At 60.2% G+C, this 57,671-nt stretch carries 44 protein-coding genes, 2 tRNA genes and 1 other RNA gene (1 of these 47 running past the window's edge); 21 read left to right on the top strand and 26 right to left on the bottom strand.

Annotation, left to right across the window (positions count from 1 at the left end; translation table 11 throughout):
• Positions 1-730: 730 nt before the first annotated feature.
• The 9 genes from rlmB to HMPREF3055_RS01185 form a co-directional block, all read right to left on the bottom strand.
• A complete protein-coding gene (gene rlmB / locus HMPREF3055_RS01145) occupies positions 731-1,717 on the bottom strand; it encodes a 23S rRNA (guanosine(2251)-2'-O)-methyltransferase RlmB (RefSeq protein WP_005507146.1) in 987 nt (328 codons plus the stop codon).
• Positions 1,718-1,812: 95 nt separating this feature from the next.
• Positions 1,813-3,231 (bottom strand): cysteine--tRNA ligase, encoded by a 1,419-nt coding sequence (cysS, locus tag HMPREF3055_RS01150; RefSeq protein ID WP_044146129.1) that lies wholly within the window; start codon positions 3,229-3,231, stop codon positions 1,813-1,815.
• Positions 3,232-3,313: 82 nt separating this feature from the next.
• The gene (gene ispF, locus HMPREF3055_RS01155; protein WP_005509302.1) at positions 3,314-3,796 is read right to left on the bottom strand and encodes a 2-C-methyl-D-erythritol 2,4-cyclodiphosphate synthase; all 483 of its coding nucleotides are present in this window, start codon (positions 3,794-3,796) and stop codon (positions 3,314-3,316) included.
• Between the two features lie 73 nt (positions 3,797-3,869).
• Positions 3,870-4,613, bottom strand: a complete 744-nt coding sequence (ispD, locus tag HMPREF3055_RS01160; RefSeq protein ID WP_070737442.1) for a 2-C-methyl-D-erythritol 4-phosphate cytidylyltransferase — start codon at positions 4,611-4,613, stop codon at positions 3,870-3,872.
• A 15-nt stretch (positions 4,614-4,628) separates the two neighbouring features.
• Positions 4,629-5,312 (bottom strand): response regulator transcription factor, encoded by a 684-nt coding sequence (locus tag HMPREF3055_RS01165; RefSeq protein WP_005507150.1) that lies wholly within the window; start codon positions 5,310-5,312, stop codon positions 4,629-4,631.
• Positions 5,313-5,353: 41 nt separating this feature from the next.
• The gene (locus HMPREF3055_RS01170) at positions 5,354-6,496 is read right to left on the bottom strand and encodes a sensor histidine kinase (protein WP_239665180.1); all 1,143 of its coding nucleotides are present in this window, start codon (positions 6,494-6,496) and stop codon (positions 5,354-5,356) included.
• 165 nt (positions 6,497-6,661) lie between these two features.
• Positions 6,662-7,399, bottom strand: coding sequence for a phosphoglyceromutase (locus HMPREF3055_RS01175; protein ID WP_005507152.1), 738 nt, complete (start codon positions 7,397-7,399; stop codon positions 6,662-6,664).
• Positions 7,400-7,619: 220 nt separating this feature from the next.
• Complete coding sequence (locus tag HMPREF3055_RS01180) at positions 7,620-7,937, bottom strand: DUF2516 family protein (protein ID WP_049340347.1); 318 nt, start codon at positions 7,935-7,937, stop codon at positions 7,620-7,622.
• A gap of 48 nt (positions 7,938-7,985) precedes the next feature.
• The gene (locus HMPREF3055_RS01185; RefSeq protein ID WP_049340345.1) at positions 7,986-9,188 is read right to left on the bottom strand and encodes a trans-sulfuration enzyme family protein; all 1,203 of its coding nucleotides are present in this window, start codon (positions 9,186-9,188) and stop codon (positions 7,986-7,988) included.
• A 159-nt stretch (positions 9,189-9,347) separates the two neighbouring features.
• Between HMPREF3055_RS01185 and tmk the strand changes: the two genes are divergently transcribed.
• Both tmk and HMPREF3055_RS01195 read left to right on the top strand, forming a co-directional pair.
• Positions 9,348-10,064, top strand: a complete 717-nt coding sequence (tmk, locus tag HMPREF3055_RS01190) for a dTMP kinase (protein WP_080974871.1) — start codon at positions 9,348-9,350, stop codon at positions 10,062-10,064.
• The gene (locus tag HMPREF3055_RS01195) at positions 10,061-11,203 is read left to right on the top strand and encodes a DNA polymerase III subunit delta' (protein ID WP_049346701.1); all 1,143 of its coding nucleotides are present in this window, start codon (positions 10,061-10,063) and stop codon (positions 11,201-11,203) included. The genes tmk and HMPREF3055_RS01195 overlap by 4 nt, the downstream gene beginning before the upstream one ends.
• Before the next feature lie 132 nt (positions 11,204-11,335).
• Here HMPREF3055_RS01195 and HMPREF3055_RS01200 read toward each other — a convergent pair whose 3' ends face one another.
• The 3 genes from HMPREF3055_RS01200 to manA form a co-directional block, all read right to left on the bottom strand.
• On the bottom strand, positions 11,336-12,691 hold the full coding sequence (locus HMPREF3055_RS01200; protein ID WP_070688145.1) for a PFL family protein: 1,356 nt from the start codon (positions 12,689-12,691) through the stop codon (positions 11,336-11,338).
• A 10-nt stretch (positions 12,692-12,701) separates the two neighbouring features.
• Positions 12,702-12,971 (bottom strand): ACT domain-containing protein, encoded by a 270-nt coding sequence (locus HMPREF3055_RS01205; RefSeq protein WP_005507158.1) that lies wholly within the window; start codon positions 12,969-12,971, stop codon positions 12,702-12,704.
• A gap of 298 nt (positions 12,972-13,269) precedes the next feature.
• Positions 13,270-14,457, bottom strand: coding sequence for a mannose-6-phosphate isomerase, class I (gene manA, locus HMPREF3055_RS01210; protein ID WP_070688143.1), 1,188 nt, complete (start codon positions 14,455-14,457; stop codon positions 13,270-13,272).
• 137 nt (positions 14,458-14,594) lie between these two features.
• Here manA and HMPREF3055_RS01215 point away from each other — a divergent pair, with 137 nt between their 5' ends.
• Positions 14,595-16,001, top strand: coding sequence for a phosphomannomutase/phosphoglucomutase (locus tag HMPREF3055_RS01215; RefSeq protein ID WP_070634333.1), 1,407 nt, complete (start codon positions 14,595-14,597; stop codon positions 15,999-16,001).
• Between the two features lie 157 nt (positions 16,002-16,158).
• Here the strand turns inward: HMPREF3055_RS01215 and HMPREF3055_RS01220 are convergent, their stop codons facing one another.
• The 3 genes from HMPREF3055_RS01220 to HMPREF3055_RS01230 all read right to left on the bottom strand — a co-directional run bounded on the left by HMPREF3055_RS01220 (position 16,159) and on the right by HMPREF3055_RS01230 (position 20,665).
• The gene (locus HMPREF3055_RS01220) at positions 16,159-17,340 is read right to left on the bottom strand and encodes an FAD-binding oxidoreductase (RefSeq protein ID WP_070634331.1); all 1,182 of its coding nucleotides are present in this window, start codon (positions 17,338-17,340) and stop codon (positions 16,159-16,161) included.
• 631 nt (positions 17,341-17,971) lie between these two features.
• Positions 17,972-18,442, bottom strand: a complete 471-nt coding sequence (locus HMPREF3055_RS01225) for an RrF2 family transcriptional regulator (RefSeq protein ID WP_005507162.1) — start codon at positions 18,440-18,442, stop codon at positions 17,972-17,974.
• A 372-nt stretch (positions 18,443-18,814) separates the two neighbouring features.
• Positions 18,815-20,665 carry a phosphoenolpyruvate carboxykinase (GTP) gene (locus HMPREF3055_RS01230; RefSeq protein WP_070634709.1) on the bottom strand — a complete coding sequence of 617 codons (1,851 nt, stop codon included), beginning with the start codon at positions 20,663-20,665 and terminating at the stop codon, positions 18,815-18,817.
• 500 nt (positions 20,666-21,165) lie between these two features.
• On the opposite strand from HMPREF3055_RS01230, the gene HMPREF3055_RS01235 reads away from it, so the two are divergent.
• From HMPREF3055_RS01235 to HMPREF3055_RS01255, 5 genes are all read left to right on the top strand, one after another.
• A tRNA-Arg gene (locus tag HMPREF3055_RS01235) sits at positions 21,166-21,241 on the top strand.
• Between the two features lie 402 nt (positions 21,242-21,643).
• Positions 21,644-23,242 (top strand): DNA repair protein, encoded by a 1,599-nt coding sequence (locus tag HMPREF3055_RS01240; RefSeq protein WP_070737444.1) that lies wholly within the window; start codon positions 21,644-21,646, stop codon positions 23,240-23,242.
• Positions 23,242-24,495 (top strand): cell wall biosynthesis glycosyltransferase, encoded by a 1,254-nt coding sequence (locus HMPREF3055_RS01245; protein WP_070634711.1) that lies wholly within the window; start codon positions 23,242-23,244, stop codon positions 24,493-24,495. Before HMPREF3055_RS01240 ends, HMPREF3055_RS01245 begins: the two co-directional genes overlap by 1 nt.
• A gap of 279 nt (positions 24,496-24,774) precedes the next feature.
• A complete protein-coding gene (locus tag HMPREF3055_RS01250; RefSeq protein WP_005507166.1) occupies positions 24,775-25,095 on the top strand; it encodes a 2Fe-2S iron-sulfur cluster-binding protein in 321 nt (106 codons plus the stop codon).
• 2 nt (positions 25,096-25,097) lie between these two features.
• Complete coding sequence (locus HMPREF3055_RS01255; protein WP_070737445.1) at positions 25,098-26,045, top strand: DUF4232 domain-containing protein; 948 nt, start codon at positions 25,098-25,100, stop codon at positions 26,043-26,045.
• 158 nt (positions 26,046-26,203) lie between these two features.
• On the opposite strand, the gene HMPREF3055_RS01260 is transcribed toward HMPREF3055_RS01255, so the two are convergent.
• Positions 26,204-26,791, bottom strand: a complete 588-nt coding sequence (locus HMPREF3055_RS01260) for a malonic semialdehyde reductase (protein WP_070737448.1) — start codon at positions 26,789-26,791, stop codon at positions 26,204-26,206.
• Between the two features lie 148 nt (positions 26,792-26,939).
• Here HMPREF3055_RS01260 and HMPREF3055_RS01265 point away from each other — a divergent pair, with 148 nt between their 5' ends.
• A complete protein-coding gene (locus HMPREF3055_RS01265) occupies positions 26,940-32,540 on the top strand; it encodes a DEAD/DEAH box helicase (protein ID WP_070737461.1) in 5,601 nt (1,866 codons plus the stop codon).
• Between the two features lie 265 nt (positions 32,541-32,805).
• Here the strand turns inward: HMPREF3055_RS01265 and HMPREF3055_RS01270 are convergent, their stop codons facing one another.
• Entirely contained in the window at positions 32,806-33,390 is a 585-nt protein-coding gene (locus HMPREF3055_RS01270) for a TetR/AcrR family transcriptional regulator (protein WP_049354486.1), read from the bottom strand.
• 558 nt (positions 33,391-33,948) lie between these two features.
• On the opposite strand from HMPREF3055_RS01270, the gene HMPREF3055_RS01275 reads away from it, so the two are divergent.
• The 5 genes from HMPREF3055_RS01275 to HMPREF3055_RS01295 all read left to right on the top strand — a co-directional run bounded on the left by HMPREF3055_RS01275 (position 33,949) and on the right by HMPREF3055_RS01295 (position 39,562).
• Complete coding sequence (locus tag HMPREF3055_RS01275; RefSeq protein WP_070737464.1) at positions 33,949-35,100, top strand: pseudouridine synthase; 1,152 nt, start codon at positions 33,949-33,951, stop codon at positions 35,098-35,100.
• 162 nt (positions 35,101-35,262) lie between these two features.
• Positions 35,263-36,525, top strand: a complete 1,263-nt coding sequence (locus HMPREF3055_RS01280) for a glycoside hydrolase family 76 protein (RefSeq protein WP_070737466.1) — start codon at positions 35,263-35,265, stop codon at positions 36,523-36,525.
• Positions 36,526-36,646: 121 nt separating this feature from the next.
• Positions 36,647-37,585 carry a Dyp-type peroxidase gene (locus tag HMPREF3055_RS01285; RefSeq protein ID WP_070737467.1) on the top strand — a complete coding sequence of 313 codons (939 nt, stop codon included), beginning with the start codon at positions 36,647-36,649 and terminating at the stop codon, positions 37,583-37,585.
• 124 nt (positions 37,586-37,709) lie between these two features.
• Positions 37,710-39,020, top strand: coding sequence for a tRNA guanosine(34) transglycosylase Tgt (gene tgt, locus HMPREF3055_RS01290; protein ID WP_070541876.1), 1,311 nt, complete (start codon positions 37,710-37,712; stop codon positions 39,018-39,020).
• Positions 39,021-39,052: 32 nt separating this feature from the next.
• A complete protein-coding gene (locus tag HMPREF3055_RS01295) occupies positions 39,053-39,562 on the top strand; it encodes an SRPBCC family protein (RefSeq protein ID WP_005507177.1) in 510 nt (169 codons plus the stop codon).
• A 119-nt stretch (positions 39,563-39,681) separates the two neighbouring features.
• Here the strand turns inward: HMPREF3055_RS01295 and HMPREF3055_RS01300 are convergent, their stop codons facing one another.
• The 6 genes from HMPREF3055_RS01300 to HMPREF3055_RS01330 all read right to left on the bottom strand — a co-directional run bounded on the left by HMPREF3055_RS01300 (position 39,682) and on the right by HMPREF3055_RS01330 (position 46,779).
• Positions 39,682-40,389: a hypothetical protein gene (locus HMPREF3055_RS01300; protein WP_070737473.1), complete on the bottom strand. Its 708-nt coding sequence runs from the start codon at positions 40,387-40,389 to the stop codon at positions 39,682-39,684.
• A 268-nt stretch (positions 40,390-40,657) separates the two neighbouring features.
• Entirely contained in the window at positions 40,658-41,782 is a 1,125-nt protein-coding gene (locus HMPREF3055_RS01305) for a phosphoglycerol transferase (RefSeq protein ID WP_070737476.1), read from the bottom strand.
• Between the two features lie 111 nt (positions 41,783-41,893).
• Entirely contained in the window at positions 41,894-42,406 is a 513-nt protein-coding gene (locus HMPREF3055_RS01310) for an acyl-CoA thioesterase (protein ID WP_049340311.1), read from the bottom strand.
• A 346-nt stretch (positions 42,407-42,752) separates the two neighbouring features.
• Positions 42,753-44,258, bottom strand: a complete 1,506-nt coding sequence (locus tag HMPREF3055_RS01320) for an amino acid permease (RefSeq protein ID WP_070737478.1) — start codon at positions 44,256-44,258, stop codon at positions 42,753-42,755.
• 233 nt (positions 44,259-44,491) lie between these two features.
• Complete coding sequence (locus HMPREF3055_RS01325; protein ID WP_070737479.1) at positions 44,492-45,943, bottom strand: amino acid permease; 1,452 nt, start codon at positions 45,941-45,943, stop codon at positions 44,492-44,494.
• Positions 45,944-46,050: 107 nt separating this feature from the next.
• The gene (locus tag HMPREF3055_RS01330; RefSeq protein ID WP_049340305.1) at positions 46,051-46,779 is read right to left on the bottom strand and encodes a queuosine precursor transporter; all 729 of its coding nucleotides are present in this window, start codon (positions 46,777-46,779) and stop codon (positions 46,051-46,053) included.
• 465 nt (positions 46,780-47,244) lie between these two features.
• Between HMPREF3055_RS01330 and HMPREF3055_RS01335 the strand changes: the two genes are divergently transcribed.
• Together HMPREF3055_RS01335 and HMPREF3055_RS01340 are read left to right on the top strand one after the other, a co-directional pair.
• On the top strand, positions 47,245-48,066 hold the full coding sequence (locus HMPREF3055_RS01335; protein WP_246826868.1) for a hypothetical protein: 822 nt from the start codon (positions 47,245-47,247) through the stop codon (positions 48,064-48,066).
• A gap of 123 nt (positions 48,067-48,189) precedes the next feature.
• A complete protein-coding gene (locus HMPREF3055_RS01340; RefSeq protein ID WP_070737484.1) occupies positions 48,190-48,885 on the top strand; it encodes a TetR/AcrR family transcriptional regulator in 696 nt (231 codons plus the stop codon).
• 110 nt (positions 48,886-48,995) lie between these two features.
• Here the strand turns inward: HMPREF3055_RS01340 and HMPREF3055_RS01345 are convergent, their stop codons facing one another.
• The 3 genes from HMPREF3055_RS01345 to ffs all read right to left on the bottom strand — a co-directional run bounded on the left by HMPREF3055_RS01345 (position 48,996) and on the right by ffs (position 50,173).
• A complete protein-coding gene (locus tag HMPREF3055_RS01345) occupies positions 48,996-49,319 on the bottom strand; it encodes a type II toxin-antitoxin system VapB family antitoxin (RefSeq protein WP_005507186.1) in 324 nt (107 codons plus the stop codon).
• Positions 49,320-49,439: 120 nt separating this feature from the next.
• Positions 49,440-49,528, bottom strand: a tRNA-Ser gene (locus tag HMPREF3055_RS01350).
• A 548-nt stretch (positions 49,529-50,076) separates the two neighbouring features.
• Positions 50,077-50,173: signal recognition particle sRNA small type (gene ffs, locus HMPREF3055_RS01355), an RNA gene on the bottom strand.
• Between the two features lie 217 nt (positions 50,174-50,390).
• Between ffs and HMPREF3055_RS01360 the strand changes: the two genes are divergently transcribed.
• The 5 genes from HMPREF3055_RS01360 to HMPREF3055_RS01380 form a co-directional block, all read left to right on the top strand.
• Complete coding sequence (locus HMPREF3055_RS01360; protein WP_070737487.1) at positions 50,391-53,252, top strand: DNA polymerase III subunit gamma and tau; 2,862 nt, start codon at positions 50,391-50,393, stop codon at positions 53,250-53,252.
• A 183-nt stretch (positions 53,253-53,435) separates the two neighbouring features.
• Positions 53,436-54,620, top strand: coding sequence for a recombination mediator RecR (gene recR / locus HMPREF3055_RS01365; protein WP_049340291.1), 1,185 nt, complete (start codon positions 53,436-53,438; stop codon positions 54,618-54,620).
• A gap of 201 nt (positions 54,621-54,821) precedes the next feature.
• Positions 54,822-56,117, top strand: coding sequence for an aspartate kinase (locus HMPREF3055_RS01370; RefSeq protein WP_070737490.1), 1,296 nt, complete (start codon positions 54,822-54,824; stop codon positions 56,115-56,117).
• A gap of 233 nt (positions 56,118-56,350) precedes the next feature.
• Complete coding sequence (locus HMPREF3055_RS01375) at positions 56,351-56,812, top strand: excisionase family DNA-binding protein (RefSeq protein WP_070593554.1); 462 nt, start codon at positions 56,351-56,353, stop codon at positions 56,810-56,812.
• Positions 56,813-56,864: 52 nt separating this feature from the next.
• Positions 56,865-57,671, top strand: partial view of a 3-methyladenine DNA glycosylase gene (locus tag HMPREF3055_RS01380; RefSeq protein WP_070737494.1) — the 5' portion only. It continues 144 nt past the right edge of the window; the window shows 807 of its 951 coding nt (coding positions 1-807); its start codon is at positions 56,865-56,867; its stop codon lies off the right edge, out of view.

Below are 57,671 nucleotides of genomic sequence, written 5' to 3' on the forward strand. Positions count from 1 at the left end.
CCGCGGCAACTCAATCAACTATACCAGCGTTTTGTATGTCATGCAAATCCGTTTTCCGTGATTCGCACCACAAAGTTTCTTTCCTAAACTCCTCCAACATCACCATTCAGATGACCAAGAATCTTCTAAGCAAGAAACCAAAACACTATACAATTGAAAGACAGTCAAACCGCTTCTGACTAGGAGAAACACCGAAGAAAACTCTTCGTTTTTTCCTCCTCGCCGCGGCGACTCATACAACTATACAGACCCCCAAACGCCCCTGCAACCCGAAATAGGGTGAAGTAGACCACAAGTGGGGCCTTGAAAGGGTCTCAAACACCCTCACAGACACCAAACCGCCTAGTCAGCACAGGATAAGCTCCTCAAAAGCTCTTTGAAAAAAGTTTAAAAACCTTCAAAAGACCCCGAAAAACCTGCAGAAGCTCCCTGAAGAGCCCATATAGAAGGGCAGAAAAGCCTCTCAGCATCAAGAAGATAAGAAGAGAAGACGGGAAGAAAAGATGGGAAGAGGGGCTCCGCCCCCTCCCCCATCTCTGTATCCCGCATATCTGTACCGCTGCACTTCCCCGTTCTGTACCTCCCAGTTCTGTAGTCTCCCTATATATGAGCACCTATATATGGGGAGAGCACAGAAAAGGAGGGCACCCCCTCACGGGGCGCCCTCCTTGTTCAAGCTATAGGGTTCAAGCTACAGAGCTACAGCCCGTAGCTCGCAAGCTTCAAAACTTTAGTTCGCGGAAGCGCGACGACGAGAAACATCGTACAGAGTAATACCCACAGCCATCGCCGCGTTCAAAGACTCCATCGCAGAATCAATCGGAATCGACACAATCTGATCGCAGTTCTCAGTCACCAGGCGGGACAAACCCTTACCCTCAGAACCAACCACCACGCACAGCGGCTCATTCGCAAGCTCCAGAGCCGGCAACTCAATATCGCCGCCGCCATCCAGACCAATCACGAAAATACCCTGCTCCTTAGCCTGCTGAATCACGCGAGTCAGATTAGTCGCCATCGCAACAGGAATACGAGCAGCCGCACCAGCACTAGTCTTCCACGCACCAGCAGTCACAGCAGCCGAACGACGCTCAGGAATAATCACGCCATCACCGCTAAACGCGGACACGCTACGAATAATCGCACCCAAGTTACGCGGATCAGTAATACCGTCCAAAGCAACAAACAGCGGCGGAGTCGACAGCTTACCCGAGTGCCAACGCTCCATAGTATCCAGCACCAGGTCAGTAGCGTCCGGATACTTGTACGGAGGAATCTGCATCGCAACACCCTGATGCACAGAACCATCAGTCAAACGATCCAGCTCGCTACGCGGAATCTCCAGCATCGGAATATTGCGCTTATTCGCAATAGTCATGATCTCGCGAACGCGGTCATCAACCTCAACACGGCTCATGATGTACAAGTGCTTCGAGGGAATCTCAGTACGCAGAGCCTCAAGCACCGCATTACGACCAGTCACCAGCTCATCGCTAGCACGCTTACCGCCCAGACGAGTCTGGAACTTACGGTTCGTACCGGTAGCAGCACGACGCTCAGCCGCGCGCTTCATCTTATACGCCTTGTGATAAACGCGGTCCTCAGCCTTCGGAGTAGGGCCTTTACCCTCAAGCGCCTTACGGCCGTGACCACCAGTGCCCTTAGTAGCACCCTTCTTCTTGCTGGTAGCGCCCGGGCGCGAACCTGCCTTAGCCATTCTTCTCTTCCTTCGTCAAAGTAATGAATACGAGTCTACGCGAGAGAAACCCGCGCGACCTAAGCCTTACGCACAAACGCGGGGCACATCACCCTCTAGCCAACGCTCCAGCTCGAACCATTCGCGCCATCCTTCACCTGCACACCAGCAGACGCCAACAGATCACGCATCGCATCAGCCTTCGCCCAATCCTTCTGAGCACGAGCATCAGCACGCTCCGCCAACACAGCCTGAATCAGCGCATCCAGAGCCTCATGCTCAGCACCCGAAGTGCCCTCAGCGTTAAAGCTCATCAACTGCGCCAAGCCCAGAACCTCAGCCATAGCCATCACAGCATTCGCCGCCTCCGAAGCATCCTCACCAGCAGCAAGCGCCGCATTACCCGCACGAGTCTGCTCATGCAGAACCGCGAGAGCACGCGGAATATTCACGTCATCATCCATAGCCTCAGCGAAAGCCTCCGGAACCTCACGACCCGGCTTCAGCACATCCTGAGTAGCGGCAAGGAACGCCTCAACACGCTCAATAGCGGTTGCCGCCTCCTGCAAAGACGACGGACGGTAATCAAGAATCGAACGATAATGCGCACTACCCAGGTAATAACGAACCACCAGCGGACGGGCCATCTGCAGCATCTGCGCCGGCGAAATCGTATTACCGATAGACTTCGACATCTTCTCACCCTCATAGGTGACCATGCCGTTATGCATCCAGAAATTCGCGAAATCATCGCCAGCTGCAGTCGACTGCGCCAGCTCATTCTCATGGTGCGGGAAACGCAAATCCAAACCGCCACCGTGAATATCGAAACGCGAACCCAAATACTTACCAGCCATCGCCGAGCACTCCAGGTGCCAGCCCGGACGGCCGCGACCCCACGGAGACTCCCACGAAGCAGTCAGCGGCTCACCCTCCTTATAGCCCTTCCACAGGGCAAAATCGCGAGGGTCACGCTTACCGCGCGGATCAGCATCCGCAGAATCCTGCATATCCTCAACGCTCTGATTCGTCAGCGCACCATACTTATCCCACGAACGCACATCAAAATACACGTCACCAGAATCATCCAGTGCAGGATACGCGTGGCCACGATCAATCAGACGCTGAATCAGAGCAAACATCTCCGGAATATGACCGGTCGCGCGCGGCTCATACGTCGGCGGATCAATACCCAACGCCGCATACGCCTGAGCAAAAACCTTCTCAAAACGATACGCGAGCGCCCACCACTGCTCATTTGGGAACTCACCCTCAAAACCGGGCTCCATAGAATCAGCAGACTTCGCCAAAATCTTGTCATCAATATCAGTGACATTGCGGACCGTCGTCACCTTCAAACCACGGTAACGCATCCAACGGCTCAACTGGTCAAAAACCAACGCCGAACGGATGTGGCCCAGATGCGGTTCACCCTGCACCGTAGCACCACAATAATAGATACGCGCCTCACCGGGCACGACGGGCTCAAACTCGCGAATAGTCGCGGAAGCTGAATCATAAAAACGCATAGTCACACTCTCATTCTACGGGGTCGGTTCAGACGCCGGGGCGGTAAATCAGCGATAGGTTACAGAATGGCTCGAAGCAGCCAAACACCTACGAACGCGGATACACCAGCGCCGTCGCAATAGCAGCCACACCCTCGCCGCGGCCCGTCAAACCCAGACCGTCAGTAGTCGTCGCAATCACCGTCACCGGAGCACCCGCCGCCTCGCTCAGCACACGGTTCGCCTCATCACGGCGCGGGGAGAACTTCGGGCGGTTACCCACCAGCTGAACGCTCACATTACCAATCTCAAAACCAGCAGCACGCACAATCGCCGCAGCCTCAGAAAGAATACGAACACCCGAAGCGCCCTTCATATCCGGGCGGTCCACACCAAAATTAGAGCCCAAATCCCCCGTGCCGGAGGCGGCAAAAAGAGCATCCGCGGCAGCATGAGCCACCACATCACCATCAGAATGGCCGCTCAAACCACGCTCACCCGGCCAATGCAGACCAGCAATATACAGGGGAGTGCCCTCTTCGCCAAAAGCGTGGACATCAACACCGGTACCAACACGAGGAATAACAGTCATCACAGGACCCTTCAATCGATCAAACATCTTCTCAGCAGCAATGCCTCGGCAAAAGAGGCATTAGGCGGCAAGGTTAGGTAGCAGAATCACCAAACAGCGCGCGAGCAACCCGCAAATCCATCGGAGTCGTCACCTTAAACGCATCCGCAGCACCGGCAACCGTCAACACCGGCTCACCCGCCGCCTCCATCGCCATCGCATCATCAGTAAGCAGCTCAGCCTCCTCAGCAGGCAGGGAACGGCTACGCTCATGCGCCGCCAACAGAGTAGCTACCTCAAAACCCTGAGGAGTCTGCACCGCACGCATCTGCGCACGCGAAGGAGTACCCGTCACCAAACCAGCAGAATCCACAGTCTTCACCGTATCCACCACCGGCAACACAGGAATCACCGCACGCACAACACCCTGCGGGCTCGCAGAACCCAAACCCTCAAGCACACGGTGATACACCTGCGGCGGAGTAAACGCACGAGCACAATCATGAATCAGCACATAATCCACCGGAACCTGCGCATCCTTCAGAGCATCCAACGCCGCAACCACCGAAGCAGTACGAGTATCACCACCGGCAGTAATCAACGCACCGGCACGGCGGGCATCCTCCAAAAGCTCCGGGCAACTCGCCGAACAGTCAGCAGGAACAGTCACCACCACATGCTCAGCAACACCCGAAGCGAGCGCACCCTCCAACGCATAATCCAGCAAAGTACGACCATGCACACGCACAGCAGCCTTCGGGATCGGCTCGCCCAAGCGAGTACCCGAACCAGCCGCCAGAACAATCACAGCAGTATTCGCCGCAGAAGCAGAACTCATCAGTCTCAAGCCCGCCTACGCCTCGAACTTATAGCCCAAGCCGCGAACCGTCACCACATACTGCGGGGCAGAAGAATCCGGCTCAATCTTCGAACGCAGACGCTTAATATGCACATCCAGGGTCTTCGTATCACCCACATAGTCGGCCCCCCACACGCGCTCAATCAGCTGGCCACGAGTCATCACACGACCCACATTGCGCAGAAGAATCTCCAGGAGCTCAAACTCCTTCAGCGGCATAGAAATCTCTTCACCATTAACCGTCACCACATGGCGGTCAATGTCCATACGCACCGGGCCGCCCTGCAACACCGACTCAGTAGCAGAATCAGTCTCCGCCGAACGACGACGCAACACCGCGCGGATACGAGCAATCAGCTCACGCGCAGAATACGGCTTCGTCACATAGTCATCAGCGCCCAGTTCCAGACCGAGCACCTTATCCAGCTCAGAATCCTTAGCGGTCAGCATGATAATCGGGACCGAAGACACCTCACGCAGCTTACGGCACACCTCCATACCGGACATGCCCGGAAGCATCACATCCAGCAGCACCAAATCCGCGCCCTCGCGGTCAAACACCGGCAGAGCATCCAGACCGTTGTCCACAACAATCGTCTGGAAACCCTCACGACCCAGCAAAAACGCAAGGGGATCCGAGAGGGCCTCTTCGTCCTCAACAATCAGAATTTTAGACATCAATAACTTCCTTCGATTCCATAAAACCTATACCGCTAACACTACACTGCGGCCGGAGGCTCATTCAGCGGCAACGCCAACGTAAACGTCGAGCCCTCCTGCGGCATCGACCGAACCGTCACGCTACCACCGTGCTGAGTCATCACATGCTTCACAATGCTCAAGCCCAAACCAGTGCCGCCCGTCTGACGCGAACGAGCCGGATCAACCCGGTAAAAACGCTCAAAAATACGCTTCTGCTCGTCCTCCGGGATACCCACGCCCTGATCAGCAACCTCAACCAGCAGCTGATCAGCCACACGATGCACCCAAATATCCACCTTCGTATGCTCCGGCGAATAACGCACCGCGTTCTCCACCAGGTTCTGCACAGCAATACCGAGCAGCTCGGCGTCACCGTACACCTCGGGGACCTCCTCGATGCGGGTAGAAATCTGAATGTCCTTCTCCTCCGCCACAATATGCGAACGGTCCACCGCATCAGCCACCAAAGAAGGCACCGACACCGGACCACCACGCGCAATCACGTCGGTCGACTGCAAACGCGAAAGCTCAATAATGTCACGCACCAGCGCAGAGAGGCGGCGAGTCTCCTTATGTAGACGACCCACAAAATACTCGATAGCCTCCGGGTCATCACTCGCCTGTTCAATAGCCTCCGCAAGCAGACTCACCGCACCCACCGGAGTCTTTAACTCATGCGACACATTCGCCACAAAATCATTACGCATACGCTGCACACGAGAAATCTCAGTGCGGTCATCCGCGAGCACCAGAATGTACTCGTCACCCAAAGAAGCCACGCGAACGTCCAGCACCAGCGCCTCACCCTCACCGCGGTCAATTTCAAAAGTACGCTCCGCAAAAATACCGCGATGACGCACCATGCGAATCATATCCGCCAACTCATCAGACGCCACAGTATGACCACGCACCAAACCCATCGCATACGCACCCGGAGAAGCCTGAACCACGCCGCCCACCTCATCAATCACCAGGTAGGCGCGACCAATCACAGCAAGTACCTGAGCGGCACCATCACGCAGCGCCGGCGCCGACACCAAACTACGCTCCTGCTCCCGCTCACTACGCGCCACCGCATTCATGCTCAGGACGCCCACCAGCAGACCTATCATGCCCGCAATAAAGGCGATCAGACCGGCATCCATGTACTTCCCTTCCATTCGGGTACCCCATAAGTATAAATGTGGCCGATACCCAGCACTTGAGCGAGCACCCGTCTTCTCAGGCAGGCTCCCCGTACAGAAACCCTGCTGAGAACGCAATGAGCCGCCCACCTCAACGGTGGACGGCTCATCACAATGACAGGGGAAATCCTGCCGGAGGTATTACTTACCCTGGTTTGCTACGGCAGCAATAGCGTCCTTAGCAGCCTCGGGGTCCAGGTACTCGCCGGGCTTGACGGGCTGGAAGTTCTCATCCAGCTCGTAGTACAGCGGAATACCGGTGGGGATGTTCAGGCCAGCAATGTCCTCATCGGAGATACCCTCGAGGTGCTTGACCAGCGAACGCAGGGAGTTACCGTGTGCAGCAACCAGAACGGTCTTGCCTGCTGCGAGATCGGGCTTGATGTCCGACTCCCAGTAGGGAAGCATACGGCCCAGAACGTCCTTCAGGCACTCGGTGCGAGGAGCGTTCTCAACATCCGCGTAGCGGGGGTCGTGTGCCTGCGAGTAGGGGTCGTTGTCATCCAGCGGGGGCGGCGGAACGTCGTAGGAACGACGCCAAGTCATGAACTTCTCGTCGCCGTATTCCTCGCGGATCTCGGACTTGTTCTTACCCTGCAGAGCACCGTAGTGACGCTCGTTCAGGCGCCAGGTGCGCTTGACGGGAATCCACAGACGGTCTGCTGCATCCAGTGCAAGGTTTGCGGTGTTGATTGCGCGACGCTGCAGGGAGGTGTGAACAACATCGGGGAGGATGTTGCGCTCTGCCAGCAGCTCGCCGCCGCGCTTAGCCTCAGCGCGGCCCTTATCGGTCAGGTTAACGTCCACCCAGCCGGTGAACAGGTTCTTCTCGTTCCACTCGGACTGGCCGTGGCGCAGGAGTACTAGTTTGTAAGTCATACCTCTATTTTTTCATTTACCTGCCGGTTTGTCATGCCTTAGAGCCTAGAAAATATGCATTCTCCCAAAAATTTATAAGGGTCTTTTCTACCAGAACGAAAGGCTCAAAAACCCCGCCAGAAAAGGGAAAAGCCCCGCACACCATCCGACCGGGACAAACCAGCCAGAGGGCACGCGAGGCCTCACACTGCATCACTCAAAGCGAGCGCACAAGCTAACGCTAGAAACGGCGGCGACCCACCGAAGGCCACACACCAGCCAAGAACACACAGCTAATCACAGCAGCAATCAGCTGAAGAATCAGCACGCTATTACCGCCACCAGTCACCGCAGCAAAAACGCTAAACAGCGACACAGCAGCAGAACCACCGGTCAGAGCCAGCCACGTATTCTTCGGGCGCTTACCAGCAAAATCGTAAGCATTAGCCGGAGACGACCACGCACGAACAAAAGCCAGCACACCAACCACAGCGCCGGCAACAGCCAGTAGCACATCGATAAGAGTGGTCACATAGATGACCAACAGAATAGGAGACATAGTATTCCTTAGAATCAGCAGCTTCTCTAGACAACCCTAGCAAAGTGCCTAGCGGACAGCATTAAAGGCCTCAACCAAGTCATTGTAAAGGTCATCGACGTTCTCAATACCTACCGACAGACGCAGCAGGGATTCGGGAATCGAATCCGGCTCGTTACCGTGGCGACGACGACGCTCCACGAGAGACTCCACGCCGCCCAGAGAGGTTGCCGGGGTCCACAGCTTCAACGCCTCCACGACGTTACGGGCACCAGCCGCATCGGTATCCAGGGTGACGCACAAAATCGCACCGAAACCGTCCATCTGCTTCTTCGCAACCTCATGACCGCGGTCGCTCTCCAGACCCGGGTAACGCACCTCAGTCACGAAGGGGTGCTCGCTCAGACGCTCCGCCAGCACCTGTGCGTTCTGCACAGCACGTTCCACGCGCAGCGCCAGGGTGCGCAGGCCGCGCAGACCAAGCCATGCCTCCACGGGGCCGGGGATTGCGCCGTTGGTGATGCGGTGGTGCAGCATCGCCTTGTACAGTTCCTCATTCGAGGTGAGGGTCATGCCCAGCAGAACATCAGAGTGGCCCGCGAGGAACTTCGTAGCGGAGTGAACCACCACGTCAGCACCCAAATCCAGGGGACGCTGCAGAATCGGGGTTGCGAAGGTGTTATCCACCGCGGTCACAATGCCCAGGCGGCGAGCAGCAGAAAGCAGGGCAGGCAGGTCAGCGACCTCAAGCATCGGGTTCGTGGGGCTTTCCAGCCACGCCAGGACCTTCGGTGCCGAGTAGTTCACGTTCTCCGGGGTCACGCCGGTGCGGGATGCGGCATCCTCCATAGCGGCGATAACGCTCTCGGTGTCTTCAATGTCCACGCGAACAAGCTCAATGATGCCGCGGCGCTCCAAATCCTTGCACAGGGTCACCGACGCCATGTATGCGTGCTTCGGAATCAGAACAATGGAACCAACCGGCACCAGGTCGATCACAGCAGCGACAGCAGCCATACCGGAGGGGAACAGCAGACCGGGCTGGGTAGCGTTCTCCAGCTTCGCCACAACCTCTTCCATGCCCTCCCAGGTGGGGTTCGAGAAGCGGGCGTACACACGGTCCTGCTCAATATTGACGGCATCCACACCGCGGTAGGTAGAAGAAAGAACGATCGGAGGGTTCACCGGCGCGTCATGCTCGTGTGCCGGGCGACCGCCAGAGACGACGAAGGTCTCTGCGGAGTAATTCATGTCGTGGTTATCTGCACTCATGTCTTTAAGCCTGGCACACCCGCGCCCAGAACGCACGCCCGCACGGGTGACGATACGCAGGATTTACATGTTTTTTACCTTGATACGCGCTCAATCCCACGCGGAGGTATCACCAAAACCGCACCGGTGCAGCTAAGAGACCCGGTACCCTTAAAGGTGATGGATACTCTCAGCTACACCCCCGATGCACAGAATCTTCCCGCCGACCCGACCGGTCGCCGCGGGCTTTTTATCGTGGTCGAAGGAGGCGACGGTGCCGGCAAAACCACCCAGCTCTCCCTACTGAATGAAGCACTCAGCACCCGCGGATACCGCGTCATCACCACCCGCGAACCCGGCGGCACCGAGATTGGCGAAAAGCTGCGTGCCCTCGTCCTTGAAGCGGGTCAGGGTACCATTGACGACCGCACCGAGGCGCTGATTTTCGCGGCATCCCGCGCGGCTCACGCCTCCCAGCTGATTCGCCCGGCGCTCGCTGAGGGCGCCATCGTGCTCAGTGACCGCTATATTGATTCTTCCGCCGCGTACCAGGGTGTTGGCCGCGATCTGGGTATTGAAACCATCGTCGATTTGAGCCGCTGGGCTACCGCCGATCTGGTACCCGACGCGACCCTACTGCTGAGTGTGCCGTTGAGCGCCGAGCAGGAGCGCATGGATCAGCGCGGCACCGTCGACCGTATTGAGGCTGAAGGCGCCGCGTTCAAGGCCCGCATTCACGGTGCGTTCGAGCAAATCGCCCGCGAGGACGCTAACGGTTCGCACCGCATCATTGATGGTGTGGGAACGATTGAGCAGGTACACGCGCGCGTGCTCGAGGTGATTGAGCCTCTACTTGCCGCTCGCGAGCTGGTCCGCACCGGTAAGGAGGACTCATGAGCCTCTGGGATACCCTGCTGATTCCCGCCGATAAGCTCCAGCAACTACACACGGATGCCGCCGCCGCCCGCCCCACGCACGCTTGGCTTTTCACGGGTGCGACCGGTGCGCCTCACCGTGAGGCGGCAAAGGTTTTCGCCGCCGCCCTGCTGTGCGATCAGCCCGACCCTCAGAACCGCGGCTGCGGCCAGTGCAAGGGCTGCGTGACCGTCATGAACGGTTCGCACGCAGATTTTACGCACTTTAGTACCGAGGCGACGCACATCAGCATTGATGAGGCGCGCGAGCTGGTCATGAAGGCTCAGGACCGCCCGACCGTAGGTCGCTGGCGCGTGATTCTGGTCGAGGACACCGAGCGCATGCCGGAGCGTACCTCCAATGTGTTGTTGAAGGCGATTGAGGAGCCGCCGCCACATACGATTTGGTTGTTGACGGCGCCCTCCCCCACCGATGTGCTGGTGACGATTCGTTCGCGGTGCCGTCCGGTGCAGTTGCCGGTTCCTACCGATGCGCAGGTGCACGAGTATCTACTGGCGCACGGTGTGGCTGATCCTTTGGCGCAACGTGCGGCGCGTCTGGCTCTGGGCGATGCGCAGGAGGGGTACCGTTTGGCGACCGATGAGCGGGCGATGGCTCGTCGGGAGTTGATTACCTCCCTGATTCTGAATGTTCGTTCTATTTCTTCGGCTTTCAACGCAGCTGAGAAGCTCACCGACCTTGCCAACCAGGACGCACAGGCTGTCTCCGCTCTCAAGGATGAGCAGGAACGCCAGGAGCTTCTGGCACTGCTGGGTATTCGCGAGGGTGAGCGTGTTTCTCCGTCCTTGCGAGCGCAGGTTCGCCGTCTGGAGGAGCAACAGAAGCGCCGCGCTAAGCGCGTTTCCTCCGATACGCTGTTGCGTTCCGTGGCGCAGGTTCAGACGGTTCTGCGTGATGCGCTGACGGTGGCTCTGTCGGCGCAGGCTCCGCTAGTCAATGAGCATTTGCGTGAGCCTCTGGAGGCGTTCTGCACCCGCCGTTCCGCCCAGCAGCTGCTGGAGGATGTGCAGGCGGTCGAGCTGACTCTGCGTCGTCTGCGGACGAACGCGAATGCGCGTTTGGCGCTTGAGGCGTTGATGAGCCGTTTCGTGTATCAGTAGCTTCTTGGTAGCTCATACAGCGTAAAAAGGGGAGGCACCGAAGAGATGATCTTCGGTGCCTCCCCTTTTTCTGTTGGTTCTCAGTGCCCCTAGAGTTTAGTTGCAGATTCGAGCTTAGTTACGGAATCAAACTTAGTTGCGGAAACCGTGAACCGGCGACGGAATACGACCGCAGCGGGCGATGAACGCCTCCGCGCTGGGGGTGTGGGTGGGCATGACGGGTGCGCGACCGAGCAGGCCACCAAATTCGACCGTGTCGCCTACGCCCAGGCCGACCGCCGGGATGACGCGAACCGCGGTGGTCTTGTGGTTCATCACGCCGATTGCCGCCTCGTCGGCAATCATTGCGGCGAGGGTGGCGGCGGGGGTGTCGCCGGGAACCGCGACCATGTCCAGACCGACGGAGCAGATGGCAGTCATCGCTTCGAGCTTGTCCAGGGTGATGTGTCCGGCGGCTGCGGATTCAATCATGCCGATGTCCTCAGAGATCGGAATGAAGGAACCGGAGAGGCCACCGACGTTCGAGCACGCCATGAGGCCGCCCTTCTTCACCGCATCGTTGAGCAGCGCAAGTGCCGCAACGGTGCCGTGGGTACCGACGGTTTCCAGACCCATCTCTTCGAGGATGTGCGCGACCGAGTCGCCAATCTCTGCGGTGGGTGCCAGGGAGAGGTCAATAATGTTGAAGGGTACGCCCAGACGCTCGGAGGCGAGGGTACCGACCAGCTGACCGACGCGGGTAATCTTGAAGGCTGCCTTCTTGATTTCTTCGGCGCAGGTGTCGAAGGATTCGCCGCGGACCTTCTGCAGGGCGCGGTGTACCACGCCGGGGCCGGAGACGCCTACGGAGATAGTGGTGTCTGCCTCCTGCACGCCATGGAATGCGCCCGCCATGAAGGGGTTGTCGCTGACGGCGTTCGCGAAGACGACAAGCTTGGCGCAGCCGAAGCCGTGTGCGTCCGCGGTCAGGTCTGCGGTGGCGCGGATGGTTTCGCCCATGAGTTTGACGGCGCTCATGTTGATGCCGGCGCGGGAGGATCCGATGTCTACGGAGGAGCAGACCACGTCGGTTTCTGCGAGCGCTCGCGGAATGGAGCGAATCAGCTTTTCATCGGCGGGGGTCATGCCCTTGTCGACGAGAGCGCTGAAGCCACCGACGAAGTTCACGCCGACTGCCTTAGCAGCTGCGTCGAGGGTGCGGGCGAACTCCACGTAGTCCTCATCGTTGGAGGCGCCTGCCACCAGCGCGATGGGGGTGACGGCGATGCGCTTGTTGACAATCGGGATGCCGAGCTCAGCTTCGATACCTTCGCAGACGCTGACGAGGTTTGCGGCGCGGCTGGTGATCTTGTCGTAGATTTTGCGGCGGGCTACCTCACCGTCAGAGTCGGCGCAGTCGAGCAGGGAGATACCCATGGTGACGGTGCGAATGTCGAGCTTCTGCTCCTCGATCATTCGGATGGTTTCTAGAATGTTGGCGTTGCGCATAAGTGGAGCCTTAGATGGTGTGCATTGCCTTGAAGATGGATTCTGCCTGGATGCGAATCTGGACCTTCTGTTCGTGCTCGACACCAACCATGGCTTCCTGCAGGTCGATGAGGTTCTGCTGCTCTTCGTCGAAGGAGCAGTGCATGATCATGGTGAAGAATTCGCCCATGATGGTCTGGGAGACGTCGAGGACGTTGACCTTGCGCTCGGCGAGGGTTGCGGTCACGGCGGCGATGATGCCTTCGTGGTCGATGCCTGTGACGGTGAGGATGATCTTCACGGTGTTCTCCTAGTTGTTTGGGGCTGCGTACCTGAGGAAGAGGTGCATAAAGGCACAGGTATACGCATATTTATAAGACCAATTATAGGTTACCCAGAACACACTGTGCAGGGTAGGCACAAAATATCCCCTGCCTCCCCTATTCGGGGCATAAAAAATCCACGCCTCCCCCGACCTGAATAGATATAGGGAAGAACGTGGATTCTTTATTATGTGCCAGTCTTGAAGTATCTTTCGACACTCCTTATAACTGGCTAGTTATAACTGTCTAGAAGTTTTAGTTATCGAGGATTATTTCCTAAACATAAGAAGCGATGTACAGCTCACCGCTACCGCTCAGGGTTGCCTCGGAGGGCTCACCCACGTGCAGTACCGACTCGGTGGCGCCCAGCACGAACTCTTCGGTACCGTTGCCGTCTGCTGCGTGAATAGTAATTTTGCCGGATACGCTCAGCGCGGCGCTAATGCCCTCGAAGGTGTATTCCTGCGGCTTGCCCTCTTCAACGCGGATGCGGGTCACGCTCATGCGCTCGTCCCACATGGCGTAGGTGCCCACGGGCGCGTTCTCGGGGGTGGGGCGCTGAATAACGGGTGCGTCCTGGCTTTCGCCGAGAACCTTGATGAGCTCCTCGGTGTCGATGTGCTTTGCGGTCAGGCCCGCGCGCATCACGTTATCGGAGGGGTTCATCAGCTCAATAGCGGTACCGGAGACGTAGGCGTGCACCTGACCGTCGGGGGTGAAGGCAGATTCGCCCGGTGCCAGGTGAACCAAGTTCATGACGAAGGCGACGAGCAGACCGCGGTCACCGGGGTACTTACCAGCAACAATCTGCACGAGCTCAGCTGCGTCAGCGATGAGTGCGTTGTCGGAGCGGGTCAGCTGCGCTGCCGCCTCGACAAGCTGCTCAACAGCCGCGGTGGCGGTCTCTTCGGGCATGCGGATAATCTCGGTCAGCAGCTGCTTGGGGGTGAGCTCCACACGCTCTGCCAGCCAGTCGGCCTTGAACGCCTCGGCAAGCTCTGCCAGCTGCTCGGAGGTGCGCACACCGGTGAGCACGCGCATCTGGGTCAGGGCGATGACGGTTTCAGGCTTGGAGTAGCGGTCCTTGTAGTTGCGGTGCGGCGCATCAATCGCGATGCCGCGTGCCTGCTCATCCTCGAAGCCGGCAATAGCCTGCTCGGGGGTGGGGTGCACCTGAATCGACAGGGGGGCGTCAATCGCAAGGATCTTAAAGAGGAAGGGGAACCAGTCAGAGGTACGGTCCGGGCGCAAGAAACGGGACGGCTCAGCCTGGATCAGCTCGTTGAGCGGGGACTCAGTGCCGTCAACGGTCGCACGGGAGGGCGCAGCCGGATGCGCGCCAACCCACACCTCAGCCTCGGGCTGTTCGGTGGGGACGGGCACGCCACGCATGCGTCCGAGAATTTCGCGGGAACCCCACGCATAATTCTGAATCTGGTTTTTTAGGGGAAAAATCTCACCCATGGGGGAAAATACCTCTCGACGTGAGTTGTTTGAAGCAAGTGACGTGATAAAAAACCCATACATTCAGCGGAATTTATAAGGTTTTACCTGCCCATTATAGAGGCTAGTTGCACTTCTTTACCGCTAAAATAAAAGGCGTGACTACTATTAATCTACATGACTCATTCAAAGCGTACGACGTGCGTGGCATCGTCGGCGAGACCATTACCGCAGAGACTGTTCGCGCTACCGGCGCGGCTTTCGTAGACGTTCTGGGCCTGGAGGGCCAGACCATTCTGGTCGGTGGCGACATGCGTCCCTCCTCCCCCGAATTCATGGATGCATTCGCCCAGGGTGCAACCGCTCGCGGTGCAAATGTTGAGAAGATCGGTCTGATCTCCACTGACGTTCTGTACTTCGCATGTGGCGTTGAGAACGCTGCCGGTGTTACCTTCACCGCTAGCCACAACCCCGCAGAGTACAACGGCATGAAGATGGCTAAGGCTGGCGCTGTTCCGCTGTCTTCCGAGTCCGGTCTGTTCGATATTCGCGACTTGGCTCAGAAGTACCTGGATTCGGGCGAGATTCCTTCGGTTGAGAAGGTCGGCACCGTCTCTGAGAAGGACATTCTCAAGCCTTACGCAGAGTACCTGCGCAAGCTGGTTGATCTGTCTTCCATCCGCCCCCTGAAGGTTGTTGTTGACGCTGGTAACGGCATGGGTGGTATGACCACTCCCGCTGTTCTGGGCGACACCATCCTGCCGGGCCTGCCCCTGGAAATCGTTCCCCTGTACTTCGAGCTGGACGGTACCTTCCCGAACCACCCGGCTAACCCGCTGGAGCCGGCTAACCTGGTTGATCTGCAGAAGGCTGTTGTTGAGCACGGTGCTGACATTGGTCTGGCATTCGACGGCGACGCTGACCGTTGCTTCGTCATCGACGAGAAGGGTGAGCCCGTCACTCCTTCCGCTGTGACCGCTCTGGTTGCTGAGCGCGAGATTGCTCGTGCGAAGGCAGAGGGTAACGAAGAGCCCGTCATCATCTACAACCTGATCACCTCGAAGGCTGTTCCTGAGCTGGTTGAGAAGCTGGGCGGCCGCGCAGTGAAGACCCGCGTGGGCCACTCCTTCATCAAGGCTGTTATGGCTGAGGAGAACGGCGTTTTCGGTGGCGAGCACTCCGCTCACTACTACTTCAAGGACTTCTTCAACGCAGACACCGGCATGCTCGCTGCAATGCACGTGCTGGCTGCTCTGGGTGGTAGCGATCAGCCTCTCTCCGAAATCAGCGCGAAGTACTCCCCGTACGTTGCTTCCGGTGAGATCAACTCCGAGCTGGAAGACAAGGTTGCCGCTGTGGACCGCGTGCGTGCACACTACGCTAACGCTCCCGTGGTTGTTGAGGACTCCGACGGCACCACCTTCACCAACACCGAAGAGGGTTGGTGGGTTAACCTGCGTCCCTCGAACACCGAGCCTTTCCTGCGCCTGAACCTTGAGGCACCGGATGTTGCGACTATGGAGCGCGTCCGCGACGAGGTTCTGGCTCTGGTTCGCCAGGGCTAAGCACTAGCTAGCTGCTAAAGATCCCGTCCCGCAGATTATTTCTGCGGGACGGGATCTTTTATTTTGGGTTCTAAAAACCCGGCTAGGTTCTCCTATCTCAGAGGAAGAACCTAGCCGGGTTTAAGAAACCTAGCGGACGAGCCGGCTTACGGGGTTTTTACGCCTCGCGTGCCTGGTCGTGGAGCATCCACTGGTCGGGGCCGAAGATTTCGTAGTTGATGTTCTTGCCGGGAACGCCTGCCTCAACCAGTGCGGAGCGTACGCCCTGCATGAAGGGCAGCGGGCCGCAGAGGTAGACGTTAGCGTTGGCGGGAACGTCCAGCTTGGAGACATCGACGCGGCCGGTGAAGTCGCCGCCCTCGCCCTCGATGAAGGATACGAGGCGTGCGTTGGGCAGCTTGCCGACGAGCTCGGCGAGCTCTTCGCGCAGGGGCCAGGTGTCCAGGCGGCGGTCTGCGTGGACCACGGTCACGGGGCGCTCAGAGCCCTTCTCAACCAGCTCGGAGAGGAAGCTGAGCATGGGGGTGGTGCCGATACCTGCGGAGAAGAGGTACAGCGGTGCCTCGGGGTCGCCGAAGCCTTCCAGGGTCAGGTCACCGTAGGGGTTGGAAAGCTCGACGACTGCGCCGACTTCCAGCTCGTGCAGGATGGAGGTCATCTCGCCGTTGGGGTCAAGCTTCACAGCGATGCGGCGCTGGTTCTTTTCGCTGGGCAGCAGGGTGTACTGGCGTGCCTGGCGCAGACCGTCGCGTGCGGGAACAACGATGGAGATGTACTGGCCGCCCTTGGACTCGGTCATGGGGGTTTCGTCGGCAGGCTCGAAGGTCAGCACGACAACGTTCTCGCCGGTCTCCTTGCGGTCAACGAGCTTGAAGGGCGCGAACATGACGTCGTTTGCCTGGGAAGCGTACAGGCCCTTCTCCAGCTTGATGAGGGCGTTGCCCATGAGCCAGTAGACCTCGGTCCATGCCTCAACGATTTCGGGGGTAGCCAGGTCGCCCAGGTTAGCGGCGATTGCCTCGAAGAGGTACTTGTAGACGGTGGGATACTCTTCTTCCTTCAGGCCCAGGGATGCGTGCTTGTGTGCAACGCGGGAGAGGACCTCGTCGGGGTAGGAGTCCGGGTTCTGGACGATGTAGGAAGCGAACACAGCGATGGAGCCTGCCAGTGCCTTGGGCTGGGTGCCTTCGAGCTGGGAGGAGCGGGAGAACATGCCGTCCATCAGGTCGGGGCGAGCGGCGAACATTCGACGGTAGAAGTCGGGGGTGATGTCGTTGATGCGCTCAGCAATGATGGGCAGCGTTGCCTCAATGATGGGGCGGGACTTCTCGGAGAGCATGTCTTGCCTTCTTCCTGTGTGGTCACCTGGTCGTTGTGATGATGCCCTTGATATGTGTGGTGCTGGGGCGTTCACTCGGACAGCTCAGTTGGTGACGAAGTGTTTATAAAGCACCCTTACCGTAGCATTTTGCGGGGTGTTTGCGCTGAGTGCAGGTCACTCCCTGAGGGGTGTTGAGGGGTCTAGGTGAGACTTATGGTTCAGCTTGACTCAAAGAGAGAGCCCCGCGTCACACTATATATTTTCAGCACTGTTTTTGAGTTCACCGGGTGACTAGCCCCGAAGTCTGCATAAAAATTCTGGAATGAAAATATATTTACTATGGAAAGTATGCAGTGTGGTGCAAAAATGAATATGGTCACATTTTCTGCATTTGAAAAGCAAATTTGCAATATTCTGCATTTACTGCACAAATTTAGGACTCACGCAGGTTCCAGCAGTCACGCAGGCAGCGGCAAAATACTCCCCACTCCCCTCGAAAACCCTGCAAGAACCCCCTGCAAGAAAGCCGAGAGAACCCCGCGCGAACCGCCCAGCAGCCCCCGCGCCAACCGCAGAAACACCCTAAACTTCGTGTTAAAAACTCTATGGAGCCTCCCACCGGAAAGCTCCACAGGTACCACGTATTCCTTTAGCGTGCAGGCAGCGCATTCTCCGGAGGCGCGAAGCCTAGCTCCACAAATACCGGGCCAACGGGACGTGCACCGGCAGTCAACTCGCTAATCACAACCGAGTCCACCGAAGCATAGAACGCCTCACGAGCCTTCGCCAGCACATTGCGCAGGCGGCAGAACTTATCGAGGGGGCAGTGGCCGTTCTCATCCTCGCACTCAATCATGGGGATATCGCCCTCAGTAGCGCGAAGAACAGTGCCGACGGTCGCAGAACGACCAGCATCGGAAAGCATAACGCCACCGGCGCGACCGCGAGTCGAATCCAGGTAACCCATGTTCACGAGGAAAGCCACAGCCTTCGCCACATGGTTGTAGGGGGTGTCCACTCCCTCAGAGATCTTCTGAGTGGAAAGCTTCTGACCGGGCTCCAGAGCAGACAGGAGCATCAGAACGCGGAGCGAGACATCCGAGAATGCTGTCAAACGCATGGATACTCCTTCTATCCTTCTCGTGTCGCCGTCACTTCCACAGAGAACTTCCACAGAGACGGCAACGGATGCGTGAGCCCGGGCGGGTTCGACGCGTTCAAAAATCTTACATTGGAATTGTATAGGGGCGGCAAGAGAGGCAAGAAATTATGGATAGCCACTTCTGCACCAAACCATCCCGGCGAGGATCTTAAAGTATTTCTCAAGAGCAAGTGGACTGCATAGCCTTACACTCACGCCTTTGCAAGAAAATTTATCACTCCCCCAACTGACAGGGATTCAAATTTCCCCCAAACGGAAAGAAGGGGCGGAATCTCACCGAGAGATTCCACCCCTTCAAGGCGCTAAACCTTAGGTATTAGCTGGAGTGTCTTAGTCCTCCAGAGCCTTCGCCAGAGCGTCGCGCTGTTCGCGAACCTCAGCGGGCAGCTTGTCGCCGAACTTCTCGAGCCACTCGTCGATGCCGGGCAGTTCAGCCGCCCATTCTTCCTTCGAGACAGCCAGAGCAGCCTTCAGCTCTTCCTCGGAGATTTCCAGACCGGTCAGGTCCAGGTCTTCCTTGGTGGGAACGGTGCCCAGGAAGGTCTCCTGGCCGCCAGCCTTGCCGTCGAGGCGGTCGAAGATCCACTTCACAACGCGAGAGTTCTCGCCGAAGCCGGGCCACGCGAAGCCACCGTCGGGGGTGCGGCGGAACCAGTTGACGTAGTAGACCTTCGGCATGTTCTCGGTGCCGTGCTTCTTGCCCAGGTCCAGCCAGTGCTTGAAGTAGTCACCAGCGTTGTAGCCGATGAAGGGCAGCATTGCCATCGGGTCGCGGCGAATCACGCCGACAGCACCCTTAGCAGCCGCGGTGGTCTCGGAGGAGAGGGTAACTGCGCGGAAGACGCCCTGCTCCCAGCTCTCGGACTCGGAAACCAGCGGGATGGTGGTCTTACGGCGACCACCCAGAACGATAGCGCTCAGCGGCACACCCTCGGGGTCGTAGTACTCGGGAGCGAGCATGTCGACCTGGGATGCGGGGGTGCAGAAACGGGAGTTCGGGTGAGCTGCCGGGCGGCCGGACTCGGGGGTCCAGTCCTTACCGGTCCAGTCAATCAGGTGTGCGGGAGCCTCGTCGGTCTTGCCCTCCCACCAGACGGAGCCGTCGTCGGTCAGTGCAACGTTGGTGAAGATGGTGTTGCCCTTGGCGATAGCCTTCATAGCGTTCGGGTTGGTGGAGTAACCGGTGCCCGGTGCCACGCCGAACAGGCCAGCCTCGGGGTTGACCACGCGTGCCTGGTGGTTCTCGTCGAACTCGATCCATGCGATGTCGTCGCCGACCATCTCAGCCTTCCAGCCGTCAATGGTGGGCTCCATCATTGCGAAGTTGGTCTTGCCACATGCGGAGGGGAACGCTGCGGAGATGTAGCGAACCTTGCCCTCGGGGTTGGTGACCTTCAGGATGAGCATGTGCTCTGCCATCCAGCCCTCGTCGCGACCGATAACGGATGCGATACGCAGTGCGTAGCACTTCTTACCGAGCAGTGCGTTACCGCCGTAGCCGGAGCCGAAGGACCAGATTTCGCGGGTCTCGGGGAACTGGACGATGTACTTCTCGGGATTGCAAGGCCAGGGAACATCTTCCTGACCGGGCTCCAGGGGTGCACCAACACTGTGCAGAGCCTTGACGAAGAAGCCGTTGGTCTCGTTCAGCTTGGCAAGAACGTCCTTACCGATGGTTGCCATGATGCGCATGGAGCAGACAACGTATGCGGAGTCGCTGAGCTCAACAGCAATCTTGGGGTTCTTAGCCTTCAGGGAGCCCATGACAAAGGGAATGACGTACATGGTACGACCGCGCATGGAGCCCTCGAACAGACCGGTCAGGGTCTGCTTCATTTCGACGGGGTCGCGCCAGTTGTTGGTCGGGCCTGCGCCTTCTTCAGTCTCGGAGCAGATGAAGGTGCGCTCCTCGACACGTGCAACGTCGTCAGGATCGGAGAAAGCTGCGTAAGAGTTCGGGAATTCGTGATCGCTGAGGCGAACAAAGGTGCCAGCGTCGACCAGTTCCTGAGCGAGGCGGTCGTATTCTTCCTGGGTGCCATCGACCCAGTAGATGTGTGCGGGCTGGGTCAGTGCCGCAACTTCGCGAACCCAGTCCAGAAGGCCCTGGTGGGTAGTGGGTGCGCTCTGCAGCTCCTTTTCGAGCTCAGCAGAGAGAGTACGAGTTGAGGTGTCAGCCATTGACATTTTCCCCTTCAATCGGTGGCCCGGATACTACATTGATCCGGATAGGTCTGCGGTAACAAAGAAGCAGTTAAACACTACAAGCGTGCAAACAATGGTGAATATGCACGCTTGGACAGTCTCCACTTCCTCGTGATGCTTACAGAATAACGCATTAATGGTCTATAGAGCTTTCTATAACGCCATTTCTTAAGTTCTGCGCATCACATTCTTAGAATACGAGAGGATTTCTGTAAAGAATTTTTAGGGCTTACGACGGGATCCTCCGGGGGATTTCAGGGACCCGCAGTGCCGGTTTTAGGGTGCCGAGAAAATATTTTGAAAAATTTTTACGGGCACAAAAACCCTGAAATTACGCGGCAAAATGGGGTATTTTCAGGATGCAAGGAGGGGATTTTGGGTCAATTTCGAGTTTTTCGGCTTGCACACCCTTGAGGACATCCGTATAGTAGTACCTGTTGCCGCGACGGGTTGAAGAAATCCGAAGCGAGGAACATGCGCCTGTAGCTCAACGGATAGAGCATCTGACTACGGATCAGAAGGTTGGGGGTTCGAATCCCTTCGGGCGCACCACCGATCCCCGGTTCTTCGGAACCGGGGATTTTTTGTATGCCCAGAAGACGTACCCGGAAGACACGCCCGGGAAGATGCGTGTGGGGAAAAAGCGCGCCCAGAAAACGCTCTGCCAAAAGCCCCGGGGCAGAGCTCAAGCCACCGCACAGTACGACATGTTGCAGTACGACATGTTGCAGTACGACACACTGCGGGCTCTAGCTAGGTGCAGCAAGGACGCTTCACCACCTGACGCTGTCCCCGCTGTGTCAAAAACCGCGCCTAAAAGCGCCTCAACCTGTGAATCCGCAGATTTACGCTCCCAGATGACGTGCTCCGGGGCACACCCGCCGAAAAACGCCTAGGATGGAAAGAAGGACCCTCCACACATAGGCTGGAGAGCAGACAACGCGAAGGAGCACTATGGCACAGCTATCCATTCCGCAGTCCCTGATAGGTGCGCTCATTGATATTGCTGATTTGGGAACCCTCGATTACTTCCCGCCCACCGAACGATGCGCCCACTGGTCCATCTATGACGCACAGCGCCAGGAGCTCCTCTGCCCCTGCGCACCCGCCGCCAACACCACCGCGGAGAAGCTCTTTGAGGCCGCGGCAAAGATTCTCTACGAGAACTTCCCCCGATATATCGACTCTCCCGAGGAAATCATTCCTTATACTTCCCGACAGGAACTCGTTGCCGCCCTACGCCGCGGTGAGGAAGAGCCTGTTGATGAGGAACAGGGCGAGTTGCAAGAGCAGTCAGCTGAAAATACTGTAGAGCCTACGGCTGAGGTTGAAACTAGCCCCGCCGAACCTGCAGTAGTTGAGGACACGGAAGTGAGCGCTTCTGTTGCGCCCAAGCCCGCAGCACCGAAGCCCGCACCTTCCCCCGCGCTCTTTGCCGCCCGCGCGGCCCAGGCACCCGCACCGGCTCCCAGCGTGCCGGAAGAAGCAACTGTGGAGGCGACTGCAGAAAAGACGGTTCCGACGCCCACCACGGTTGCTCCCGCAGCGCCCAAGCCCGCTGCACCGAAACCTGCAACACTCAAGCCTGCTGTGCCGAAGCCTGTGGCTCCCAAGCCTGCAGCACCGACTCCCGGCGCGCCCTCCCCCGGTATGTTCCGCAAGTCCACGCTGACTTACCGACCGCCGCGCATCGAAGAGTACCTGGAGGGCCTGCGTGCCCGCCAACAGGCTGCCGAAGCCGCAGAAGCTACCCATACGGCAGTATCTAGCGAGCAGGCACCTGTTGAAGAGTTGCTCGTGTTTGCCCAGTCCTTGCCGAGCGCACCCGCAGCTCCCAAGCCGAGTGCACCGAAGCCCGCTGCACCGGAACCGGGTGCACCGATGACTGCCGCACCCGCCCCGAGCACTCCGGCAGCAGAACCGGTAGCCGCCGCACCTCGCGGCGTTACCGCCGAGGACCGCGAACGCAACTACCGACTGCGCCCGAGCCTGCGTGCCCGCCTCGAACGCGAAAACATTAGCGAAGAGCTCGTGCGCACCATCCTGCGCGACGGCGAAGCGGAACGCATCAACGATTGGACCATTCGCTTCACGCACGACGACTACCGGGTTGACGTGAACACCGCCTCCGCAGAAGTTATTACCGTCATTGACGAATACGACGCCGACTACAACGAGGCGGCGCAGGCTTCCCTGGCGCAGGGCGAATACACCTCGCTCAACGCCCTGGAACTCGAGTTCAGCGAGCGCGCTCGCACCTTCTTGAAGAAGAACCCGCCGTTCGTTTTCGATCTGATGCTTCAGGCGCTGAGTAGCCCCGAGAGCGTGCGCATGGCTGAAGGCTGGACCCGCATCTACGCGGCACAGGGTCTGGAGATCGCGGTTTCGCCCGATGAGCGGACCGTTCTGGCTCTGGCGAAGACCCCGGATTTCCATGTTCTGCACGCGGAGAACCTGCGCAAGGTGCAGCTCGAGGAGCTCAGCAACACCCTGGCGAAACAGGCAGAAGATAAGGCAGCCCAGGCAGAAAACACCACCGAGGAGGAGAAATAATGTCCGCTAAGCAGATCACTATTCCTCTCGAGGTGTATGTTCGCCTGCAGGAGCTTGCCTCCCTCGCCGCCTATAGCTACCGGGACAATCAGGGCTCCGAAGAGAACAGTGCAAACAATAAGCCGTGGGATTTGCTCTCCAAGGACGGCGCGTCCCTACTCGATGAGAACGGCGCGCTCAAGCCCGAAGCGGCAGAGCTCTACTTCACCCTCCTACCGCTCATTGCCCAGGAATTCGTAGAGCAGCAGCAGGCACTCGTGGACGCATACCGTCAGGCACCCAAGCCCGCCGCCGCACGCGCCAAGATTCGCCCCTCCAACCAGCGCCTCATTCCGCTGACCGAGGTGCCGCTGGAGAACCAGCGTATTGCCGCGCGCATCGAGAAGGAATTCTACGGTGACGTGCCGCCGCGCCGCCGCATCTACGGTGTGCTCCCCGGCGTGATGGACTACATGATGCGCCACGGGCTCACCTACGAGCTGCTGTTGGACATCATCGGATCCCCCGCAAGCACGGTGGTTCAAGAAAGCGCGCAGGAGAACCGTTACGGCCGCGAAGTCACCCTCTACACGCATGAAGAGGAAGGCTACCAGGTGGTGCTCAACCCCCTGACTGCCGAAGTGCTCGCGCTGCGCCCGCTGCAGGCTCTGGCGGGAGGCTATCAGCTCTCCCCCGATGCTCAGGCACAGCTGAAGGCGCTCGGTCTGACCGGCGAGTACATTGCCCGCATCCTGGATGAGGCTGAGGACCGCCGCCCAATTCCCGGCAGTAGCCGCACCGTGTACTCGCTCAACGGCTACCAGGTGGAGTTCTCGCACTCCGACCAGCAGGTGATTCGTATTAGCCGCGGCACCGCGCCCAGCCGTAACCCCTTCGAGTCGCAGCCGAGGATGAGCGGCACAAAGAGGCAGCGCGGCCGCAAGATCCCGCACGATGTGGATGCGTTCGTGCAGCTGTTGCAGGAGCACGGCTTCACCATCACCATGGGCGGTAAGCACTACGACATTCGCCACGAGAAGCTGGCTCCGGGTCAGAAGGCGGTCACCTCGGTGACTCCGTCGGATTCGCAGCGTTGGCACCTGAACTCGGCACGCCAAATCCGCAATACCTTCGGTATCGACCTGCGCTACGCCGATCCGCGTGATAGCGTGCGCGGTATTGTGCGCGGCCCCGGAGGAAGAGTCCAGAATTCCGATAACCACAGCGCAGAAAAGCAGGACGCCGAGAAGGCTGCGGAGAAGGAATCAGAGTAGGTCTTCGTCACCGTTAAAGCGCGCCTGCGTGCCGGTTCTTTATACTGCCCCCAGCATGTCTTTGCATCTGGGGGCAGTATTCATATACGGCTATATCCCGCATTGTCAGGGATTTAAGAGGTAGACTGGGGGCAATACAGACATGCTATTCAGCATAAAAATTAATATGCGTTCCCGTGATATGCGTGACGGTAGGGTTGGGGATACACCACAAAGTACGGTGAATAACAGCCCCTACCTCTACAATAGAAACGCATCACTACAGAAGAAGGAGAACGCATGGGCGTAACGATTAAGGTCACTGACGAAGCAGGCGTAAACTACGACATTCAGTGGGAAGACCACCACACCCTCCTGGAAGCCCTCCAGGCTAACGGTGTGCCGGTCCTCGCAACCTGCGGCGGTAACGCATCCTGCGCTACCTGCCACGGCTTCATCGACCCCGAGCACTTCGAAGCTTCCGGTGAACGTACCGAAGCTGAGCAGGACCTGCTCGACATGGTCGACGATGTCGCCAACGAGTACTCCCGCCTGTGCTGCCAGGTCGAGTACGCCCCCGGTATGGACGGAGCAGAAATCCAAATGCAGGCGGCGATGTAATCATGTTTAAATCGGCTCAGGTACTCGCATCAACCACCCTCCTCTGTTGCGTGCTCGCGCTCAGTGGATGCGGCGCGTCCCAGGCCGGTCAGGAAGCTGAAGGCACCTCGGCGCAGCCGAGTGCTTCGGCTTCGGTCAAGCCCGGCACGATTCGAGTAGCTTCTGACGGAGCTACCCCTTCGGTGACTCCGGGCTCCATTACCGTGGTGAACTCCCCCGAGGCGGAGAACCACGGCTCTTCCTCTGAGCACTCCGAGTCTTCTTCCCACACCGAGACTCACAAGTCGAAGCAGAACTCTGACTCTCATTCTTCTGAGTCCTCCCACGAGGGTTCCGAGCAGAACAAGTCAGACGACTCTGCAGATTCTCAGCAGGATTCACAGAAGAGCTCAGACTCGTCTTCACAGTCCGGTTCTAACTCTTCGGGTAGCTCCTCGGGTTCTTCGAGCTCGTCGAATTCTTCCAATTCTTCGAACTCCTCGGGTTCCTCGGAGAAGTCCTCTAATTCCTCCAGCAACACTGTTGCTGAGGGCCCGACCCAGTGCGATCTGGATGACCTGAACATTTCGGTTGCTGTGGGAGAAGGCTCCCCCGGCGCCCGAAACTACACGCTGTACTTCCAGAACTCCTCGAATTCTTCTTGCACCCTGCGCGGCTACCCACGTGTGGTTCATGCGGGCTCTTCGGGAACCTGGGTCGGCCGTGAGGCATCCGCCTCTGCTGAGTACATGAACTCTGCGGGCGTGACCCTCAACCCCGGCGATAGCACCACTGCGGTACTGCGTTCGGTATACCCGGCACGCTTCGGTGACGATTGCGGTAGCCGACCGGTTCAGGGCTTCCTGGTGGGTCTTCCCTCCGGTTCCGGTGGCGTGATCGTTCCGTTGGATACGACCGCTTGTTCCTCGTCTGTTCCGCAGCTGTCGGTGGGTCAGTTTGGTGCCCGCTAACGCGGCGTTGCAGATGTGAATACTCTGGCACTGAATACTCTGGCACGTCGTGTGCGCATATAGTTCAAGGGCGGTTCCCCACGATGGGGAACCGCCCTTGAACTATCTATAAGCCTAAATCTAGGGTTTAGCTTTAGCCATGCCGTAGCTGCGCGCTCTTAGAGGGAGCGAGCAACCTCATCGTGGCTGAAGCGTGCACCGCGCGGGTATGCGGGAGCCTCGCCGTGGCCGATGTTGACGATCAGGAAGGGGATCTCTGCGTTATCCGCGAAGAATTCCTTTTTGATGCCGGCGAAGTCTGCGCCGGTCATGGGGCCAGCGTCCAGGCCGAGGGCGCGGATTGCGGTAATGAAGTAGCCTGCCTGCAGGTGAGCGCTCAGCTCAGCGGCGGGGGTGGCAAGCTCCTCGGGGGTGTAGAAGCTCTTGATGAAGCCGGCAGCGTTGGGGTTGAAGGTGTCGGCGTGCTCTACCCAGTTCGCGTCTGCGGAGAGGATTGCGGTCACCGGTGCTGCCTGGGTCTTAGCCTTGTTGCCGTCTGCCAGGTGTGCGACGAGGCGCTCGCGTGCCTCGGGGCTCTTGACCCAGGTGATGCGCAGGGGCTGGTTGTTGAAGGCGGTGGGGCCGTAGAAGGTCAGTTCCTGGATGCGGCGCAGCTGCTCGTCGGTGACGGGTTCCTCGGTGAAGGAGGAGACGGTGCGCGGCTCGTGGAAGAGGCTGATGAGCTGTTCTTCGTTCAGGCGGGTCATGGTGAGGCTCCTTTGGGTTGTTCCCTCAGTCGATTACTTTACAGGTAAAACATTACATGTCCTGCAGAGACACTGTCAAGCACATCTTCCTCCCCCAACCCCCAACAATTCAAGAGGCGCACACCATAAACCCCGCCATAATAGATACATGACCGACGCACTCTCCCACTTCTCCGCCCCCGTACGCGACTGGTTCCGCGCCACCTTCAGCGCACCCACCGCCGCCCAAGAAGGCGCCTGGGAGAGCATCCGCAACGGCAACAACACCCTCATCATCGCCCCCACCGGCTCCGGCAAAACCCTCGCCGCCTTCCTCTGGGCACTCGACGCCCTACACCGCGAACACGAAGCCGGCACCGCAGGCGGCACGCGCATCCTCTACATCTCACCCCTCAAAGCACTCGGCGCCGACGTCGAACGCAACCTGCGCGCACCGCTGACCGGAATCACGCGCCTGAGCGAAAACAACACGGGCGAACCGAACATCAGCGTGGGCGTGCGCAGCGGCGACACCCCCGCACGCGAACGCCGCCAACTCATCAGCAACCCGCCCGACATTCTCATCACCACCCCCGAATCCCTCTACCTCATGCTCACCAGCGCCGCCCGCAACACCCTCGCGGGCGTCACCACCGTGATCGTGGACGAGATCCACAACCTCGCCGCCACCAAACGCGGCGCACACCTGGCGGTCTCCCTCGAACGCCTCGACGCACTCCTCGAAAAGCCCGCACAGCGCATTGGGCTCTCCGCAACCGTCGAAAACCCGGAGGCGGTCGCCCGGTTCCTCGGCGGCATTCAGCCGGTAACCATCATGAGCCGTCCAGTCGTCAAAGAATGGGACCTGCGCCTGAGCGTGCCCGTACCCGATATGGCGGCACTCGGAGGCGCCAACGACTACGGGCAAGGACTCCACGCCCCCTCAGAATATGCACCCTCGGAGGCGCCAGGCGGCGGGACTACCCACTCCGCTTCTGCTGGCTCGCCGCAGGGCGTGGCACAACCTACCTCTAGTGCCGTAGACATCTCGGCGAGCGCGCCCTACACGCTGGAAGATGCCATTGGCGTATTCCCCGGGCAGGCAAACCCAGCGCAGGAACCCGCGCAAGAAACTGGGCAGGCAAACCCGTCGCGACAGGGCGATACCGCTGCGCCCAAAAATACGCTCACCATCTCGGAAGAGGCATTGCATGAGGGGGCACTGCACGAAAAGACGCTGCGAGACACCCCCGGTAGCGAGCGCCCCGAGACCTCCATCTGGCCGCGTGTGCAGGAGCGCATCGTCGACCATATTGAGAACAACCGTTCTACGATTGTTTTCGTTAATTCGCGTGGACTAGCAGAAAAGCTCACCGCGGCACTCAACGATATTCACCTGCGCCGCGTCCTCGCACAGCAGGGAATCGACCCCGAAGACTACGCGACAGGCATCGGCGACATCGCCGAGGTGCCGCCGCTCGCCCGCGCGCACCACGGCTCCGTGTCCAAGGAACAGCGCACCCTCATCGAGGAGGCGCTCAAGGGCGGAACCCTGCGCTGCGTGGTCGCCACCAGCTCCCTGGAGCTGGGCATCGATATGGGTCACGTGGACCTCGTAATCCAGGTGGCGGCGCCTCCATCGGTTGCCTCCGCACTGCAGCGCGTGGGCCGCGCCGGACACCGCGTGGGCGAAATTTCGCGCGGATTCTTCTACCCCAAGCACCGCGGCGACCTGCTCGGCGCAACCGTCACCCTCGCCGGAATGCGCAGCGGAACCCTCGAGCCACTTGCCATCCCCACCAACCCCCTGGACGTACTCGCGCAGCAGACCGTCGCCGCCTGCGCGTTGGGCCCCATCAGCGTGGACTCCTGGTACGAGGCGCTACGCCGCAGCGCACCCTACGCCGAACTGCCGCGCGCCCTCTTCGACTCCGTACTCGAAATGCTCGCCGGACGCTACCCCTCCGATGAATTCGCTGAATTGCGCCCGCGCATCATCTGGGATCGCACCCCTACCGAGGAAGCCCCCTCCGGCAGTATTGAGGGCCGCCCGGGTGCGCAACGCCTCGCCGTCACCAGCGGCGGCACGATTCCCGACCGCGGGCTCTTCCCCGTCTACCTGGTCAGCGGCGATGAGGAGCGCGGCCCCAAGCGTGTGGGTGAGCTCGACGAGGAAATGGTGTACGAATCCCGTGCCGGCGAGGTCATCACCCTCGGCGCGAGCAGTTGGCGCATTGAAGAAATTACGCACGACGCGGTGCGGGTCTCCCCCGCACCCGGTCAGCCCGCGCGCCTGCCTTTCTGGCACGGCGACCGCATGGGCCGCCCCTACGCCCTGGGCGTGCAGACGGGTGCGTTCACGCGCGCCCTCTCCAGCCTGGGCGCCACCGATAGCGCCGCCGCCCGCCTGCAGCTCGAACAGCTCGGATTGGACACCTGGGCGGTCGATAACCTGCTCGCCTACCTGCGTGAGCAGCGCGAATCCACCGGGGCGGTCCCCTCCGACACCCGCATGATTGTGGAGCGGCACCGCGACGAACTGGGCGATTGGCGCGTGGTCCTGCACTCGCCGCTCGGCTACGGGGTGCACGCGCCCTGGGCGCTGGCAGTGCGCGCCCGCATTGAGGAGCGGTATGGGGTGGACGCTTCCGTCATGGCGAGTGATGACGGCTTGATTCTGCGTCTGCCCGCTATGGAGGATGTGCCGCCCGGCGCTGATCTGTTCCTTTTCGACCCGGACGAGCTGGAGGCGATTGTCACCGAACGCGTAGGCGATTCGGCGCTTTTTGCGTCTCGGTTCCGTGAGAATGCGGCGCGTGCCCTGCTGTTGCCGCGCCGTGATCCGGGTAAGCGCACCCCGCTGTGGCAGCAGCGTCAGCGTGCGGCGCAGCTGTTGGATGTGGCGCGTAAGTACCCTGATTTTCCGGTGCTTTTGGAGACGGCGCGCGAGTGTCTGCAGGATGTGTACGATGTTCCGGCGCTGGTTCAGGTGCACCGTTCGTTGCAGTCTCGGGCGGTGTCCATGCTGGAGGTTGAGACGAACGACCCTTCGCCTTTTGCGCGCACTCTGCTCTTTGAGTACGTTGCCGAGCACCTCTACGACGGCGATGCGCCCGCCGCCGAACGCCGCGCCGCCGCGCTGTCGCTGGACCCGGCACTGCTGGCTGAGTTGCTGGGTTCGAGTGGTCTGCGTGACCTGTTGGATCCGGCGGTTCTGGTGCAGACTCAGCAGCGTCTGCAGCGCACGGGTGAGCGTTACCGCGCCTGCGGTGTAGAGGGCGTGGCGGATCTGTTGCGCCAGTTGGGTCCGTTGAGCGCGCGGGAGTTGAGTCTGCGTTTGCGTGCCGACAGCCCACGGGCTGAATCTGCGACACACGGTTCTCAGGATTTCGGCGAGTCCGAAGACTCTGAAAACTACGGCGAGGAGCATGGCGAGGAGTACGGCGCGCACGCCAGCACGGATCAGGCGCGCGCCCTGGCGGAAGAGCTGGTGCGCTCGCGCCGCGCGTTCTCGTTCATGGGAGCTGCCGACATGGGAGCTACCGACGATTCCGCCGAGCCGCAGCTGTACTATGCGGTGGTTGAGGATGCTGCGCGTCTGCGCGATGGGCTGGGCATTATGCCCGCCGCGGCGCTTCCTGTAGCCCTTCTGGAGCCGGTCGCGGAGCCTTTGGAGGATCTGGTTTCTCGCTATGCGCGCACCCATATTCCCTTCACTGCGCAGCAGGCGGCGGAGCATTTTTCGCGCCTGACCCCGGTGGGTGTGGGCGTGCTGACTCCGGTGTTGCAGCGTCTTCAGCAGCAGCGCCGCCTAAGCTCCGGCGAGTTCCTGCCCGAGGTGCTGCGCACTCCCGGGTCTGCCGGTGTCGAGTGGGTGGATGCGCAGGTTTTGCGCACGATTCGTGCCCGCTCTCTGGCGGCGTTGCGTGAGGAAATTGAGCCGGTATCGGCGCAGGTCTATGGTGTATTCCTACCCTCATGGCAGAACGTTCGTTCTTTATCCGTGCGGGTTGCGCAGACCCTGCCGGAGGCGAGCGCCTACGGCGCGTTCATGCCCTCCCGCCGCACCGCCACGGTAATGGGCGAGAGGGTGGCGCCTCTCGGCCCGGCGGCGCTCAACCCGGCGGTACCCAACCCGTTAGCTGAGCACGGCACAGAACATACGGGACAAGATTCCGCCTCCTCCACGGAGGATCTGCTCACCGCCATCGACCAGCTGGCGGGTGTGCGCGTACCGGCTTCCGCGCTGGAGACGCTGATCCTCCCGGCGCGTGTGCCCGGCTACCAGCCGCACATGCTGGACGAGCTGATGGCAAGCGGCAGGGTGTTCTTCACCGGCGCCGGTCAGCTCGGCGGCGGTAGCGCGCAGAAGTCTGACGGCTGGATTCGCCTGCATTTGAGCGAGAGTTCCTCGCTGACTCTGGGTGAGCTGACCATGGGCGAGGACTACCCGGAGCAGCTGTTACGCGCGGAGAACCCCGAGCTTTGGGAGGCGCTGCAGGCTCCGGGCACGCTCGAGCACGCCATCTATGAGGCGCTGGCTCATGGCGGCCTGTTCGTGCCGGCGCTACGTGAGCGGGTGGCGCAACTGATGAGCGCTGCGGCACCTGCCGGTCAGGTGGTGACTTTCCCGGATGCGGCGGAGGTTTCGGCAGCGCTGTGGCGCCTGGTGTGGGCTGGTGCGGTGACGAACGATAGTTTCGCGCCGGTTCGGGCGATGCTTGCGGGCGTCCGCAGTGCGCATCCGACTCCGGCAGCCCCTGCGCGTCTGTCGCGGGTGGGTCGCCGTGGTGCGGGCCGTATTGCGGCGGCACGCGCCTCCATGGGTAACGGCTTGGCGGGCGGATACGGCGCTGCCACCGGGCGCGGTCTGCGTTCCCTGCGCGGCGGGTTCCATGGCGCCGCTCCCGCCGTTGCCCCGCAGGATAGCGGTCGCTTCTCACGCGTGGACACACTGCTGCAGGAGCCGGTGGAGGCGACGGTTACGGCGCTCGCACGCGCCGACCTGCTGCTGGACCGCTACGGTGTACTGACTCGCGGGTGCCTGCAGGTGGAGGATTCTGCCGGCGGGTTCTCGCAGCTGTACCGGATTTATTCGGCGGCTGAGGATCGTGCGCTGGTGCGTCGCGGCTACTTTATTGAGGGTTTGGGCGCGGCGCAGTTTGCCGCCCCCGCGACGGTGGACCTGCTGCGTTCTACCGCCGATAGCCTCAGTGTTCCCGCAAGTCCACAGGGTTTTGGCGCGACACAGGGTTTTGGTGCGAGTGCCTACACCCCGCAGCGTACCGATACGGAGCGGGTGTACGGCACGTTCACAGTGACCCTGTTGGCGGCGACCGACCCCGCGAACCCGTACGGTGCGGCGCTGAGCTGGTCCGCGATTCCCTCCTTTGCGCACGAGGGCGAGGGCACCGTAAAGCACCGCCCGGCACGCAAGGCGGGCGCCTGCGTGGTGCTGGTGGACGGCGCACCGGTGCTCTATGTGGAGCGTGGCGCGAAGACCCTGTTGGCTTTCACCACCGACCCGGTACTTCTGGAGGCGGCGGCCCCCGCCCTGGCGCGCCTGGTGTCCGCCGGCGGTGCGGAGAAGATTTCGGTGGAGAAGGTCAACGATGTGGAGCTTTTGGGCACCCACACGGTGAGCACATCCACATTGGGCGCATCCGGCGGCGAGGTTGTAGAGCATCCGGTGGAGGCGCTGCGTGCGGCACTGCAGGCGCAGGGGTTCTACGCGACGGTTCGTGGCCTGTCGCTACGCCGCTCCATTTAGCCCGAGCCTCAAGCTTAGCCTCAGAGTAAAACTATTTTCTTCAATCTCAACTTGAGCATCATAATGCCCCGCACCCCCACGGAAGGGGGTACGGGGCATTATGTTTCCCTACTCACGAACCGGGTGGTGTTCCCGGAGTCCACCACGTCGCAAGCGGCGTAGCGGAGGAATAACCGCCCGGATGTCCACGTCATCTTTGCCGTGGAGCACATAACCAAACATCGGAGCGGGAAGTCCTGTGTAGACCTGTCACCTCTTGAGGCGGCTAGTAGCCGCCAGTGAGGGTGTCCACGGCACCCAGGCACAGGTCGATGGCTTCTTCGAGCCCGAGCCCGCGGGAGCGAACGGTGCGCTGATCGCGGGGGTTGAGTTGCACGACGTGCATGGCGAAGTAGTCGACGAGCTGCAACCAGCCTCCGAGGATGACGCGGGTGCGGTCATTAATCGGCATGCCGGTGCGTTCAAGCATCCATTCGAGGTAGTCGGTGGGGTTGTTCGGGAAGTCCTCCCCACCGGGGGTGGGGACACCGGCTACGACGAGGAAATAGGTGCGCAACTCCCTGCGGAGTGCTTCCTCGGGATTTTCGTGGTGCTCGCCGAGAGCCTCAAGGACTGCGTTGGCTTCGCGTCGGGTGACAGCTGCCGCCAGGGAGTCCTTGCCGGGGAAGTAGTGGTAGAGCAGGGCGCGGGTAATGCCTGCATCGCGGGCGATAGCGCTCATGGAGGCACCGAGCACGCCGCGGCGAGCGAAATGTTCTGCAGCGATTTTCAGAATTTGCTCTTCGCGTTCGTGCGGCTCCATGCGCAGGGCACCGGTGCGAGGCTCCGCATTCTTTTGTGAATGTTCCATAACCTCTCCTCTCGCATTTTCCGGTGCTTTGGAATTGTCCGATTGCACCGCTGTAATTGGGGGTGTTCCTTTAACCTCTGCATCCTTGCGCTGTTTCTGTCCCATTTCGACCCCTTCGTTCGAAATATCGAACTTCTGTGTCTTAATCGTACCGCTTTAAGGCGGTTTCCAGCCTTTATTAAGGTGTTTATGACGTAGGATGCCCAGGTTATCAGGTCTTTAATTGCTTTACATCTTTTATACTTAGAAAAACCACAGGGGCTAAATTGAGGGTTATTGATTTATGATTTGACAGCATTTTCGAAAATACCGCACTCAATCGATAGTTTTTGTAAAATTAATGCACTTTTTTTAAATTAAATGTCCAATAATTTCAAAAATTTGTGAAGTTTTCGTTTTCTGTTCCACGTATTCACACAAACATTCATGAGTGTCAGACAAAACTGTCTTCTGCAACCCCACACCAAGCCCACGGTAATATTTCCACCCGCATGCTGCTCAGTCTGGCGCACCCGGGTCGCCGCCGAATCAGTCCCTCCCAAAAGGTAGAGTAGAGCCATGCCCGCACAGAACACCGCACGCACGCAGCCTATCGCACGCCCCGATACACAGCAGGGAATACAGCCCGCCTATCAGGCTAAGCCTGCACGCCGCACGCATCGCCGCCTGCTGGCCCCTCCGCTGGCTCAGAAGAACGGTATCGACCCAATTCAGCTGATCCTGCCGCGCGTGGAGGAGCTCCCCGCCGAGCTCACCCCGAGCAACACCACCCCGAACAATACGGCTCCGGCAACCATTGCGGATTACCTGATTGCGCGCTTCTACCCGAACGACCCGCAGATTATTCACGCCCGCTTTAATACCGGTGAGGTGCGTCTGGACGACGGCACGATCCTGACCCGCGATAGCCCCTATATGCCGGGTGAGCGCATCTGGTACTTCCGTGAGCTTGCCGATGAGCCGCAGCTACCCTCAGACATGCCGGTGCTCTACGAGGATGAGCACGTGCTGGCGATTGATAAGCCGCATTTTCTGCCGACCACCCCGCGCGGTTCCTATATTGCGCAGACCGCGCTGACCAAGCTGCGGGTGCGTGAGCAGAACCCGCTACTGATTCCGATTCACCGCCTGGACCGCCCGACCGCGGGTGTGCTGCTTTTTGCCAAGACCGTTGAGGCACGCCGCCCCTTCCAGATGATGTTTCAGCACCGTCAGGTGTCAAAGACCTACCGTGCCGTGGCGCCGGTTCCCGCCGATGCTACCGCCGCCGAGCAGGCGTTGAGTGCGGAGGGGCTGCAGGTGCGTTCGCATATTCAGAAGATTCGTGATCAGCTGCAGGTTCAGCAGCTTTCTGAGCAAGAGTGCGCGGCGCAGGGTGTGGAGCCGAATACGCTGACGACCGTGAAGATTCTGCGGACTTTCACTCCGAGTGCGCAGGCGGTTGAGGGGTGGCGCGCGGAACCGAATAGAGAATGGGCGCTCTATGATTTGGCGCCTCACACCGGCAAAACGCACCAGCTGCGGGCGCATCTGAATATGCTCAGCTCCCCCATTCTGGGCGATGTGCTCTACCCGCAGGTGCTACCCGACGCGCCAGACCGCCCGGAGTACCCGCTGCAGTTGCTGGCGTACAGTCTGCATTTTGAGCATCCCATCACCGGCGAGCGAGTGGATCTGTACAGCGGGCGTTCGCTGACTGCCGCCTCCTAACCGGTTTTTGAGTGGCGTTCACTCCGTTCCCTGCGGTGCATCTTCTCGGCGGTCTCTCGAAAAGGAATCACACCCGAGAGCCCGCCCACAGCATCCGGGCGCTCAGAGGGCAAAAAGTGGGATAATTCAGACGTAATACTTCACCGCAACTACAGAGGGTCCATGAATTCCCAGCCGTCTTCCCACAACGCGCAGTCTCTGGAGTCGATTAGCGAGTACGCCGAGCGCACCTCCTCGCACGCCGCTGCCGCAGCCGACAGCGTCACCGACACCTTCGTGCACCGCATCCTCGGTGTTCCCGGCGCCCTCATCGGCTCGGTTCAGGTTCCCGATCCTCGCCCGCTGAGCCAGCGTCTGAGCGCGTGGCACTACTGGTGGCAGGCGCACCTGCTGGACTGTGTGATTGATGCCGGCCAGCGTCACCTGCGCGAGGGCGATATTACTGCCGCACAGGAGGAGCTGCACCGCGCCCGCGCGCTGTTGCGCGGCATTAACGTGCGCAACTACGGCCGCTTCGCGAACGACTACTTTGACGATATGGCGTGGCTGACCCTCGCGGTGGGCCGCATGAATTCCTTCTGCATCGAGCTGACCGGCGCTAATGATGTTGCCGCCCAGGATGCTGGCGTGGCCCTCTTCGAGCAGTTGGCGAAGGGTTTCTCCCCGGTGGGTGGCATGAGTTGGCGCAAGTCCAAGCGTGATTTTGTGAATGCTGCGGCAACCGCGCCGACCGCGCTGGCGTATGCGCGTGCGGGCGACCCGAAGACTGCTGCAGCGCTCATGGATTGGATGAACGAAACCCTCTGGGATGCAGAACGTTCGCTCTATATTGACGGCGTGAACGTGCGCGGCGACGAGTACGAGTACGAGCGCAGCGAATTCACCTACAACCAGGGAACCGCCCTGGGCGCCCTGCTGAGCCTCGCAGCTTCCGGTGTGCCCTGCGAGGTGGACCCCGCTGAACGCGCCGAGCGCCTCATCGTCGGCATCGTCAAGCACATGACCGAAGAGGTGGAGTTCCTCTCCGGTGCTCGCCGCCGCATCCTCATCTCTCACGGCGACGGCGACGGCGGCCTGTTCACCGGCATTCTCGTGCGCTACCTGGGCATGGCGGCGTCCTCGCCGCTGCTCAGTGATGAGGCGCGAGCGCTCGCCTCGACCCTGGTGTACTCGACCGCCCGCGCCCTGTGGGAGGGTCGCCGCGAGTTTGACCCCGACCTGCCGATGAATGAGTACGGCATTGACCCGAATGAGATTCGCGGTAAGGCGCTCGTGCAGTTCTCCCCGCGGTTCACCGAGCCGATGAGCAAGGTTGTGAAGCCCGGCGCGCCGGTGGAGCTGTCCGCTCAGGTGCAGGCGTGGACTATTTTTGAGACGGCGGCGCGTCTGGCGCATGCCCGTGACCTCGCCTCCCACGGCTTCTAAAGCACGGCTTTTATATTCCCAGCCCTAATCTTCTCCGTTCAGTGCAGAAGGTTAGGGCCTGTGCAGAAGGTTAGGGCTGGATTCATTGCAGGGGTGTGCGCACAGGCGTACGGTGAATTTTATGCTTGCTTCAGAATCACAACAGGTCACTGCCAGCCCGAACGCTAACACCATTTTCATGGTGTGGAAGTTCAAGGACGGCGTCTCCCAGGACGCGCTCATTGAGGGGTTCCAGAACCTCTGCGGGCTCGTCATTAACCTCAACCACACCGCCGCGAACCGCTACTCACCCGAGAACGCCAGCATTGTGCTGGGTATCAGCCACAGCGCGTGGCTGACCCTGGATTTGCCCAAGCCACTGCCTCAGGAGCTCGTGGAGTTCGAGGAGATTAGGGGCCATAAGCACACCGCGGTGTCCACTCCCGGCGATCTGCACTTCCATATCCGCGCGACTCAGCCGTCCGTCGCCTACGATATGGCGTCCGCTATTACCGCGGCACTGCGCGATATTGCTGAGGTACTGGATGAGGTGCACGGCTTCCGCTACTGGGACGGCCGCTCCATCATCGGTTTTGTCGACGGCACCGAAAACCCGCAGACCCCCGCGGCACGCGAATACTTCGGCATCATCGGTGACAGCGACCCCATGTACAGGGGCGGCAGCTACCAGTTCGTGCAGAAGTACATCCACGACATGACCGCGTGGAACGCCCTGCCCGTTGCCGAGCAGGAGAAGGTCATCGGCCGCTCCAAGCACGACGACATCGAGATGAGCGAGGACGAGAAGCCCGCCAACTCGCACTCCGCTATCGCCAATATCGGTGACGACTTCAAGGTTATTCGCGACAACATGCCCTTCGGCACCGTGGGTAACAACGAGCTGGGCACCTACTTCATCTGCTACGCCAGCACCTTCTCGACCGTTCAGAAGATGCTCATGAATATGTTCACCGGCGTGGACGGCGCCAGCTACGACCGTCTGCTGGATTTCAGCACCGCGGTTACCGGTACCCTCTTCTTCGTGCCGACCGTGGATATGCTCGGCGACTTCGCCGGCTAAGGCGAGCTAAACCCAGCTGCCCTCAGCTAAATTCTCGTGAACCCCGCCTCCGGCAAAGGAGGCGGGGTTTTCCGGTAGGCTAGGGTGTAGACATTCAGACGGAAAGCAAACAATCGAGAGAAGAATGAGCGTTCTAGATAACTCTTTCCCCACCGAGGACTTTGGCTTCACCATCACCAGCCGCCTGGCGGACACCGCATCCCCCAGCGCTGAACGTGTAGAAGCCAACGGCGGACAGTTCCGCGGACGCACCGGTGTCATCACCACCCCGCACGGACAGATCCAGACCCCCGCCTTCACCCCCGTGGGCACCAAGGCAACCGTCAAGGCGGTCCTGCCCGAATCCATGAAGGAGCTCGGCGCTCAGGCTCTGCTCTCCAACGCCTACCACCTGTACCTGCAGCCCGGCCCCGAAATCCTCGACGCGGCAGGCGGCCTGGGCGCATTCATGAACTGGGACGGACCCACCTTCACCGACTCCGGCGGATTCCAGGTCATGAGCCTGGGCTCCGGCTTCAAGAAGGTTATCGATATGGGTACCGTCGCGGACGCTAAGGGCGCCGACGGCCGCCCCCTCGGCGACGACGACGTGGCGAAGGGCAAGGAACGCCTCGCCCACATTGACGACGACGGCGTGAACTTCAAGTCGCATATTGACGGCTCGATTCACCGCTTCACTCCCGAGGTGTCCATGCAGGTTCAGCACCAGATTGGTGCCGACGTCATGTTCGCCTTCGACGAGCTGACCACCCTCTACAACTCCCGCGGCTACCAGGAGGAGGCGCTCGAACGCACCCGTCTGTGGGCGCTGCGCTGCATCGCTGAGCACCAGCGCCTGACCACTGAACGCGTGGGCAAGCCCTACCAGGCACTGTTTGGCGTCATTCAGGGTGCACAGTACGAGGACCTGCGCCGCAAGGCATGCCAGGACCTCGGTTCTATGCCCTTCGACGGCTTCGGCATCGGTGGTGCGCTCGAGAAGGAAAACCTCGGCACCATCGTGCGCTGGTGCGCCGAAGAGCTACCCGAATCCAAGCCCCGCCACCTGCTCGGAATCTCCGAACCCGACGACATCTTCGTCGGCATAGAAAACGGTGTAGACACCTTCGACTGCGTCTCCCCCACCCGCGTGGCACGCAACGCCGCCGTCTACTCCCCCACCGGCCGCTACAACATCACCAACGCGCGCTTCAAGGCGGACTTCTCGCCCATCTACGAGGGCTGCGACTGCTACACCTGCACCCACTACACCCGCGCCTACCTGCGTCACCTCTTCAAGGCGGACGAGCGTCTGGCGGCGACCCTCGCCTCCATCCACAATGAGCGCTTCATCGTGCGCATGGTGGACGACGCCCGCGAAGCCATCAAGGACGGCACCTACTTCGAGTACCGCGACGAGTTCCTCGGCAACTACTACTCCGGCAAGAAGCCCTAAACCCGCTCTTCAACCCGTTTAAGGAGAACCCTATGAGCATCACTCATGTTCCCGATGAGGAGCTTCTCGTCTTCGACCACGAGATCGCAGCCCCGGTCGAGGACGTCTTCGGCGCCTACCTGGACCCCGAACTGCTGGTCCGCTGGTACGGCCCCGCCGGCTGGCACGTGCGCCCCACCGACGTTGTCGTGGAGCCTGTCGTCGGCGGCATGCAACGCCTGTCCATGATCAACGAGGTTGACCCCTCGGTGTCCTGCATTCTGCAGAGCCGCTTTTTGAGCATTGAACCGTTCAAGGAGCTCGAATACGCCGAGCAGCTGCCCGACCACCTGGGCAACCCCGGTAGCGTGCTGGTGTACCAGCGTCACCGTTTCTTCCCCGAAACCGTGATTACCGCCGACGGCGTGGGTTCCGGTACCCGCATCGTCATTGAGATTGGTCCCATGCCCGCCTCGGTCCACGAGGAGGTGCGCACCACCTGGCGTTCGACCTTCGCCCGCCTGGATGACGTGCTCGCCGCCCGTGCCCGCGGAGAGCTCTAAAACCCGCCGCGCCAGCTGCTTGAGATAGCTTCGAGACAAAAAGCGCCGCGTTGACGAATCATTCGTCAACGCGGCGCTTGTGTTTACTGCCTAAAATCTTGCCGAGGTTGAGCCGCAGGCTAGTTGGTCAGCTTCACGGTAATGACGGTGCTGCCACCATCCAGCGACACGCACTCAGGGGTCGCACGATCCGCACCGTCGCCCGGCTTCCAGTAGCAGCGCGCCGACATGACGGTACGCTCACCATTCGCCTTATCGGTCACCTCGGCGGGGTTCTGCACCACAAACTGGCGGATCAACTCACGCGCAAACAGGCAATCCACCGCACCGGAAGCCACCTGAACCGTAGCGTTGTGCTTCAGGTAGCCGGTAGCGTCCATGCTGCCGCAGCTACCGCCCGCAGACTGAACATCCGAGCTGGACAGGCTTGCGGTGCTCGACGCCTTCGCCGAAGTATTTGCCTTAGCCGATGCGGAGGAGCTCGCCGCCGCGCTCGCCTGAGCAGTCGTTGCCGGGCTTACGGTGGTGATGGTTCCGGGGCTCACGGTAGCCGCCGCGGTGGGGGTGTGCACGGTACCGGCAGTCGGGGTGCTTTCAGTGACCGTTGCGGTGCGGGTGGGGCTGGCGGTTGCCTTCGCGCTCGTAGCGCTGGGGCTAGGGGTTGCGGTGGCGCTCGGGGAGGCGGTGGTAGCGCCTCCGAAGCATGCCGACAGCGCCAGCAGCAGCGTGGCACCGAGCGCTACGGGGCTGTAGCGCTTAGCGGTGCGGAGCGTAGTAGAACGAGCCTGGGTAGAAGTCTGGGTAGAGTGCTTCTGTGCCGGATGCATGGTGACCTTTCTGCGTCATCGGTTCGGGTTCCTAACCAGTATTCTAAAGACGCTACCTGTGAGCTAGCTATACGGCGTCTTAGGAACCCGCAGGGTGCCCCCGCTAGGGCACAGCGGGTAGGGGGCGCAGCGGGAAGAACGCAACACGAGGAACGCAATAAGAGGGGCAGAGTAAGAGGGGGCTCCCCGGCATTGTGGGAAGCCCCTCCTTAGCTATTCACAACTCATTGATAGCTCGTTAGCAACTCAATAATTCTGACGCGGGCGCTTAGCCTTCGTGCCTGCCACGCACCAAAATAGTGTGGCCGTTTCCGTCATGGCAGCTAATCGAGCCAGTCTCAATCTCACCGAAGCAGGTCAGCTGATTACCATCGGCAGCGGGCACAGTCACCACATCCCAGGTGTGCATCATCTTCGTGTTTGCGGTGGTGGTCTCCCCGTGCAGAGCCGAGGACTCATTCACGGTATTCACCTCACTGGCGCCGGTCAGGAAGTTCATGCGAGTCACCTCCACCGGGCCGGCAAACGTACGACCGACCGCGCCGTTACCGTTGCCGGTCTGCTCACCGGTGCGGCGCTCGCACACCAGGGTTCCGTCCGCGGGGTTCAGCTCGCAGAGGGTGCGCTCATCGTAGCTCTTGAAACGGTAGTAGCCGGCACCGGAGTCGTACCGGGCAGGATCCATGAGGAACGGAATGTCGGGAGCGTCCGGATTCTGCAGGCGAGCCACGAAGGCGACATCATCGCCAATAGTGCATTCGGGGGCACCGCGATCCTCGCGACGGTTCTCAGCCATCTCGTACTGCGGGTTCCAGTAGCAGGTGGCATCCTGAACCTTCGCCACCTGGTGCTGGGTCAGGTTGTCGTCGGCACGCGGGGTGGTGACGTATTCGGTCAGCACGTCCAGGGCGTGGGCGCAGTCCACGGTACCGCGCAGCACCATGATTTCCGCGCCGGTCTTCAGGTAGCCCTTACGTCCGATGTGTCCGCAGCGCTCGCCGGCGGAGGCGCGCTCAGCCTCCACCTTTTCGGGCGCACGGGGCGTCGCAGCGACAGTGGGGTTTGCGACCGTTGCGGAGGTTGCCTTCGCCTCAGCGGGTGCGGAGGACTCGGACGCCTTCGCCTCGGCGCTCTCTGCGGGGGCTGACACCCGAGTCTCGGTGACGGTCGGCTCGGTCTTCTTCGTCGGTGACGGGGACGCGGTGGAGGAAGGGAGCGGGTACTGCGAGTGGTTAGCCGTGTTGGAGGGGCTGGGGCTCGACGAAGAGTTTTCGCTCTGAGAACCGCCAAAGCAGCCGGTCAGGGCGAGGAGCAGGGCGGCGGCGCATCCGGTGGCGCGCATCGTGCGGCGACCCCGGCTGGCGGAGTCTGCCTGAGTGTGGTGGAACGACATTGTTATCTCTCCCGGGAATGAACCTTTTGCACCCTTTGCAGAAGGTATTTAAAGCATACGCTTGACCCCGTTCAAGACCGGTTTATTACAGCGGAGCGCCGGTATCTACCCCTATTTCTGCGGCAGGTAGGAGCTCAACAGCTCACGCTGCTCGGGGCTCAGACGGGTCAAACGACCCACAACCGAATCCCAGAACGCCAGCACGGTAAAGGCACGCACGCACTCGCGGCCGTCCACCGGGGAGAGAATCGAGTAGCCAATACGCACGGATGCGGCGCTGACCTTCTCCACGCTCAGGCGCACTGGCACGGGCTCACCAGTGTAGGGCAGCTGAGCCAGGTAGCGGATGCCGTGCTCGGCAATGAGTGCCTGCACACCCTCGGCAACCAGGTCGAAAAGCGGAATCGGAGGCTGCGGTGCCACGGTGGGCTTCTGCCCGGAGGAGGGCGGTGGGCCGAAGAGCGCCACGCGGGCTTCTTCCATGACCGAGAGGATGGCAACGTTGTTGACGTGCCCGTAGGCGTCCATATCGCCCCAGCGTGCGGGTACGTGCACCAGCAGTTCGTCGGTGGTACCGGCCTCAGGGGCGGGGGTGTTTTCGCGGTTCTTTTCGTGGCTTTGCATGGTTTTAACTCTACTCCCCCGCCGCTTTGAGGGGGCTATTCGTACGAATCCGCAAGGTACAGCAAATGAATCAGCTGATGATGATTCGGGGGCTAGAAATATATTTGGTAGTTAAAGCGATGAGGCTCGAAAGCTACGATGCTTTCGAGCCTCATCCAACACACAGACATTTGAACGCATACAAGATCATACGGTTCACTGTCTATGATAGACCCCACTCTGAGGGCCAACTGCATTTTTACGGTTTTATTACGAGGAATTCCAGAAATTTTCCGTATTTTTCGTTTATTACTGTGTTGGAGTCTCTGCAGGCCCCAACACCGGCTCTCCCGGCAGCTACAGAACCTTAACGGCCCAGCTTAGCCGCAGTCTCCAGGGCATGATCAGCGTCGTACTTCATGGCGTCATACTCGGCAGTTGCCTGCTGAGCCTCAACAAAGGTCTGCTCATCAATCATGTGAGTGTGGCGGATACGAGCAAAGTACAGCAGGCTCAGCACCACAAAGTAGCCCACGCCCACAATTGCCGGAACCATAGAACCGCGCACCATGAAGAGCGCAACCCACACCGCGAAGAGCAGCAGAACGCCAACCGCCGCGGTGAACTGGCCACCCCACAGGCGGAAACCATTGGTTGCAGGCTCAACACGCTTGTACACGATGTAGGCGAACAGAATCAGAACCCACACGGTCAGCGCGCACACCATAATCACAAAAATCATGGAGAGGAACGCTTCCTTCGGGCTATACAAAGCCAGCAGAATAGCAATGACCATGCCGCTGGTCGACAGCCACACCGCACGAGCCGGAACACCAGCGCGGTTCACCTGAGCCAGCTGGCGAGGCGCCATACCGTCAGCCGCCAACGAGTGCAGCAGACGCGCACCCGCATACAGGTTCGCGTTCGCACTGGACAGCGCCGCAATCAGCACCACAAAGTTCACGAAGTGCGCCACACCGTGAATACCGAGCTGTTCAAAGACCAGAACGAACGGGGAAGCATCCACAGCGTCGCCCAGACCCGATGCCGAACGCCACGGAATAACAGCCACAACAATTAGAACCGCCAGCACGTAGAAGGTCGCCAAACGAACCATCATCGCCTTCGCCGAGGAACGCACCGAACGGGAGGGGTCCTTCGCCTCCGCAGCAGAGATTGAAATCATCTCAATACCGCCGAAGGAGAACATCACAACAGCCAGCGACAGCCACACCGACTGGAGGCCGTTCGGCATGAAGCCGCCGTCGTTGAAGAGGTTTGCGGTACCCACCGCGGCGTGGCCGGGCAGACCGAAGAAAATCAGGCACAGGCCCACCAGCAGGAAGGCAATAATCGAAATGACCTTAATCGAAGACAGGAAGAACTCCAGCATGCCGAAAGACTTCACGCTGGTCAGGTTCAGCACAATCAGCGCCACACCAAACGCGGCAATACCCGCCCACAGCGGAAGCTGCGGCCACCAATAATTCAGGTAAGTCGCCACCGACACCAGCTCAACGCCAGCAATCAGAACAGTCGCCGTCCAGTATGCGATGCGAGTCAAAAAGCCCGCGAAGGGGCCCAGGTAGCGGGTAGCAATAGTACCGAAACCGCCACGGACAGGGTAGCGAACCGCCATTTCGCCGGTTGCCGCGCCAATCACCGAAGCGAGCGCAGAACCAATAGCGTAGGTGAGAATGACCGCGGGACCAGCCATCGCAATGGCGGTGCCCGAACCCAAGAAGAGGCCCGTACCGAGCGCGGAACCCATCACGATCATGGTCATCTGTCCGTGGGACAGAGAACGCTTCAGGGTGCGCGATCCGGCGGTCCCCGCTGCAGCGTGGCTGCGGGTATCGTCGTTGTGGGACACGAAGGTGCCTTCCGTCAGTACGCCTTAGGGGCGTGATGTGCAATGTGTGCTCGCACCCGGCTTCTGCGGCTTCTAGCCTCGTTGACGGGTACGAATAGTTAACTATTCTACGGGCACACTCACATCGCTCAGAACGGCGCCGTCTAGAGCGCAGAAGCGAAAAGGCACCGAACGGGGGTGCTCCCCCATCCGGTGCCTTCTTATGTTTTAGCCTCGCGAGGCTTTCACGCTATTTAGTGCTGTGCCGCGTTGGTGTTCTCATCGGCGTGCATAGCGTCCAAATCGGGGCGCTCATAACCGCCCTTAACCTTCGACGAGATGGCGTAGCCAATAGAAATCAGCACGAAGAAGACGATGCCGACCATGATGGATTCCTGAACACCCGAGCCGGGCAGCATGAACATTGCCGCCAGGGTCGCCAGGACACCCGCCAGAGCCAGACCTGCGGTGACGCGGCCACCCAGCACGGTGAAGGAGGAGGCGTCCTTTTGGTCCTTCTTGTACGCCTGGTAGGTCAGCAGAATCATAATCCACACGACCAGGATGCACAGGGTCACCAGCGCCATGAGCAGGGCGAAGATGTCGCCAATCTTGGCAACAGCCATCACGGTTGCCACGACAACGCCGGTGAAGGAGATGAGCAGAGCCACGACCGGTACGCCGCGCGAGGAGGTGCGGGCAGCCACTGCGGGAGCCATACGGTCGGAGCCCAGGGCATGCAGCAGGCGGGTTGCCGCGTACAGGGAGGCGTTAGCGCCAGAGAGCGCAGCAACGAGCACCACAAAGTTCATGATGTCCGCCGCGAAGGGGATACCCAGTTCAGAGAAGACCAGCACGAACGGCGACTCGGTCAGCTCCGAGTTCTGTGCGGCGGTCTGCCAGGGCACCAGGCACAGAATAATTGCCATGGACACCACGTAGAAGGTGGACAGGCGCCAAATCATTGCCTTCACGCTGGTTGCCACCGAGCGTGCCGGGTCCTTCGCCTCCGCGGCGGAGAGAGAAATCATTTCCACACCGCCGAAGGAGAACATGACAACAGCCATCGAAATCCAGATGGATGCCGGGCCGTTCGGCAGGAAGCCGCCGTCGTTCACGAGGTTTGCGGTACCCGCAGCGGTGTGACCGGGCAGACCCACGAACACCAGCAGTACACCAATCACCATGAACACGATGACGGCAGAAACCTTAATCGAAGAGAGCAGGAACTCCAGGGCGCCGAAGGACTTCACGCTCACCAGGTTCAGCACCAGAATAATCGCGCCGAAGAGAGCAACGAACACAGCCAGGGGAACGTCCGGGAACCAGTACGCCATGTAGTGGCCAACCGCCACCAGCTCAGCACCAGCCAGCGGCACGGTGCACGCCCAATACGCCCAGCGAGTCAGGTAGCCGCTAAAGGGGTTCAGGTATCGGCTCGCAATGGTACCGAAACCGCCCTGGACGGGGTGACGCACGGACATTTCGCCCGCGCACGCAGCAATGGTTGCCGCAATCATCGAACCAATAGCGTAAGAGAGGATTGCGCCGGGGCCCGCAATTTTAATGGCGGAGGAGGAGCCCAGGAACAGGCCCGTACCCAGCGCCAAGCCCATCGCAATCATGGTCAACTGGCCGTGGGAGAGGGAACGATTCAGCGAGTCGTTCTTCGACTGCTCGGGGGTGTTCCCCTGCAGTTTAGACATAACGTATCTCTTTCTTAGACATGCTGTGTATTGAATAAAGCTGAAATGGCAATGCCGCCCGGTCGTTAGGCCGGGCGGCTCTGCACATCAGCTGTCAGGAGGTTAGCTTATGCCACGTACTCGAGTTCGTGACGCTTGAACCAACCAATAATCGGGTAGCTGATCGGCATGAGGAGCACCTCGACCAGGCACTTATAGATATAGCCAATCAGTACGTAGTTGATGAATGCTTCCATGGTGTCGATACCGAGCACCGGTGCCGCAATGGAGCAGAAGATGACGGTATCAAGCAACTCACCGACCAGGGTGGAGACAATCATACGCAGCCACAGGAAACGGCCCTTGCTTGCCTTCTTCATTGCCACCATGACCCAGGCGTTCAGGGTCTGACCGAAGAGGTAACCGAGCAGGGAGCCCACAAAAATCTGCCAGACCGGGCCGAGAACCTGCGCGAACGCCTCCTGGCCGGTGTAGAAGCTCGCAGCGGGCAGGTGCACGATCAGCAGGAAGCACAGGGCAGCAAAAGCGGCTGAGGCGAAGGAGGCCACAATCGCGCGGCGGGCACGCTTGAAGCCGTACACCTCAGAAAGAAGGTCGCCAATAACGTAGGCGAGAGGGAAAAGGAAGAAACCACCGTCGGTGACGATGGTGTTACCAATGAGGGGCAGTTCGAAGGGCAGCGGACCGAACTCCACGCCCTTAGTTGCACCAATATTCGAAATGATCAGGATGACGCAGGATGCGCCCAGCAGCAGATCAAAGTAGCCGCGGCGACCAGCCCAGGGCACCTTGACGGTGCTCGTCTGAGCCTTAGATTCGCTAACGGGTTTAGCCATTACTTTCCCCAAGTCTTTCTTCATGCGATGTGTTTCTTCACGCAAGGTACGAGCCCTCACGTGTGGTGGGTGAGTGCGCTATGCAGGGCGCTACTCACCGGCTCGTCTGCCACCCGAGCCTATCTAATAGTACCTATATGCCGTGGCGGCGGCAGGTTTACGGGCTTCGTTCAAGAGTGTGGACGCTCATGACCACCCCGCCAGCCTTCCTGACCGCACATTTACAATAAATGTATGAAGAATCTGGGCCACGGAATTCACCGCACTGAGCAGGTGGTATCCCTGCTGGGGGCGGGGCGTGCGCTACGCGCCTCGCTTCGGCGGTCGGTACGGGGTTCTTCACAGCAGGTGCGGAGGGGGCGGCACCGTAACCAGCGGCGGCTGAGCGCGCATATTCCGCGTCTGCATCCGCTGTTCACCTATGCGGCGCAGGCTGTGCGCACCGGAGCTTCCCTGCTAGAGCCAGTGTTTCTGGCTTCGTCTGAGCTGCTCGGTTACCGATCGTTTACGCATCGCGGGCGCAATATCTACTATCGGGTCGATAACCTGTATCTTCTGACCGATTCTGAGTCTGCGCCCGGTGTGCTGTTCTATTTTGATGGTGACCATCTCTCCCGCGCCGGTAGTCGTCTGCTGCGCCGCACCTCCCCGTTGCGTGCCGAGTTGGCGCAGGTGGCGGCTGAGTTCAACATGCTATCCGTGCCGGTGCTTTCACCGGGTAGCCTACGGGAGCCTCGACTGAGGGATGTTGGCGCCTATGCGCCTCCGCTGACGTATAACTGGTGGATTCGCGCCCGCTCGAACGGCAGGATGGTCCGCGCCCTCGTTGAGGAGATTGCCCTGGCGTACGGGGTGGATATGAGCCGCGTCTGGCTTGCCGGATATTCGGGTGGCGCGGAGTTCCTTAGCTATGAGCTGCTTTCGCACGATATTGACTGGATTCGCGGAGGCGGCGCCACCTTCATCGGCGGCGGCGGCGCTGACGGTGTGCCCGCGCGGGTGCGTGAGCGGGCTGCACTGAATCCTTCTTCGCATGAGCGTCTGCTGATGAGCTGGCATGTGGGTGTGCTGGATGGGCGTTCGCCGTCGGGTCGTCGGCGTATGGCGACGAGTTCTGAGGGGAGCTGGTCGGCGCGTATTGCGGCGCAGGAGGGTAGCGCGTTCTACGAGAGTTTGGGTGCGCGGACTCTGCTGCAGGTGACTCCGGGGCGTGGCCATACGGGGTATCCGATTGCGTCGTTGGTGGGTGCTGATTTGGCGGCGGCTACGCGTTTGGGGTTCCTGTAGGGGCTGTGTTTTGTCACAGGTTGTTTTGTCATAAACGTGAAAATTCGCATGGATTGCGCAAATTTCTTGGTGACACATTCGATACATTCGTCATTTGCTGACGATTTGGGGTAGAGTGTCACTATGCCTCGTATTTCTGCAGCAACCAACGCCGCCCAGCGCGAAAACACCAAGCGCGCCATCCTCAACTCCTTCGGCGAGATCCTCTACAACCGCGGCCTCTCCGGCCTGACCATGACCGACGTCGCCAAGAACGCCGGCATCGGCCGCACCGCGGTCTACAACTACTTCGCCGACATGGGCGAACTACTGGTCGCCTACGCCCTGGACGAGACCGAACGCTTCCTCAACGAACTGCGCGTCGGCCTGGAAGGCATCGAAAACCCGATTGACCAGCTCGCCGTGTACATTCGCCTGCAGATCAACGACCTGGCGCGCCGCCACCTGCCCCCGGGCCCGGCAATGCGCTCCATGCTCTCCCCCGAGTCCTACGCAAAGCTCGGCAAGCACGTGCAGGAGCTGCAGATGGTGCTGGCACACATCCTCTCAGCCGCGATTGCTGAGAACTACATTCCCAAGAACGATATTCGCGAACTGGCGATGCTCGTGCACGGCTCGCTCTCTTCGAGCGCTGGCCGCGCCGAGGATGCACCGGATGAAGAGACCCGCGAGCGCCAGATCCTGAATACTATCCGTTTTATTCAGATGGGCTTGGGCGCACGCTTTGACGCCGAGGGCAACCCGGTTCGCCTGGACTCCGAGGAGTCCCTGCCGGAGCAGTCCCCGCTGCAGGAGGCGAACCTGAAGGTCGCATCCTAAGAGCGACGCCCTAAGCAGCAAATACATAGCAGTTATACGTCAATAAAAATGCCGCGGACCTGATGCTTCATCGCATCGGTCCGCGGCTTTTTCTGTATTCGGGTAGGTTTTTACGCGCCGGGTAGGAGCGCCGGTGAGATGGAGTCTAGGTCCAGTACGCGCGCGTACATGACGGCGCGGCGGTGCAGGGCGTTTCGGAGCGCGCGGTGCACGCCGTCTTCGAGGTAGAGTTCGCCACCCCATTTGACCACGTGTGGGAAGAGGTCGCCGTAGAAGGTGGAGTCTTCGGCGAGTAGGGTCTCGAGGTTGAGGGTCTTTTGGGTGGTGATGAGGGTGTCGAGACGTACCTGCTGCGGCGGGATTCCTCCCCAGTCGGCGTGGGTCATGCCGTGCTGGGGGTAGGGGCGACTGTCGCCTACTTTTTTGAAGATCATGGTGGTGCTTTCTGCAGGTGTGGGGCGCCTCGGCGGTGTGTGGCCCCGTGGGGGTTCTGAAGAAATAGTACCAAGGGTATAAAAAATCCCCGGTCTTAGAATCTAAGACCGGGGATTCGGTGGCGGAGGATGGGGGATTTGAACCCCCGAGGGCTGTTAACCCAACACGCGTTCCAGGCGTGCGCCATAGGCCGCTAGGCGAATCCTCCAGCTATGTTTTCTACGCATTGCGTAGGCAACAAATAAGACTTTACTACGCTTTTGCCGGGCGTGCAAGCCCTGGGCAACAAAAGTAACAGAAAGCACATTTGTGGGTGCTTGTAATCCTGTTTTTGGGTGAGGCGCCAGCGGAGCGGGCATGTAGTGCATATGACGGGTGCCTGATTGTCTATGTAGCTGATTTTAGGCATAGAAAAACCCCTTACGCAACCGCTGAGGATCCGGATTCTGAGCTCGCGAACTGAGGCGCAGGATTCCGAGCGCGCGAGGTAATAAATCCTGCGTCGAAGCCGCCGAGCTCTAGAGGCGGAATCCGGATCCGAAGCCGCGGAGCGCCAGCGGAGCGGGCACGCAGTGCATATGACGGGTGCACGAGTATCAGGTAGCCGATTTTGGGTAAAAAAAGACCTCCTACGCAACCGCTGAACCCCAGGATTCCGAGCGAGCGAGGATATAAATCCTGGGTTGAAGCCGTCGAACGACAGTGAGACGGACATGACGGGTGCGCATTCTCAGGAGAAAGGCTTGTTTTCGGGCATAGAAAAACCTCCTACGCACCCGTCATAGCTCGAATACCCTTGCTACCTTCCGGTCCTGGGGGAGTTTTCCAAGATAACGCCACGTAAGAGGCAAGAACCAGTGTACCGGATTTTTGGGTTCTTGGGAATTCGGTGCGTCCACGGTATTTCTGTGGGCGTACATGCCACCCGGGTGAGCATCCATGGTAGGTGTCACGGCGGCGGCGGTGCGGTGGCGTGTTCACCGGTGACTGTCGGCCACTCGGGCTGAGGGGTAAAGCGTCTAAAATGGTAGGGATTGTCCTATCCGCACCCCCGAGTTGAAGAGGTTGCCGTGAGCACTGCCCTTTATCGTCGTTATCGCCCCGAAACCTTTGCTGAGGTTATCGGGCAGGAGCACGTGACCGAACCTCTTATGGTCGCCTTGGAAAAGAACCGTGTGAATCACGCGTACCTGTTTTCGGGTCCGCGTGGTTGCGGTAAGACCACGTCGGCGCGTATTTTGGCGCGTTGTTTGAACTGTGCGCAGGGTCCGACTCCTACTCCGTGTGGTGTGTGCGATTCGTGTCGTGAGCTTTCGCGTGATGGTGGCGGTTCTCTTGACGTGATTGAGATGGATGCGGCGAGCCACGGCGGCGTGGATCATGCCCGTGACCTGCGTGAGCGCGCTACTTTGGCGCCGGTGCGTGACCGTTACAAGATCTTCATTATTGATGAGGCGCATATGGTGACCCGTGAGGGTTTCAATGCGTTGCTGAAGATTGTGGAGGAGCCGCCGGAGCACGTGAAGTTTATCTTCGCGACGACTGAGCCGAATAAGGTGCTGGGTACGATTCGTTCGCGTACTCACCATTACCCGTTCCGTCTGGTTCCGCCGGAGGTTCTTCTGCCGTTCCTGCAGGGTCTGTGCGATCAGGAGCAGGTGCCGGTTGAACCGGGTGTGTTGCAGCTGGTGATTCGTGCTGGTGGCGGTTCGGTGCGTGATTCACTGTCGATTCTTGATCAGCTGATGGCTGGTGCGTCTTCGCAGAACGGTATTGAGTATGACCGTGCGGTGGCGCTGCTGGGTTATACCCACGCGCAGCTTCTGGATGAGGTTATTGAGGCGTTGGGTGCGAAGGATGCGCCGACTCTCTTTGGTGCGGTGTCGCGTGTGGTGGCGACCGGTCAGGATCCTCGCCGTTTTGTGGAGGATCTGCTGGAGCGTCTGCGTGATTTGATCGTGGTGAAGGCTGTTCCGCAGGCTGCGGGTCAGATTTTGCAGGGTGTTCCGCAGGATCAGTTGGAGCGTCTGGCTCAGCAGGCTCAGGCTTTGGGTGAGCGTGAGCTGACGGTTGCTGCGGGTACGGCGAATGAGACTCTGAATGGTATGACGGGTGCGGCGAATCCGCAGCTTCAGCTGGAGTTGCTGTGTGCTCGTCTGCTTCTGCCTGCTGTGGAGGGTTCTGCCGGTGGCGCTGAGGTTGCGGCGTTGGCTTCTCGCTTGCAGGTTTTGGAGCGTCGCATGGCTTCTGGTGCTACTGGTTCGGTTCCTGCTGGTTCTGGTCCGGCGCAGGGTGGCATGTCTGCTGCTCGTGCGGCGGGTATGGCGGCGGCTGGCCTGACTCCTAAGACCCAGGCTCCTCAGATTCAGGCGCCTAATGCGCAGACTCCTAGCGCCCCTGTTCAGGAGGCGACTGCCCCGCAGTCTGTCCCTCAGCAGAGCGGCTCTCAGCAGGGCAGTTCTCAGCATGCCAGCGCGGGTGCTCCCCCGCTGGCGGGTGCGCCCCTTAGTGTTGCACCTCTGGCACCGACCGCGCAGGAGTCTGCGGCTGGTGCTCCCCTGGCGGGTAACACCCCGGCGGCACCTCATGCTCCGGCTTCTGCTGCAGCAGCTGCGGCGGGTACCCCCTCCGCGCCTCTGAAGCTTGACCCGAACGATCCACTGGCTGCGGTTCAGGGTAATTGGCGTGCCATCCTTAACCGAATGAGCGTTCCCGGTGCGGCGGAGCAGCTGATGAAGGTTCGCCCCGCTCGCATGGACGGCACAACCCTGTACGTGAGCGCCGACATTGCGACTTTGCGCGCGGTCAAGGGTTTTGTGCCCGAGCTGACCGCCCGCGTGAGTGAGTTCCTGCGCCGTCCGGTGACCATTCACGCTCAGGTGGCGAAGCCCGGTGAGCAGGTCAAGCCCGCAGCGCAGCCTGCAGTTCCGACGGCTGTTGCCCCGCAGGAGCCTCAGCAGCCCGTTCAGCAGACTCCCCCGCAGCCCGTTCAGCCGGCGCCTCTGGCTGATGGTCCGCGCGGCGGTGAGGATGCGTGGCGTCGCCACGGTCAGCCGCTGACCGGCGCAAACACCCCCGAGTCCACGAGCGTGGATGCGCCCCTGGGCGCGTGGGAGGTTGCCCCGATTCCGCAGAGCGCCCCCGAGGAAGCACCTCAGCAGGCTGCCCAGGCGGCAGTGCAGGCACCGGTTCAGGAAGCCCCGGCGGGTCCACTTGCCCCTGAGCCCCCGGTTGCTCCGCAGGTTCCGGCAGGTCAGCAAGTTCCGGCAGCTCAGCAGGTGCCGGTTGCTCCGGTGGGTGGTTTTGGTGAGCGTGATTCCTTTGCCGCCTCCGGTAGTGGAGTTCCGCAGCAGGAGAGCGCTCCTGAACCCCAGTATGCGCAGGAGCCTCCGTATGAGGAGGAGCCCCCTTTTGAGGATGAGCCTGCCTACGCTGAACCGGTTGAGGCGCCCGCTGCACCCGCAATGCCCGCAGCACCCGCAATGCCGGCTGCACCCGTAGCACCGGCGGGCCCGCTCGCTGCTCCGGTTGAGCCTGCTGGCCCGTTGGCAGAGGCACCGCAGGCAGCACCGCAGGATTCGGCACCTCCGGTTGAGCCTGCAGGTCCTCTTGCTCCGGTCGCCCCGGCTGGTCCGCTTGATACTCCGATTACTCCGGCTACCCCAGCTGATAATGCATCGGTCGATAACAAGCCGGCAAGCGATGAGAAGCCCGCAGCGCAGGCTTCTAACACACCTGCCACACCGACTCCTAGCGCGCCGACTCCCAGCGCACCGGCGGCACCGGCTCGCCCGGCACGCGCCGCATCCGATGAGGACTACGTCTCTGAGGATGACGAGAAGGTCGAAAACAGCACCTTCATCGGTCTGCGCGCTATCGAAAAAATTATTGGTGGCACCGTCATCGACGAACGCCCCCTGCACCAGCCCTAACCCGGGGTTGTAGGTGCCGCGCCCGCCATCGCACCGATGGCGGGCGTACTCATTCCAGCCGCATACTCGCTACGCGAAACGCCCCTAAACTGTCAGGGGTTGGGTGCATACTCATAACGTCGCCCAAGAACAGCGCACCAGCACAAAGCACCAGCACAGCACACCGCATCAGAAGGAGAAGCCATGTACGAGGGAGCAGTTCAAAACCTCATTGACGAGCTCGGCCGCCTGCCGGGTGTGGGCCCCAAGTCGGCTCAGCGCATCGCTTTTCACATTCTGAATGCGGATGCTGCCGATATGGCGCGCCTAGCCAACGCCATTTCCACGGTGAAGACCAGCGTGAGCTTCTGTGAGGAGTGCGGTAACGTCTCCGAGACGAAGCTGTGCACAATCTGTCGTGATGAGCGCCGCGACCCGTCCGTGCTGTGTGTGGTCGAGGAGTCGAAGGACGTGGTGGCGATTGAGCGTACCCGTTCCTTTACCGGCCGCTACCATGTGCTCGGCGGCGCCATTAACCCGCTGGCGGGTGTGGGCCCGGAGCAGCTGCGTATTCGTGAGTTGGTCTCCCGTCTGGCGGATGAGCGTATCCAGGAGATTATTCTGGCGATGGACCCGAACCTTGAGGGTGAGGCGACCGCAACCTACCTCTCGCGCATTCTCGTGCCGCTGGGTGTGCGTCTATCGCGCCTGGCGTCGGGTCTTCCGGTCGGTGGCGATCTAGAGTACGCGGACGAGATTACCCTGGGCCGCGCGTTGGAGGGTCGCCGCGTCATTAGCGAGGGCACCGCGGCGGCGCATACTGCCGCCGAGGATTTTGAGCGCGTAAACCGTGAGGAGGAGCAGGAGCGTGAGCAGGCGGCTCAGGTTCAGGCTCAGGAGGCGAAGCAGAGTCGTCGCCGATGGAATTCGAGCATGTTTGATGACCTGGATTCTGATTCTGCCGCTTCCCGCACGGAGGCGCCCGCCACTGAGGGTGTGCAGGGCACGGTGGATGAGCAGCTGATCGAGCGGGTTCTGCAGGAGGCTGAGAAATCAGGCGACAAGGAATCCGGCGAGGAAGAATCCGGTGACGAGGAATCCCGCCGTGAGGGATTCCCTGCCAATTCTGGTGCGGGCTCTACGCCTGAAGCCACAGAAGCAGAAGCAACCCCTGACTTGGGCGAAGATTCCGCCGAGGAGGCTCCTGCGAGCGCCACCTCCGAACCGGCTGAAGCACCCGCAACCGAGCAGGCGGAAGATGCACCGGAAGTGTTCCGCACCCCCGACTATGAGGAGAAGATCCGCTCGATTCAGAACGCCCCGTTGCGCACCCCGAAGCCGGATGTTCCGCCACTGCCGGGCGTCACGTACGTGAACCCGTGGACCTAAAAACTAGCCCTCTCAGGCTTGCTGTGCCCGCCTCCGCGCCTTCGCCTCCATACCCTGCATCGCCACCGTGTAACACTACGTAATATTTCACGGGGCAATACATACGGGTGCACAGTTCGCCGCTTGCACTGAACGCCGTCTACTATAAATGAGGAGCCGGCGTCTGCCGGTGGCACACAAGTAACTGACCTGGAGAATTCTATGAGCCTGATCGTCCAAAAGTTCGGCGGTTCCTCCGTAGCGGATGCGGAGGGTGTCAAGCGCGTAGCCCGCCGCGTCGTGGACACTCAGAAGGCAGGTAACGATGTGGTCGTCGTGGTGTCCGCTATGGGCGACACCACCGATGAGTTGCTCGACCTTGCCGCAGAGGTCACCAGCAATGTCGTTCCCTCGCGTGAGCTGGACATGCTGCTGACCGCCGGTGAACGCATTTCGACCGCCGTCCTGTCGATGGCCATTAACGACCTGGGCGCTAAGGCGCAGTCCTTCACCGGTTCGCAGGCTGGCATGATTACCGACGGCGTGCACGGTTCGGCGCGCCTCGTGGAGGTTCGCCCCGATCGCATCCGTGAGTCCGTCGAGGCCGGAAATATCGCGATTGTGGCCGGTTTCCAGGGCATGAACCGTCAGAGTGGCGACATTACGACCCTGGGCCGCGGCGGTTCCGATACGACCGCCGTTGCGCTGGCCGCCGCGCTGAACGCCGATGTGTGCGAGATTTACTCGGACGTGGACGGCGTGTTCACCGCCGACCCGCGCATCGTGCCGACCGCGCACAAGCTGGATACCATCACCAGCGAGGAAATGCTGGAGATGGCGGCGAACGGTGCAAAGATTCTGCACCTGCGTAGCGTCGAGTATGCTCGTCGTTTTAACTTGAAGCTTCACGTGCGTTCTTCGTTCTCGGACCTTGAAGGCACTATCGTGGTTCCGGAGGAGTCCGCGGAACTGACCCCCATTCATCTGAAGGAGATTCCCTTGGAGCAGCCCCTGATTTCCGGTGTCGCGCACGATCGCACCCGCGCAAAGATTACCGTTGTTGGCGTTCCGGACGTTCCCGGTTCGGCCGCTAAGGTGTTCGGCATGATTAACGAGGCGAAGGTGAACCTGGACATGATTGTTCAGAACGTTCCCACTGACCGCCCGGGCGTGACCGATATTTCCTTCACTCTGGATCAGGCGCAGGGCCCGACCGCGCTGAAGGCCCTGGAGGATGCTAAGGCTGAGCTGGGCTTCCAGGAGGTTATTTACAACGAGTCCGTTGGTAAGCTGTCGCTGGTTGGCGCGGGTATGAAGACCAACCCGGGTGTTTCGTTCACTTTCTTCGAAGCGCTGTCTGCTGCTGGCGTGAACATTGACATGATTTCGACTTCCGAGATTCGTATTTCGGTGATTACTGAGCTGAGCAAGCTGGATGAGGCTGTTCGCGCGGTGCACACTGCGTTCGGTCTGGATGCCGAGGGTGAGGCTACTGTTTACGGTGGTACTGGCCGCTAGGGTTTAGCTCGTTTGTGAGCTGTACGCTTCGGGAGGGGCGGTGCTGGTTTGATTCGGCGCCGCCCCTCCCTTTTGTCTGTGTATAGGTGAAATAACTGAAACGCTTTACAGTTATTTCAGATAGGGGTAGGGTTGTATCAACCACAATGAGCCTCCAACCGAATGATATGCACCCCACCGACGTGGCATCTTCGGACGTTGACTCTGCCGGCAACAGCACCAAGGAGAAGATAATGACCACCACCCTAACCAACCCCCTGGAGGAAGATACCCTCAATCAGGCTCGCGCAGAGGCGCGGGAGATTCTCAAGAATTCTGAAGAAACCACCATTGAGCTGACCGTTTCGGGTCGAGAAAGCCAGCAGCTTGGCGACGCCCTTAACCAGGTCATTCAGCACGTCTTCCATGCCTTGGCTAACGGGCAGAGTATTGATGTTCAGCCTGTCCCCCAAGATTTGACGACGACCGTTGCGGCGCAGCGTATCGGTATTTCCCGCCCCACGCTCATGAAGGCTATTCGCTCTGGTGACCTCCCGGCGCATAAGGTGGGTAGCCACTTCCGTATCCGCACCGAGGATGCCGATGCTTTCCGTAAGGGACTTCTCAAGAAGACCGTTGCTCAGAAGGAGCAAGCTCTCAAAGAGCTCTGGGAACTCGAGGATGAACACGGTCTTGTTGACACCTTCACTGAATAAAGTAGTTTTACTTTCTGCCCTACCTTGTCGCGGCATCGTTTAGGCTAGAAGCATGAGTAGTGTTGTGTTTTCCCAGGTGATGGATGCCCGTCAATGGCGTGCCGCAGAGGCAGCACATGAGGCGCGTGCCGGCCGCTACGCCGACCCGTTTGCGCAGCGTCGCGCCCGCCACGAAGTGCACCCCGTGGAAGATTTCCTCTTCACCTACTACACGCTCAAGCCCGGCCAGTTCAAGCGCTGGCACCCCGGCGCCGGCATCATTCTGCTGGATGCGCCCGAGCGCACCTCCTGGCGTTTCTACCGGCATGCAACCGAGCAGGAGCTCCTTGACGCTGGCTGCACCCCGCAGGTGGCGCGTGCCCAGGCGGATGCAGCCTCCGCCGTCACGGTGGACGTCACCGATTTTGTGGAGCGCCGCGCTACCGCCCTCGCCTTCACCCACGAGATCCTGCGCAACACCGCCGCGAAGAAGGGGCAGTTCGGTTGCTTCGGCATGCACGAGTGGGCGATGGCGTACAAGTCAGTGGAGAACAACATCCGCCACGACTACCTGGAACTGCGCCTGGGCGCGGAGGGTACGGACCGCGTGGTGGAGGAGCACCGCATCCGCTGCTCGCACTTTGATGCGTTCCGTTTCTTCATGCCGCAGGCGGCACCGATGAACGAACTGCAGCCGACCCGCGAGACGCAGCGTGTGCTGGAGCAGCCCGCGTGCCTGCACGCGAATATGGACGTGTACAAGTGGGCGTACAAGCTGCTTCCGCTGGTTGATTCGACTCTGGTCATGGATTGTTTTGACCTGGCGTGGGATGCGCGTGAACTGGATATGCGCGCAGCCCCCTACGATATTCGTGACTGG

It is taken from the genome of Rothia sp. HMSC061C12 (assembly GCF_001815755.1).
In the GTDB taxonomy this organism is placed as follows: Bacteria; Actinomycetota; Actinomycetes; order Actinomycetales; family Micrococcaceae; genus Rothia; species Rothia mucilaginosa.

Coding starts and splice junctions, on each gene's coding strand:
- rlmB (WP_005507146.1), bottom strand. CDS start 1,717: ATGGCTAAGGCAGGTTCGCGCCCGGGCGCTACCAGCAAGAAGAAGGGT.
- ispF (WP_005509302.1), bottom strand. CDS start 3,796: ATGACTGTTATTCCTCGTGTTGGTACCGGTGTTGATGTCCACGCTTTT.
- ispD (WP_070737442.1), bottom strand. CDS start 4,613: ATGAGTTCTGCTTCTGCGGCGAATACTGCTGTGATTGTTCTGGCGGCT.
- HMPREF3055_RS01165 (WP_005507150.1), bottom strand. CDS start 5,312: ATGTCTAAAATTCTGATTGTTGAGGACGAAGAGGCCCTCTCGGATCCC.
- HMPREF3055_RS01170 (WP_239665180.1), bottom strand. CDS start 6,496: ATGGAAGGGAAGTACATGGATGCCGGTCTGATCGCCTTTATTGCGGGC.
- HMPREF3055_RS01175 (WP_005507152.1), bottom strand. CDS start 7,399: ATGACTTACAAACTAGTACTCCTGCGCCACGGCCAGTCCGAGTGGAAC.
- HMPREF3055_RS01180 (WP_049340347.1), bottom strand. CDS start 7,937: ATGTCTCCTATTCTGTTGGTCATCTATGTGACCACTCTTATCGATGTG.
- HMPREF3055_RS01185 (WP_049340345.1), bottom strand. CDS start 9,188: ATGAGTGCAGATAACCACGACATGAATTACTCCGCAGAGACCTTCGTC.
- tmk (WP_080974871.1), top strand. CDS start 9,348: ATGGATACTCTCAGCTACACCCCCGATGCACAGAATCTTCCCGCCGAC.
- HMPREF3055_RS01195 (WP_049346701.1), top strand. CDS start 10,061: ATGAGCCTCTGGGATACCCTGCTGATTCCCGCCGATAAGCTCCAGCAA.
- HMPREF3055_RS01200 (WP_070688145.1), bottom strand. CDS start 12,691: ATGCGCAACGCCAACATTCTAGAAACCATCCGAATGATCGAGGAGCAG.
- manA (WP_070688143.1), bottom strand. CDS start 14,457: ATGGGTGAGATTTTTCCCCTAAAAAACCAGATTCAGAATTATGCGTGG.
- HMPREF3055_RS01220 (WP_070634331.1), bottom strand. CDS start 17,340: ATGCTCTCCGAGAAGTCCCGCCCCATCATTGAGGCAACGCTGCCCATC.
- HMPREF3055_RS01225 (WP_005507162.1), bottom strand. CDS start 18,442: ATGCGTTTGACAGCATTCTCGGATGTCTCGCTCCGCGTTCTGATGCTC.
- HMPREF3055_RS01230 (WP_070634709.1), bottom strand. CDS start 20,665: ATGGCTGACACCTCAACTCGTACTCTCTCTGCTGAGCTCGAAAAGGAG.
- HMPREF3055_RS01240 (WP_070737444.1), top strand. CDS start 21,644: ATGGCACAGCTATCCATTCCGCAGTCCCTGATAGGTGCGCTCATTGAT.
- HMPREF3055_RS01245 (WP_070634711.1), top strand. CDS start 23,242: ATGTCCGCTAAGCAGATCACTATTCCTCTCGAGGTGTATGTTCGCCTG.
- HMPREF3055_RS01250 (WP_005507166.1), top strand. CDS start 24,775: ATGGGCGTAACGATTAAGGTCACTGACGAAGCAGGCGTAAACTACGAC.
- HMPREF3055_RS01255 (WP_070737445.1), top strand. CDS start 25,098: ATGTTTAAATCGGCTCAGGTACTCGCATCAACCACCCTCCTCTGTTGC.
- HMPREF3055_RS01260 (WP_070737448.1), bottom strand. CDS start 26,791: ATGACCCGCCTGAACGAAGAACAGCTCATCAGCCTCTTCCACGAGCCG.
- HMPREF3055_RS01265 (WP_070737461.1), top strand. CDS start 26,940: ATGACCGACGCACTCTCCCACTTCTCCGCCCCCGTACGCGACTGGTTC.
- HMPREF3055_RS01270 (WP_049354486.1), bottom strand. CDS start 33,390: ATGGAACATTCACAAAAGAATGCGGAGCCTCGCACCGGTGCCCTGCGC.
- HMPREF3055_RS01275 (WP_070737464.1), top strand. CDS start 33,949: ATGCCCGCACAGAACACCGCACGCACGCAGCCTATCGCACGCCCCGAT.
- HMPREF3055_RS01280 (WP_070737466.1), top strand. CDS start 35,263: ATGAATTCCCAGCCGTCTTCCCACAACGCGCAGTCTCTGGAGTCGATT.
- HMPREF3055_RS01285 (WP_070737467.1), top strand. CDS start 36,647: ATGCTTGCTTCAGAATCACAACAGGTCACTGCCAGCCCGAACGCTAAC.
- tgt (WP_070541876.1), top strand. CDS start 37,710: ATGAGCGTTCTAGATAACTCTTTCCCCACCGAGGACTTTGGCTTCACC.
- HMPREF3055_RS01295 (WP_005507177.1), top strand. CDS start 39,053: ATGAGCATCACTCATGTTCCCGATGAGGAGCTTCTCGTCTTCGACCAC.
- HMPREF3055_RS01300 (WP_070737473.1), bottom strand. CDS start 40,389: ATGCATCCGGCACAGAAGCACTCTACCCAGACTTCTACCCAGGCTCGT.
- HMPREF3055_RS01305 (WP_070737476.1), bottom strand. CDS start 41,782: ATGTCGTTCCACCACACTCAGGCAGACTCCGCCAGCCGGGGTCGCCGC.
- HMPREF3055_RS01310 (WP_049340311.1), bottom strand. CDS start 42,406: ATGCAAAGCCACGAAAAGAACCGCGAAAACACCCCCGCCCCTGAGGCC.
- HMPREF3055_RS01325 (WP_070737479.1), bottom strand. CDS start 45,943: ATGTCTAAACTGCAGGGGAACACCCCCGAGCAGTCGAAGAACGACTCG.
- HMPREF3055_RS01330 (WP_049340305.1), bottom strand. CDS start 46,779: ATGGCTAAACCCGTTAGCGAATCTAAGGCTCAGACGAGCACCGTCAAG.
- HMPREF3055_RS01340 (WP_070737484.1), top strand. CDS start 48,190: ATGCCTCGTATTTCTGCAGCAACCAACGCCGCCCAGCGCGAAAACACC.
- HMPREF3055_RS01345 (WP_005507186.1), bottom strand. CDS start 49,319: ATGATCTTCAAAAAAGTAGGCGACAGTCGCCCCTACCCCCAGCACGGC.
- recR (WP_049340291.1), top strand. CDS start 53,436: ATGTACGAGGGAGCAGTTCAAAACCTCATTGACGAGCTCGGCCGCCTG.
- HMPREF3055_RS01370 (WP_070737490.1), top strand. CDS start 54,822: ATGAGCCTGATCGTCCAAAAGTTCGGCGGTTCCTCCGTAGCGGATGCG.
- HMPREF3055_RS01375 (WP_070593554.1), top strand. CDS start 56,351: ATGACCACCACCCTAACCAACCCCCTGGAGGAAGATACCCTCAATCAG.